Source organism: Pseudomonas sp. W2-17, from assembly GCF_041060445.1.
Classification (GTDB): Bacteria; Pseudomonadota; Gammaproteobacteria; order Pseudomonadales; family Pseudomonadaceae; genus Aquipseudomonas.
In genome coordinates, this window is record NZ_JAUFNS010000024.1 from 1 (window position 1) to 56,537 (window position 56,537).

Here is a 56,537-nt window from a genome sequence, read left to right on the forward strand (position 1 = left end):
GTTTCAGACGTTCAGCGGATCGAGCTGTCGCCACGGTAAGGGGAGGGGCCTCACGGCCCCATTCTCTGAAGCTGCGAGAAATGAGTCGAGTAATTGGTAATTGGTAATTGGTAATTGGTAATTATGAATTGCGAGCTGATGGAGGAGGACATGAAAATTGACTTACCGGACATCCCAGGGCAACAACGGTTGGTCTTCGAGATGGCTACCCAAGAGGCCATGAAGCAGCTTGAAGCTAATCTAAAAGCTCCGCACCTGCCCAGCCAGGACGAGATAGATGAGTCGTTGTATTCGCGGGCACACCTGCTGCGCAAGCACGAGGGGTGGGAACCCCCGCATCCTAAGGTCGTGCGGGCATATTTTCGCCATTTTCAGTCGCACTTCGAGGCCTACGACACGGACAAGAAATTGGCCAGCTTACTCAGGATTGCGTCTGATCGGAGGATTCGAAAATTCAAGGAGGGTAGCCAAGACATACCGTATGAGATCTGGCGGAATTTCCTGATTTTGACTGGCCGGGTGCCACAGGAAATCGTGAAGGTCATTGCCTTCATGGGATGAGAAAGATCGAGAAATGTGCCGGGGAATGGCTGCAACCACCCCCAGCGTGAACACAATTAACCTGGTGGAAAAATCATGCCCGACGCGAAATGTATCACAGCACGCCCTTTACTGCTGCGCGAACTCACCATCCCCAAATACCGTTACTGGCTCAAGCAATATGCCGGTGGGATTGCCCCTGCCTGCGTCGCCGAAGCGTAGATGTCGATGTTGGACAAAAGCCGAGCATTTGCTAATATTAATTAATAGTTAGTAATTCACAATTATGAATTCGTATTCCGAGGTTTGTATGGGTGATATCGTGATCGTTGGTGGAAACAAGGGCGGCGTTGGCAAGACCACAACCGCAGTCAATTTGTCAGTCGGATTGGCAATGGAAGGTAAAGACGTGTGTCTGGTCGATGCAGATCCACAACGAAGCGCGTCCAAGTGGTACGCCGAACGCGAGGCGTCAAACATCACGCCTAAAATTACCCTGCTGGAAAAGCGAGATAACATCACGGTCACTTTGAGGACTCTGAGTGAAAAATTCGATTACGTCATTGTGGACGTAGCTGGAAGAAACTCGCGTGAGCTCATTACGGGCGCAGTTGTCGCGGACGTCATCATTGCTCCTAACCAGTGCAGCCAACTGGACCTGGACACGCTTGGTGAACTGCAGGAGCAGGTGCTGCGGTGCCGGGATCTGAACCCAAGCCTCAAGACGTTCGCCTACCAATCCATGGCGTCGCCTAACCCGTCAGTCCGAAAAACAGAGCGGAAGGAGTTTCTGGAATTTCTGTCTGAGTTTCCTGAAATCCAACCCCTAAACTCAGTTGGGTTTTACCGAAAAGCCTATAAGGATTCGATTCCATTTGGGACGTCGGTGTTGGAAGGGAAAAACCGTGAAGCCGCTAACGAAATCAAAGAGCTTCTGAACGAGGTGTTCCATGGCCGTTAAGAAATCGAGCGAAACGGCTACTAAAAAAGCGAATGTTAGCCAGGAAGAATCGGAGCGTTTAGCGAGTGAGCTGGCCGATAAGCCTTACGGCTCTCAGCCTCAAGTGCGGGCTCCCGACAAAAGGAAAGCCGTTCCCATTTCGGTGAGTTTGCCTCCCAGCATGATTGAACAGATCGAGGACGTTGTGCGTGCAAACAAGCGTGGAGGAATGCCTAACAGAACGGTCAGTGCCCTTATCAGAAGCGCTTTAGAGGCCCAAGGATTTAAAGCGCAGTGAGTGGCATGCGGCCGTTTGTTAATTAATAATTGTTAATTAATAATTTTGGATTGGTAGACCTGTGATGTAGGTCCTGGGCTGTATGGGATTACGAGGGCAGGTTATCGGACGATATTGGTGAGCCAGGGGAGGGGAGATATTTGGATAATCCAAACGATCCATATCGCGAGTTCAACGCTGAGGCAGAAGCGTATCAAGAGGAAGTGAAAAGGATTGAGCAGGAGCGTCGAGTCGCATCGTTCTTGCAGATGTTGGGGGCCATGGCCGGTGAAGAGGTGTCTGCTGCGGATGACGATTGGATCGCGTCAATCGAGCCGATCGGGTCCTCACTCAGCGTTGAGCGACCAACCATTGGAGCTCATCAAAGATGGGCTGCGTTTGAAGACCGGCACCCCAAGCTTAAAGCGATCCCGCCCTCTGAACGAGCTGAGCTAGCAAAACAGGCTCACCCAGGTGAAAGTTGGAGCGAGCTTTTGTACCGGCTTGGTTATTCAAACCAAGGAAAATCCAAGTCCTAAATTGTTCAAGCGGAGCGCGCCATGGCCACCGAAGATAAACAGGATCATGAGACTGGGTTCATTGCGGCCTGGCGTACATCGCTCAACGACCGCGAGGCCCTGTTGCGCGATCCCGAAGTGTATACCACGGCGTTGACCGAGCAGGCGCAGCAGGCGTGCGACCAGGGCGTGATTACCGACGAGGATCTGCGTGAGCTGCTGGAGTGGAATGCCGGTAATGTGCCACAAGGATCAAGCGGCAGACCTTGAGCAATATTGCGGCGTTTAGCTGCTGGGTAGTGCAGACGTCTTCATTTTCCTACATTTCTCTGGATTTCAAAATTCAGTCACAAAAGCTGGCCTCTACCGGGAGACTTTGCTCCAGGTGCAAAGCCCGTTGGCCGGAGGTTTGAAATGGTGATTTGTGAAGTGATGGACGGGAGCGAGATGTTGGGCTCTTTTCGAGCAACCCCGAGAGGCGATTGGGATATCCATATCGCGGCAGGGTTGCGGGAGGTGCTTGCAGCCAACCCGGCTTTACGACTCTATCGGGTTCACCCTACGGATGGATATCTGATCGTTTTTCCAGACCTCCAAGAAGAGGTTCGCTTGGGCTTGTGGTCACGGGATGAAGCGAGAGCCTAGGCGCGGTGATTGGTTAAGACCAACTCGGAATTTTCCGTGAACACCAGGTGGGGCCTGCTGATACCCTTGTCAGGAGGCCCCGGCCTGACTCTCTCCAGATCGAGCACGATTCCCGTGCAATCCTGACAGAGAGGCCGCATGACCACCCGCCGCGCTATTTCGCTTCGCCCTGGACAATTTAAGCACCTTATCCGCGTTGCATCCGTAACTGGCCGCATGCCAGAGCGTGATTTGATGCTGTTGTGGCTCACCCACACTACCGGGATTCGTGTCACCGAGCTGGCTTTGCTGGAGGTGGCCGACGTGCTCTATCCTAGCGGTGCCGTCAAACCCGAGGTGTACTTGCGGGCTGACATCACCAAGGGCTGCCGACCGCGCAATGTGTACCTGACCCATGCCCGCTGCCTCGCCGCGCTCGACGCGTGGCTTGCCGTGCGCCTACAACGCCGCTGGGGCTTCTCCGGCGCCGATGAGTATCGTGGGCTTCGCCCAGGATCAAAGCTGGTCATGACGCACAAAGGGCAAGCCTTTGAACTGGCGTTCAAGCACCGCCAGTTGGACGGCGGGCCAATGGCCTACCGGGCCTGCGATGCGCTGCAACAGACGATCAGCAGGCTCTACAGGCAGGCCGGTATCAAACAGGGGTCATCGCACAGAGGCAGGCGCTCACTGGCGGCAAAGGTGCTGGCCGCAACCGGCGACGTTGAGACAGTGCAGACCATTCTTGGCCATTCTTGTCTTGATCACAGCAAGCCTTATTTAACCGTCGACCAAGCGACAATTCGGCACGCATTCGAGGTTGCGCTGGCATAGCGATATCAGTAGTGTTTGTTGGATTCAACAATGACCATCACATGGAAGCGAATGTGTCTCCAGACGCCGTCCCTGAAGTCAATCTGAGTGAATTTGCAACGCTGATTGGCTTAGAACAAATCGCCTCTGGCCGCTACAGCGTGTTGCTGGCTGCTAACCTTTTGGGAGGTGCCCTTTCAGGCGTTCAAAAACCCGCCAAAATAGTCCATGAAATTGAGCTATTGGAAAAAATGAACTGGGTCAGTTCAAGCAACCGATCAAGAACCGTCACCCACCGCTTAAGGGCCTCTGGCATAAGCACTACCTGCAGGACGGGTTAGCTTCTTTCGCAAAAAGATGTGGAAAAAACGCGCTACCGCCTAAGCCCAGCCCAAGTTCGGCCGAGGCCGTAGGAGAGGGAGCTTTCCCCTACGAATCGGATAGGATGATACTGGCTATGTCAAAAGGGATGACAACACTGACCTTCCATGGTGGACCCAGCGATGGTGAGGTGCTGACCAACGTACCGTCTATGCGTGTTTTTCCATTGGTGCACCTTCCAACTGGCTCTGGATTTACGGAGGAGGCAGATGGTCAGATAGGTGTTTTTGCTAAAGCCGGTGAATTGCCGTCGAACTGGTTCATTTTCAAAACTGCGCGCTATGCCAAGCGGGAAACCGATTCTGACCGTACCGGTGTGCACTATGACTTCGTCGAAGAGGCATTAATCTCGCGATGCCGAGCTATCACTTTGAAAGGCGGATGGTGCAAGAATGAGGCTGTTCCTGGTCAAAAGGTCTGTAAAACTCATGCTCGCGCTGCCAACCTAGAACTGAAACCAGATACGTAATGATTGAGGTGCGCCTAAGCCAATCCGATGGAGTTTCTAGGAAGAGAACCTCATGACTGCGTTACGCAAAGCCGGAGATTTCCCAAACAAAGCGGTTGTCGAGTACGCGACTGTTCAAGTGGAGATCCCGCACAGGCTGATTCCGGTAAATTTGCGCAATGAGTTCTATGAAGACGACGACCTTGTGAAAGATCTTTTCGTCTCTCCAACCGGACGCCTCAGCTACAAAACGCTGTACCTAGACAGTGAAGCATTAGCGCAGCAGTTCGCGGCCAGCCTGGTTGAGTTATTCAAGAACAGGCCCTACCGCAACCACTACAAAATGGCAGTCACTGTTGAACGGACCACGATGACCGTGACGGCTACCAAGGGGAAAATCAAACACTCAGCACTGGTGGCTAGCTATCTTGCTGGGTGATAGTTAATGAACGACAAGCCTGCCCAGCACTGGCTTTGGCAGTACCAGGCCATGAGTCTCGCGGCCGCAAATCGATCTGGACATACCATGGAAAAAAACTGGGAGCAGGCGCTGATCGCTGTTATTGAGCGTGAACTCGCTCAGCTGGAGTGGCTCATCAAATGTGAACGTGCCGGTGAGGAAGATGTTGAGCGCGGGGATGTTCATGCTCAGATCGACCGTTTGGGCGGCCTGACCGACCTAGCCGATCCGGAAGGATTGCCCGTGAGCGAAACGACAGCTGCCAGGCTGCGTCAGCTGAATGAGGTTGTCATGGGCACGGTTCGTTCTAGGCTTTCGAACATCTAGGAAAACGCCATGGATATCAAGCGATGACACAAGATTTTATGAGACGTGAAATCGACAAGCTTGCTTCGAAATTGTCGCAACTCAATCAGCATAAGTCTCAAGCGAACAAAATCTACGCATCGCAGCACGATGTCATTCAGAAGTTTCACGACCAGCTCCCAGAGTGGGCGCTTGAGTCTCAATATGGGATGGAGCATCCTTTTCACTTTAGGTCGCCATCGAGCGGCGAAGATCTTACACATAATGCGCCGGCATTATCGTTGGAGGATCGCTTAGAGCTGAACGTGCTTCAAAAATTGAAAACGTACCAGTGGCTGCTTGTAGAAGCATACGAAGCTTTTGAGGACTTCATAGAAAGAGCCTACGCTTACTGCGGACTCGCTGGCATCAGCATATGGTCGCGTCCATCAGAATGGCCCCACGAGGGGTCTTGTGACATTAAGCACTACTACTTACTCCCGACAAGGAAAGGCCGGAAGCCGTACGCGCAGCTCGAAGCGTTCCGACAAGCAAAACATTTCGAACGCTACGAGTCCGAGAACCCAACTGGAGCGAACTACAGGGTGATATTGGTTCTGATCGAGAAGCTGAGGCACTACATTGTTCACAATGGAGGCTACTACGACGATGCCAGAACCCTTGCAGGAAGGGTGCAACGAGAGTTGCCGGGCATGGACATGAAACGCGTGATGGGATTCGTGAATTCATATTTCATACCTCATGGTCATGGCCAGATCGTTGACTTATTAGAGTACCCAGCTGACCCGAAAGAGAACAAACCCAAAGGCACCTATCACGATCCTATGCTCGCTTTTTTCAGAAATCTGATGGAATACGGTCTCCTGGTCTTTGAAACAGTTCAAATGGAAATCGGGGCTCCAAAGCAGTTGTAGCCAATCTTCAATGAAAAATAGCTGTATCCTCATGCACCGCTAGTCGGTACTAAGCCATTGAAAGGATGCCTATAGCGATGAGCCGGGAATGCATATCTAACGGATTGACAGCGTGAGCACTATGACTACCGATCTGACAGAAGACGAGATGCGTCAGGCTTTGTTTGGCTCAACGCTTTGTGCTGAGCCTATGCGCGTTGTGCCAAAGCAGGAAGAGCTGCCGACCGTTGTAATCAGGCCTCCAGCGTCTGTTGCAAAGCGCAGGGCTCCTGGAGGGTTCACCCCAAGGTTGCGGGTGACGTTGAGAGTTGGGAATGAGTTCGAAGGTGAGACTGAACTGATTGTCCACGAGGCCGATACGATGAGTACCCTTCAAGCCGAGCAGGATGCTATGAAGGCCGCTCGCAAGAAATTCAGATACGTGGAATTGGTTTCAGTAAAGCCAATGAGCTAGTCCTTCGCTGCGGCCGCCAGCTCGACGGCCACTGAATCAGTACTTGACGCGGAACGTAGGTTAATCTTCCGGTCGCATCTGCCGGCGATCTTTGATCCGCGTCGTGCTGATTAGGCTGGCCAAGCCAGACCTGCACCTTGGCGATATCAGCCTCGTGTTCTAGGGGATGGGTGGCTGCCGTTGCACTAAGCCCGTGTACGCCTAGTCCGGCAACCTTTATCCATGCAGCCTTGGCGTAGTACCCTACCACCGCATACATGCCATCGGCGCTGATCCCGTTGCGCGGCGGCGCAGCGGGTGGAAGAGGGAGCTTTGCTGTCGTGTTGATCATGGCCGGAGGGTTCCAGGTAGAAACAGATGCGATCAGCGGCCATCGGATGCAACGGCAGAAAGAACAGCTTGCCGCCCTTGCCATGAATGCGCAGGTGCTTGATGCCTCGGCGCTCCCGCAGGTTGGCGACCATGAGCTAAGCGTAGGCCGTGTACAGCAACACCGCTAGAATCGCCTGATCGCGCTCGCCCTTTGGCGTATCCGGAGCCGGGGCATCGAGCATGGCTTTGGCCTGGCGTAGATTCCGAACAGTGCGAAACTCCTCGGCGCCGGTAAGCCTAAATAATCTATAGTGGACGATGCCTAAAACTTTATTGTGCCCATACTTCAGAAATCCCCGCAGTGATAGCAGCTACAATAAATCTCGCGGATATCAGACAACCTATTCTATGAAATGAATCACCTTTGTTCTTGTCGCCGTCATCTACTACAGACTTCGCGGCAAAAAAAGCGGTACGTTTTCGAGCGTGTCTAGCCGCCTCGTAAACTGAATACACCTCCATGTCGAAGCCAGTAAGCTTTCTCTGTCCCACTGCCAGAGTGGCGGTTTTTCCAGCTTCTGCAATAACAGCGCTACCACTGCTCGTGGTTGCGTCAGTAATAATATTACAACTAATTCGCTCCAATCCGTTTGGAACCTCAGATTTCGCTGGATCGAGATTCGATAGGAGCGTTTTCACTAAATTGGCTGAGGCAACTTCGCGCAATTTGTTGTGCACATCGACGTCCAATTGCACATCATAGTGTTCCGACTTGAATCCCTTTTGGCTCCATTTTCCGGCGTCGTGTTGATGGCAGCTCTGTGTCACTAACAAGTCATAGATTTTTGACTCATCTGGGGCACCCCCGCAAATGCCACTCATGCAAACCAAACGTGGTTCAAAACGCTCTAATGCAAGCGACGTAGATACAGCTGCAGACACTAAGCCCATACGGCTAGTCTGAACAATGACTGCTCTATATTCCCCAATTGAGACCTCCCGACAACTCAGGCCAGCAATAGTCTTAATTTCCCCCCAAGAGTCAGTAATTCCTTCAAAAGCCGAAACTTCCTTGTCTAAAGCACACATAATTACGACATCAAACCTTTTTGAAGGTTGTGATGCAAGAAGCTTGAGTCTTAAAGCGTCACGCCAATGACCATGGTCATTGAATGAAATAACGTTGATGTCAACCAAATTCAAACTGTGTACAAAATCACCGTCATCTAGTGAGTGCTTAGTCAATACCAAAGCTGGGGTCTTGAACGATTTACTACGATAGTTACGTGTAGTTTCGACAAGAGATTGATGGTGGTCCTCTATAGTGTTATCTCTAGAAGACCGCGGTACGAGTAAGTCTAGAATGATCAAGTCATACTTGGTGTCAGCGATCGCCAGCGAATAATCTAGCCAGTTCTTTGTTCGCGATATGACTGCATCTGATATCACTTCGACAATTTGTGAGCAAACTGTTTCAAACTTATTATCTTCGTCTTCAAGTATTAATATATTCATAGTTTCTCCAGTATCTCAATAATCTCTACCTTCCATTGGTTGTCATTCTCTAAGTATCTAACGCAACCAGCTACATCAATCCCAAATTTATCATAAATTTCTTGTTTAGCTAGGTTCACCGGAATTGGAAGGCTTTCAATCTCGATATCAGGATACTGGGTGAGGATGATGCATTGTGTTTCTTGCGATGAGTTCGATATTTCAAAAAGCACATCTAGTCCACCTGAGGAAAGTGGAAATGGCGAGCCCGCGCCTGCTTGGGGTTCATGGCTATGAATAGACATATCAATTATAGCTAAATCAAATTTCTGCTCAGCCAAAAGCGCAGTTGCCGAGGCTAACGCTTGGCATTCATACGTTTCTATGCGATCGGCGTAGATCTGCCTTAAATGGAAGCGGATACCTTCCATCTTAAATTGATCATCCTCCACAATCAGGCATTTTAGATTATCAGTGTTCCAAGTCATAAATGAGCCTCGTCTGCACTTCATTGCCTACCACCGAATATTGGTCGAGCGCGAAGTCCGGTCTGGTACTGGCCAAAAGAAGTAGTTTCGAGATACCACTCTCCTTATCATATGAATTCGCATCTTGGAACCCCGCAGCTTTTCGTTTTTCGATAATCGCTGAGACTTCTCTTGGATCGTCAGTGTCTTTAATATATGAGCTGATCTCAATAACTAGCCTTTTGGTATCGCCAGGCACTATCTCGAATTTTCGTTTTAGCGGACGACTACGGTCAGCGTATTTGGCGGCATTGGTCACGACAATCGCCAATGAATCATAAATCAGATGGTAGAAATTCCCCACCAGCTCTATATCTTCTTGACTAGCATCATGATCTTGGGGGTCGAAGTCTGGAATAGTGTCTTTGATTTCGGCTACGGTTGCGTCAAAGAGGAGAGATACCGATGCTTTTGGGGCAACTATGGACGGACGCTTGAACCATCCGAGCATTGTGGCAAGCTTGCGATCAATAGCCAATTCCAATTCTCGTCGAAACATTTCAGCAAGCCGGCCGTTTACTATAGCTGCTGCTGGGATGAGATCTTCATCTAGAAATTTTTGATTTTTCAAAGGCACTTGCTGCGCTTTCAGATAACGTATAACTGGAATGAGATCTAGTTCCGCTAGACGCCAGCAGTAATCAATGATCGTTGGCAAGACATCAGCGGTTGACTTTGTTTCAACGTAGCTATTACTGATTTTGGCCACAGCTGAAGCCAATACCTCTTGCTTAGATGGCGTATTTATTTCCGGAGTAAGCAGCCCTAACGGTTTTGATTTCGAGTAAACGTGCAAGCGCTCTGCAATAATTTTCTCGACAGATTCGTTATAGATATCTTTCCAAGAGCTCCATTTAGCAAAAAAGTTAGGGTTTGCAAATAAAACCTTATATTTATCAGTCTTCTCCATCAAATTTACGACGCTGGAGTAAACATGCCCATGGAATGTACCATGTCTGATGCGTCTGCCTATATAAGATGCTATCCCGAACACTGCGTTGGTGCAGAAAGCGTTATAGCTCTGAGTCATAACCAATGCTATGATCGTCTCGTCACAGCTTACTGATATTCCCTTCTTGCCGGATCCCGTTGATGTTAACGCACTTCCTAGATCGATCATCATTTCGTCCTCGACCCATGATGAGAATCGAGAAGGATCAACGTAGATTCGATGGTCATCTATTTCATTTCTGACTCTGTTGATCTGATGATCAATCCGTACAGCTTTGGCTCGTTGCAGGTAGTATTCATCGTTTGCAAAGCCTGCCATCCACTCGTGTAAAGAAGCGCGAATCTCCGGTATATCTGCACGGTGTGGTGCAAGCTTGGTTAGTTTTGCTAAAAAATCCTCGGTCGCGATGTCATAGATGTATTCTGAAACATACGGATGGGAGACCTCATAGTATTTTACAAGCTCAACCAAGGAGCCACTTTGGTTTTTTATGGTTATTTCTTCAAGAAGTTTTCTCAGCAGAAAACTATCCAGCTCGTTTTTGCTACGCTTGGCCAGTAGTAGCAGTAGAATCAGTTTTACCAACTCATCTCTAGCTAGTTTCGCTGCTGTTCGGATTGCTTTGATTGGGACTGTCCGCGCGAGTTCGCGTGTAAGCCCCATAAGCGTAAGAAGGTCTTCCTTCTCAAAGCTTATTTGACCATCTGATTCAGTTAACCAGTAGTTGAAAAGGGCGGATCTAGTTACATTGCCGCTAGTTTCAAGTTTTGAGATACCACGATACAGATGTTTTGTGAATTGAGAGTTACCTATTAATTCGTGTAGTGATATTTCTCCGGCCCACGAGTTAATTATTTGTTTTAGCTCTCCAGCCAAAACAGTAGGCTCTTCACGTGACGCATCGTAATAGTTATCTATCAATACTCTGTATTGGCGTACCGCGTCATATTCGAGCCATGCGCTTGACTGTTTAAAAAATGTGTACTCGTCCTCAGCAGAACCACTGTCGTAAGATGCCACTAGTGTTTCAAATACATATCTGTCACCTAATGTATTTGATAATGCAAGTATCTCAGGATATTCATTGATGTCAAAAAAATGACGATTGAATTTTGCTAAAATTACAACGTCTATTAGAGAGCATTTCATCATTTCGCGCAGCAAAATGCCGAATTCCGTTGGTGATGATGCAAACGGTTGCACTCCAACCTTAGCCAATATCCTAGTATGGCGATTTATAGTGCCACGATCTGGTATATTTAATACTGATCGCTTGATCGTCAATATGCTTTGATCAGGAGCATACGCATGTATCAACGAAGTAACCGCCACGCCTTTAGTGCCTGCTTTAAGCAGGAGGTCCTCAATTCGATCGTCTATGTAATTCGTTCCTAGACTTTCACGTACCAAGATAATACGCCTTAAAAGTGCGTGACTCCATCCATCGTCTTTTAATGTTTTTAGGATCGTCTCTATACAAGAATTTAGGTCTTTCAATGAGTAGAGTATATCTATATTTTTGAGGGATTCAGCCAATCGATTTAGGCGCAGAGTATTTAGCTTTATATTACTTTCTATTTGATGAAGTAATTCGCTGTTTTCTTGCTCTTGGCTTTTTTGCAGAGTATCGCTGAAAGGAGGGTTTCTTGGAAATAATGATGTTCTTTTTACCGCTTTCGTCAACGCAGAGCTGGTTAGAACTGTCTCCAATGAACGAGCTTGGCTTGAGGTAAAATTTTTGCTCAGCTTGGCGAGCTGGTCAATAGTATTACCGTCATTTTGGCTCAAGATTGCTCTAAGCCTGTTTCTGGTTTTTTTATCGAACTGTTTTAAAGCTTCATCCCTGCGCATATTTTTCCTAGTAGATCTGAGCTCGTATTTGTGGATTTATCATTATTTTGACTAGATGGACTGATAGCCGATGATATTGCACCCGCTCGTTTAGTGTCTATGTCCAAATTAACAGAAGGACTGGGCACCGTGTGGTGTTCCTTGGTGTAGGTTGAGGACCGTAGAGAGGGGACGTAAATTGTGGAGAAAGCACGAAGGATTAAGGACTGGAACACCAAATGGATGGTCGTTGCCGGGCATGCCCAAAGCACAGGAGGACTGTGATAGTCCTTTTGCACACGTTGACTCGAGCGGAGGCAGCAATCGGGAAAGCAAACATCCATGGGCTGCATGCACCATATTCTCGACAGAGCGCGAGGGTGGGCTGTCGCTCAGGTCTCAGTCCCCTCTATCAATACTTCACCTTGTAGGTCGGTGAATCCTCCGGCCGGTTCTCCCGGCGATCATAGATCTTGGTGGTGCTGATATTGGCATGGCCCAACCATGCCTGGACCTTAGCGATATCGGCTTCATGCTCCAGGGCGTTGGTGGCCGCGGTAGCCCTGAGTCCGTGCACTCCAAGGCCGTCGACCTGAATGCCAGCCTTCTTCGCGTAGGCCGCCACCACGGTGTAAATGCCGTTAGCCGTAATGCCAGCACCGGTCAGCTTGCCGCGCAATGGAATAAACAGCGGCACCTTCCTGTCCGCCCAATGATGCCCTGAGCTTTCCAGGTACTGGTGAATACGCCCGGCCGCGACGGGGTGCAGCGGCAGATACCGTACCTTGCCCCCTTTGCCGTGCACCTTGAGGTGCTGGATCCCGCGGCGGTCCTGGATGTCGCTCACCTGCAGCAGCGCGGCTTCTTCGCGGCGCAGCCCGTGATAAAGAAGCACAGCCAGTAGCGCTCGGTCGCGCAATCCTTTAAGGGTCGTTTCATCCGGGACTTCGAGCAGCGCTTTGGCCTGGTGATCGCCCAGTGCCGGTGTCTTGCCTTCGTTGCTTTCGATCTTCGGTCGTTTCACCCCGTGCACGGGATTGCCCCCGGCGATCGCATTGCTGTCCAGGAGGTGATCAAACAGGCTGGCCAGCGCTGCCAATTTGCGCCGGATCGTCGCTCCGGCCAAACCGCGATGCTCGAGCTGGGCACGCCAGGCCAGAACGTGTGATCGGGTCACCACGCGAAACTCATCCGCCGAAGCCAACCCGACAAACCCGCAGAAGTCTTCCAGGTCATTTTGGTAGGCACGTCGTGTCCGAGGATTGTCCAGGTTGGCAAACCACTCGACCGCGGCCGGAACCTGGGCCAACGTCTGAAATTCGACTGACGTGAGCCGACGCTGATCATTCTGATGGCGGCTGGTCAGTTCTTGCATATAGTTCTCATCATTGGCTCGCTGGCGATCATTGGCGACGTCTTTAGTCACAAAAGCAACGATAAATACGGACGCTGAGCATGAAACCGATCAACGGCGGTAATTGGTGATAACCTATTTTATCATTAGCTAGAGCCTATCCTGTGGATCAGAAGCAGTTTCCGAGAATAGTGGTGACATGTAGCTACGGCACTGGATATAAGACGCACCTCATCACACTGCCTGCTTTTTTCCCACTTCCTCAAAGGTTGACAGATTGACTGGTTGACGAGTTGACAGGATGCCCGTACATTGGCAGTCAGTTGATTGTTTAAATGAGTCGTCAGGAGGTTCCATGTCTGTCTCTTTTAAGGCGTCCGTCCCTACTTCGAGAGTGGATCTTGAGGATGCGGTGGACAGACGTTTCCGCCAGTTCATCGCAAAGCTGCCGCAGGCGGTGCTCGAAAAGGCGCTGAAGCTTTCAGATGATAGGGAAGCTCTCGCTGAGATGACGAGATCCACAGCTGAGGCGGTGCGAAGCGTCGAAATCGAGAATCAGGAGGCTGTCGCTGCCATGCGATCCAAAGCCTTTGCGAGGGTGCAGGAAAGGTGCGAACTGCTTGAGAGCAAAGATCTCGTTAGGATTTTGGGTATCACTAAACAGGCGTTGAGCAAGCGTATCCAAGCTGGCCAGATCGCCGTTTATACGAACCAAAGCAACGGCAGAAAATACTATCCGGCTTTCCAGATCAAAGATAACAAGGTACGACCTGTAATAGCCGACCTGATTGCTGAATTCGGCGTCGATCCTGCAGACCAGGTTGCAATGAACCTGTTTGTTCAGCACTTGCTCACAAGAATCGATTATTCAAACCCAGGTGAGCCCGAAAACATCGTAGAGATGCATACGCTCATAGATAATCCTGCCGCCCGCAAAATCATCAAGCGGGAATGGGACAACAGGTACCTGCACGGTAGGTAAAGACCGGCCCCTCTTGCGAGGGGGACGGTTGTTGCTTACTCTAGGCTGACGCCCAGGTCTTGCAGGTGCTTCGCGGCTGTCTTACCGTTCGACAAGCGGCCCTTGAGGAGCAACTTGTGGCTGACCGGCTTAACCTGCTCGCCCCGTCCGTCAAACAGGGCGGCATTACACCCCTCAAGCGTGCCGGCAGGCGAATACACGGATGAGGTGTACAAAAGTCCATCGACCTGTACACCACATTCCATGCAAGCCTTGCTCAGTGCCCGAGTTGGGTCATAACCTTCAGAGCCCTGTCCCTTTGCCTGGACGACATCGCGCAGCTTTAGACCCGTCAAATTAGCCAACATCGGCAGGTCTATCAGCTTCAAGTCCCGTGCCGCAACAAGCTCATGCAACGAGCTTTGCTCCAGCTTGGCATACGCCACTGGGGTTTCATCTCCCGGCGGTTGGAACACCTCGGCGACTGCAACAGTGTCGCTAAGCCCAAGGTACAGAACTCCCACAGGAAGATCGGGGCTGCCGAAGCGGCTATCCGATTTTTTGTTGTAGAAGCGGGGCTCAGCGTCATGCTCAGAATCTTGGGCACGGGCAAACGCGGTTCCTTCAGGCATGATCCGGATAACTTCGGGGTTGGTGTCCAGAACTGCCTTTACATCGTTAACATCGATCATCACCTTTGTTGTACTCCTGATAGAAAATGAGAGGGTGCTTTTGGATTTGCATGGGTTTTTCCCCTTGCTGGTTGTGTTTACCCGCGCAGAAATCCGCACGGGCATGTTTGGCCCAGTCGGGCCGAGAGCGAATATAGGGCAAAGTGCTAGCTTTCAATAAGGTCTATTGCGCAAATCGGATCCTTTTTTGCGTCTAAGCAATTTTCATCGACCAGTCCAGGGCGGCATGCACGGTGAACTCAGTGTGAGAACTGTTGCTTGATACAGGTTACATGTGGTTGCGATTCCTGTAGTTTTGACTTCTTTCAGCCTGGTCTGCCTCTATGATTGTCGATCCAGTCCTATGTGGTCTTGCAGCGAAGATCACTCAGAACTACAGCAACGCCCAGATTGCCCAATTGATCAGGATGATCAGCCCTGTTTCACCCTGCGCCCTGATGGCCGCGGACGAATTTGAGCGGGTCATGAACGTGCTTGCGGGCCAGAATCGACGTCGGGCGTTCTCAGCTCGCTCGATAAGTGCTGCCAGGCTTGTCCTGGTCATGGGTGCCAGCGTGTCCGAAGCAGCCTTGGAGACTGGATTGACCCGGCAGGTGGTTCACAGGCTTATGGCACGTATCCGGGCGCGCCTGGAGGATTTGCCGGCTGATTGGGTCAAGGTTGAAGCCTGGCTTCCTCCTGCAGCAGCTGGTGACGTTCTGGCTTTGGCTCAATCACTCAGATCTGCTCGATCGCAATAGGAGAGGAGTGCCCTGGCTGTTTGACCGTAAGCGCTCCATAAACCCCACCGACTTCAAGATGGGTAACGCGCCTAGCTAGGCGACACCGGCGAGCAGCTCCACGGCAACAGCGCTTCGTAATCTTCAACCGAGGTCGTCAGTGGCAGCCCTTCTAATGCGTGGCGCAGCCACGCATAGGTCTCTTGGCCGTTGGCTTTGGCAGTCTCGACCAAGCTGTAAAGATTGAGCACTGGCCGTCGCGCCAATGCATTAGCCCTTGGACTGCGATTGATCCCCCACCACAGGCTTGAATCAACAACAACCTCAGAAGGCAGCTGTGCGCTATAGCGATTGTGCCCTGATTGAATCGACAACCCGCCGACAGGAACCATAGACCCAAGACGGTATCGCTTCCTTAGCTGGTATGAGCAGATCGCGCAGTGTTCGATTTGCCTGCCTTCCGTAACTATAACGGTATCGATTAGCTCTGATCACGCTTGCATAAAACAGCATTTCTTCTGGGGTCATGTCCTGCAAGGGTGTGAGCGTCTGTATGTGATAGCCGGAATAAAAAGGCTCGGTTTGGTAAAACGTTTCTAGGACTGATCCGCTCAGCGCTACTGTGAGGCAGCCGCCTGGTGAAGGAAGCAAATTGGGTATGGGGAGGACCTGTGCCGAGACCCCATTGTTCCTCGCCGTACGAGAAATGTAGTTCACCCCACCGGGGTGACTGACGAGTCTGTTTAGCTCGAGACTGTGTCCATAATTGACTGCAAACAAATCACTGACTTTGACAAGCGTTTCAGAGGAGCTTGGCACCTGAGTCTCAACGGACGACAAAGCCTCAATCTGGAGCAATACGTTCTCAAGTGATTCAGAGATTGATCCAGCGTGCGCATGAACGAAGTCGGGAAACTCCGAAAGCGATGGAATCTCAAGGAAGCGAAGTGTTCGGTTTGCTTCGCGACCGAAGGCCCCGTAGCGAAACCGATTAGCTCTGATACAGATGCACGTGAACACCTTTTCTGAAAACGTCATTGGCCCGATTGGTTTGAGAACGGCGACATTTTGCGCGGTGTAGAAGGGCCTTTCTTGCACAAATGAGCAAAGTAGTTTGGTGCCACCGAGCGCCACAGTGATTAGGCCTGCCGGATAGGGCACGACGCCATTTACTCTTGCTACTGTTGCACTGACGCCATGATTCTTCTCGGATCTGCTGACAAAACTCACACCGCCGCTACCGACTGGCAACAACTGCATTTTGTTAAGATCAAACTTGTTGCCGTAGCTCACATCGAAGACTTCATTCAGCTTCATCATTTGAAGCCTCGCTTGGATTGCCTTCATTGAGGATGTGAAAAACAACATATTTTTTCAGTTCTTGTTCGAAGTCCTCTTGTGTGAGCTGAGAGTAATCAGTCGTCATGTAGGCTTCTGCACACCATTCATCATTAGCGGTGACATGCTGTGTCACACTGGTGCCAGCATGAACCTCTCTGTTTTTGAACGATTCGATCCAGTGGTCTCTTATTTCAGGCCAGGTACCATAAAGATCAACACGTCCACGGTGTTTTGTCTTAACAAAACCATCATCCTTCCAGTAACCAAACCAGGTCTTTTTGCCGCACCTTGCATGGGGCATATGAGCCGTAAAAACCATGATGCAGGAGACCACACCTACAGGATAAAACAGTTCAGTTGGCATCGACATCACGGCTTCCAGGGTGTGTTCAGCCAAAAGCTGCTCCCGGATAGGGTGCGGCGAAATTGCGCAGGACATGGGCACGATCGCGACACCGGTGCCTCCGGGGGAGAGGCTGGATAGCATTTGCTGGATGAACCTAAGCTCGTGGAGGTCCACGTCGCCCTGGGAAAATGGGGGGTTGAGGAGTCCAACATCTGGCTGTTTGTCTCGCACCGCTCTGGCGATTGCTTCGTCAAAGCAACTGCCTTGAAATAGGTTAGCCTTACCATCGCCCCGCAATATCATGTTGGATGCGGCAAGTGCGAACATATTCGGCTGCTGCTCAACGCCTATGAGTCCTTCTTTCTTGATCCGGAAACGCTGTTGCTCGGTATAAGCGCCACGCATCATAAGACTCATCGCGCTGATCAAGAAGCCGCCAGTTCCTGCACAAATATCAACAACGGTGGAGCCTTTGTGAACGTTCGCCAATAGGGCAAACAGCTCAGTAATGTGGCGAGGGGTCAACACGATACCAAGTGCTTTCTTGTCGCCCCCCGTGTACTTTAGGAATTCCCCATAGAACTGACCCAGGATGTCCAACCCATCGTTTGCTGCTATGAAAGGAGCTGCTTTCTCATGAATTAGTTTGATCAACTCATGCAGCACACCTTTAGGGTATCCTTTCGTTTCTTTACCCAGCTCTGGGTGAACTGCAATCGATGCATATGGCTGTGCCATATTCTCCTTTTTTGCTTGCGGGATTTCTGCTAAGTTGATCTCATCCCTGATAACCTTGATCCACTCGCCTGGAAGAGCTCCAACCTTTTGAAGGCTGTAAGATGCCGAGAAGGCTGGATTACGCAGCGCAATTAAGGTGCCCGACACTAACAATGGCTTTTCGCTTTCTGTCAGCTTGGCATGGTCACGCATGAATGCATGAAGCTCACGTGCAAAGCCCATTAGGTCGTCGAGTCTTGCCTGGCGAACGGCGGGATCAAAAATCGCGTGATCGATATAATCATGCCAAGGCAGAATGTCATCGATCGCCTCTTCACTAGCCTTGCTCAATAGCACCTTGGGCTTTGTAGCTCCTTTTGTGTGTAGATATGTTGAAATCTTGAGTTCCTTGCTCGTTTCCCCACTGACGGCAACAGCGATGACATTAAACTCTTTGGCTAATAGGGATGCGTAATGTAGAACACCATCAGCTGCGTAACGCTTGAGACGCTTTATTACTTCATCTTCCGCGGTTTCGAACTCCGTGGGCTCAGTACCGAAAATCAACCGACTTTCATGATCTGCGTTGGACGCTTTGCATTCAAATATTACCAAAAAATCAGGTATTTCGGAGTTGCTGATGATGAACTCGGGGGACCCGATTCCTCCTCCTTTTGATTTGGACCCGCCTTTAAGAAGCTTTTTGATTGATTCGATAGTGGACTTTTGCTCCTCCACCCTTATATTATTTGAGAGCTGGTAATAATCCAGTTCACGCAGCGCATCGCGAACTAGATTTTCTGTGTTGCGCTCATTTTTAGCCAACTCTAACATCCCTTAATCAACAGTTTATATCGTTATAAACGATTACAAATGAAACGATGAGTAATAATAACTGATTTTCGGCAATACGTGAGAATGCCGACTGTCAACGGCACAAGACCGCCCTAAGCCAAATGTGGTTACATGTGGCTACCGTTTCATACAGCGAGGGATGCGAAATGATTGTCTCGAACGAGGTGGTAGCGGCCACAGCCTTACACATTCAGAAGACCTACACGCCGGGCCAGGTCGCTGAGCTGATAAGACTCATCAGCCCTGCCTCTCCATGCGCGTTGATGACGCCTAAAGCATTCGAGCGGGTCGTGGCATTCATGTCCTGCAAAACCGGGCACAGGGCTTACTCTTCTAAATCACTTCAAGCGGCTCGACTGGTCCTGGTCCTGGTCATGGGCGCCAGTGTCGCCGAGGCGGCTGCTGAGCTTGAGTTGTCCAGGCAGATGGTGCACAGGTTGATGGTGCGTATCAGGGCTCGGCTTGATGCCATGCAAGCGAGTGAGGTCACGATAGCAGAGGGTGACTTTCCACCTGCAGCCGCTTTTTAAGTGGTTGAGTAAACACATGCTGCTGGATCTGCTCAAACGCCGGGGGAGGGGCGCGCGGCTCTCTCGTGAGTTTAATTGTGGCTCGATTGCTGACCACCCCTGATGTGCGTTCCCTTCGCTGCGCTCAGGGCCGGGCTTTCGTGCTGCGCATCGAGCCAGGCCATGAAGCCGACCCGTCTCGCCCCTTCGGGCTTCAATCCTCGCCGGCAAGCCGGCTCTAACGCCTCCGGCCTCTCGGCCTGCGCGCTCCGCTTGCCGTCGCTGCCTGTACCTCCCGTATCACCTGCAGGCTTTACTGCGCACCTTTCGCCGTGCGCTTGACGGTAGATCAAGCGCGGCACCTGACAAGGGTTCGGCTGCGCCCGCGACACTCCCCCGTTCAGACTCGCTTCGCTCCCTTAGCTGCGGCCTCGCATCGCGCCCTTGTCACGCACCTATGCGCCCGATCGACCTAAGCGCATCGGCGAAAGGCACTCAGCAAAGCCAGCACAGAGGTGAGACGAAATGAACAGACAAGCAAAGCAACAGCTGATGAAGCGCTTCACAAGCGGTCAGGTCGAGATCTGCAAAAAGCTGCTGAAACTGAGTCGCCAAGTACACAAGTTCAATGCCCGCGTCGAGTTCTTGGTTCTGACGTTCAAGCATGACTTGGTAGACGCCGTGGTCGGGTATGAACTTTGGGACAACGGTTTCGAAGGTCTGGGCGAACGCCAGTTCGACAACTGCTTTGAAATGGGCGATTCGGCCGAGGTGATCGCTGAGCTGATCACCACAGCGCGCCATGACGGATTCGTGGAAAAAATTCAGACCTGGTGCGGTAACGATTCGTTTACCCGCTGGTGCAGCTATGCCGACCGCCAAGGCGACCTTTTCGCCGCTTAACCCCGCTTGCGTCCGGTAGGCCGGGCGCACTTCCAGGAGAGAAAAATATGCGTATGTCCAGCAACTTCCGTAACCCGTGCATGATCCGCAGTGACGTCGCCCTGAGCAACGATCAGATCGCGCATTACGTGCCTTCCATCTTCGCCGAAGAAGCGCACGACAGCCGGTCGGAGCGTTACCTGTACATCCCCACTGTTCAAGTGCTCGATGCACTGCGCGCAGAAGGTTTCGAACCATTTATGGCCTGTCAGACGCGGGTACGTGACCAGGGCAAGCGCGAGCACACCAAGCACATGCTGCGCCTGCGTCATGCGAGTCAAATTCTGGATCAGGAAGCCAACGAAATCATCTTGCTCAACAGCCACGACGGCAGCAGCAGCTATCAGATGATCGGCGGCAAATTCCGTTTCGTATGTGCAAACGGTCTGGTACTGGGCGACGTGGCTGCTGACCAGAAAGTGCGTCATAGCGGCCGTGGTGATGTGGTGAATGACGTGATCGAATGCGCCTTCGAAGTGTTAAAGCATTTCGAACAGATCGACCACATGACCGCTGACATGAAGCATCAACAGTTGCACCAGGACGAGCAAGAAGCGTTTGCCATGGCTGCCCTGGCGTATCGCTACGATCCGGCCGAAGGACCTGCGCCTGTTACCCCGTCGCAGCTGCTGATGCCACGTCGTCGCGAGGACCGTAGCAGCGACCTTTGGACCACCTTTAACCGAGTCCAGGAAAACACCATCAAAGGCGGATTAGCCGGGCGCAATAAACAAGGCCGACGCACCACGACGCGGGCAGTCAACGGCATTGATCAGGATGTGAAATTGAATCGCGCTCTGTGGGTGCTGGCACAGGCTCTGCAAAGCCGTCAGCTCGCCGCCTAATCCCAAGCCCGGACAACATCTGTCCGGGCACACCACACCCTAACGGAGGAGAACACCATGGGCCCCTATATCGTGACCTGGACCATGTACTGCGAAAATCCCGGCGACCACAAGGCCGCCGCCCAGGAAATAGCGGAGAAATATTTTCAGGAGCGCATTGCAGCTGGCGAGCCCGATACGGCTTGCACGTTTGTAGTAACTAACAGCAAAGGCGAATCGAAACAAATCGACCTTGCAGCGCACTAGCTGACGTAAGCCGCAGAACCAAAAAGCCCCACGATGTGGGGTTTTTTTTGCGTCAAAATAAACGCAAACGATTGTCAAGCCGGCTGTGCTTTAGCGCGAGGGGCGGCGCGTTTGCGAGCGATCGTCAAGTCAGTAATTTCCTTGGCACTCACATTCAAGCCCACGTCCGCGAGGGCCTGCTTGACCTCGGTGACCGAATACCCCTTCGTCGTGCACAGCTCAACTATTTCCGCTTTCAGTGTTTGAAGCACTTGCTGCTGGCTCAGCTTGTCTTGGCTCAGATCTGGAAGCTCTGCCAGTTTCTGGCGGGCGGCTTCTAACTCTTTTTGGGTGAACGTCTTTTGCTTCGCCATGGCGCGATTCCGAATGATGTGTGTCGATACCACAGCGCCCGATGCCAGGGCAGGGCGCCCGTTAGTCGTCGAGGATATCAGGAAGCGGTTAGCCGACGACAGCGCGTTTCGCACGCACAGAAAAAGTGTGGTGGGCATTGAGCCGCGCAAATCCCTCGCAGAGCGTTTTTCGATGATTTAAGCATCGGCCCCTATGCGCTTAGAGAGCCCCCTGAACGCACCGCGAAGCCCAACCACCCACCACCGCAGCCGCTTCTCTGCTTTGGCCCTAGGCGGCCTTGATCCTAAATGCTAGGCTAGAGGCTAAATCGAGGTCAAAAGATATGACCGGAAATGTTTTGTACGGACGGCCCGCACGCGGTCCATCCGACAAAACCCGGATCAGGGCTCCGCCCCGACACCCCTACCGCGTTCAGTCAGTTGAGTTAGGTCGAGTTAAAACCATGTCAAAAAGCACAGCGCGCCAGGCAACAGCTCGGTTTGAGATTCGCTGCAACGAGGAGGATGCAGCGTTGATCCGAGAGAAAGCGCTGGCTGCCGAGATTTCGGTTTCCGATCTGATGCGCAGTGCGGCTTTGGGTCGCAAGATCAAGACACCGACCGACAAGAAGTTGATGGCTGCACTGCTGCAATTGGGCGGGTTGCAGAAACACCTGTTCAACCAGATGCAAGACGGGATGACGACCGATTTGAGTAAGCAATTCTCTGACGTGTTGGTCGCCATTCGAAATGCCGTCAACGCCATCGATCTTTCTCAGACTCGCATCAAGTAGCCCGTCATCCATGAACGTCATCATCCCTCCGAAACGCGGCGATAAAGGCACCAGCTTTAACCGGCTGGTGAGCTATATCAGCGATCGGGCGGACAAGCCCAAAGACGATGACGAGGTGTCATCAACTGCTCGGCCCAGCGCATCACGCAGCAAGAAAGCGATGTTTGATCGACTGGTTGGCTATGTTGAGCGCGACGAGGGCAATGACCGAGCTGTGGTGATCACCGAGGTGTTTCCGGATGGGCGTCAGCGCGTGATTAGTGGTGGTGTTTCCTGCGAGACTAACTGTTTCTCTTGGGAAACAGCGGCTGCAGAAATGAACATGGTTGCCGCACAAAACGTTCGCTGCATCGATCCTGTCTACCACTTCATTCTGTCCTGGCGTGAGAACGAGGCGCCGACGGATGCGCAGATCTTCGAGTGTGCCGAGTACAGTATTCGTCAGGTCGGCATGGAGGGTCACCAGTACGTGACCGCCATTCACCAGGACACGGATAACACGCACTGTCACGTCGCAGTGAACCGAGTAAATCCGGTGACGTACAAGGCTGCCAATCTGTGGAATGACGCTGACACGCTGCAGAAAAGCTGCCGTGTCCTGGAGCGCAAATATGGATTCATCCAGGACAATGGCAGCTGGGAATGGGGCGTTAATGATCAGCTCACGCGTGCGCCTTACCGGTTTACGCGTGCCCCTCGCGATGCTGTGCCTCTGCAGGTCTATTCAAACACCGAAAGTCTGTATCACTACGCCGTTGAGCATGTCAGAGATGACATCTCCAGGATGCTGGACACCAACTCCATCACATGGGAAAAAGCGCACCGGACGCTGCACGATCGCGGGTTAGGATTACGCGAGCAAGGCGACGGCCTGGTGGTTTACGATTACCTCCGGCCTGAGACCAGTCCTGTCGTTAAAGCGTCCTCGGTGCACGTTGCCCTGACTAAGGGAAAGCTGGAGCGGCACATCGGTAAGTACCAGGGCCGGCCGTCGTTCGCGACCGAGGATTTTGACGACAGCGACAGTCATATCCTGATGCGCTCGACTTACCAGCCTGGCCTTGAGCTGCGTGATAAGGCAGCACGATTTGATCGCCGGCAGGCGAGGGCAGAAGCGCGCCTGGATCTGAAGATGCGCTATCAGCGTTATCGCGACGGCTTCATACGGCCAGAGCTGAATGTGCTGGCGAGGCAGCGAGAAATCGCTGATCACTTCCGCGCCATGAAGGCGACTGTTCGTGACAAGCATCGTGACCCGACTATGCGCAAGCTGATGTACCGCGTCGCAGAGTTTGAGCGGATGAAAGCGATGGCCGAGCTGCGCATCCAGTTGCGCAAAGAGCGTCAGGATCTGGCCGACAAGGGACTGGCTCGGCCGATGATCTATCGGACGTGGGTTGAGCAAGAAGCACTGGCGGGTGACGTGGCGGCGGTGAGTCAGTTGCGTGGTATGGCGTATCGGGAGAAGCGCCAGGCTAAGCGCAACGAGCGTGACATCGACCGGGTGATTCTGTGCGGTGTGGCGGACGATTCACCCATCCTGGATCAGGAGACTCATACTGCATTGGTGCGACGTGACGGGGCAGTCGCCTACATGCGCGATGGCGTGGTTGGTGTTATCGACGATGGACAAGCGGTACGGGTATCGCGGCGTTTCGAGGATTACTCGAACGACGCGAACTTCGACTTGGCCGTTGCAGTGGCGAGTTTCAAAAGTCGCGACCAGGTCATTTTCAAGGGGGATCAAGTTTTCGTGGAAGATGCGCTAGCGACCCTAAGCCATTTCAACAGCCAATACCCTGGAAGCCGATTGGAGCCAACTGATTTCTTCCAGCGTCAGTCCTTGGAAAGTTACCGCCAAGCTGAACGCGATAGCCCACAGGTGATTTCTACGCAGGATGATCCTGAATCACCTTCACCTAATCCTCCATCCTACCCACGTCCGTAACAGACTTTCGTGATTGGCCGTGCTCCACCGGAGCGTGGTCTCCACGAGGCCGAATTGTCGGTCTCGAACTCTAATCCACCCCGTTCACTCAGGATTCCCGAATGATTACTTCTGACGACCTTCTGGCTCAGCCGTACGATGACTATATGAACGATCAGCAGTTGGCTTTTTTCAACGACCGGCTCTTATCCAAAGCTCAGGATCTGCGTGATCGCCTGAATGCCCACCAGCATGATGTTGAGATTGAACGGCATCCGGATGAAGCAGATTTTGCTTCAGATGAGGAAGAGCGGGCAGTGACCGTCAAGATGATCGAGCGCGATAGGGTCACCTTGGGTCAGGTGAGCCATGCACTCGAGTTGATTCGTCAGGGTGACTATGGGTTTTGCAAGGAGACCGGCGAGCCGATAGGGCTACAGCGTTTGCTGCTGGTACCTGAATCGGTCTACTGCGTAGAGTCGATGCGTGTGATTGAAGCCAAGGGCAGGCATCAAATATAGTCACGTGGCTCGGCTCAGCTTCGAACGAATCGCGGTGCATGCTTGATGCCTTGCAGGATCGCATCAGCGCTGTGGAAGGAAGGTTAAAATCTCTCCGGATACAGGATATGGATTTCATCAATAAGGCCTGCGAAGACCTTACTTAGACATTCCGCCATAGCAGCAGATGCCCGCTGCTCACCGCGCTCGATCCGCGACAAATTGCCTGAGTCTAGCTTCAGATCGCTGATTGCTGATGCTCTGGCGCACACCTCTTCGAGCGTCCATCCACTGTCAATCCGTGCCTTTCTAAGCGGGCTCATGAAAATCCTACCAAAAAAAATTAATTCTGCGATTAGAGCAAACCAATTACAACTACGTTCTGCGTTTGGCGCTTTGCGATATGCGCAAGGCATTAGGAAAATCTGCGTCATGGATATAGGACAGATCATCAGACAAGCACGTAAAGCGAAGAAGCTCTCTTTAGAGCAGCTTGCGAACGAAGTTGGATCCGATACTGGCAATCTTTCTCGGCTTGAAAGAGGTCAGCAAAACACGACCCCCGCTAAGCTCAGACAAATACTCGCCTACCTGGAAATTAAGCTCACTGATGTTCAATTATCTAATCCTAAAGATTCAGAAACAGCTAACGTTGAAATGGCGCTGCAGCCCGCAAGACCACCAAGGTCGTACCCGCTGATCAGTTGGGTACAAGCAGGTGAGGCGTCAGAGTCTCCAGGGCGAATCGGAGAGTCGCACCGAATGATCGAGTCAACAGAAAACGCAGGCCTAGACGCATATTGGCTCACGGTCAGTGGTCACTCAATGACATGTGTAGGTAATCCTAGCTTTCCTGAAGGCTCGTTCATTCTGGTGAGACCCGATGCTGAAATCATAAATGGCAAGTACTATGTAGTAGAAATGCTGGACTCAGGCGATAAGACTTTTAAGCAATATGTTGAAGACGCCGGATACAGTTACCTTCGTCCTTTGAACGATAAATACAGGACCATCGAAATCGATGGGAATTGTAAGTTCTTGGGACGAGTGATTGATGCCAAGATGTCTGGTCTGTAACCTCTCTCTATCCTTCGTTACATCAACTGCTAGCCCCGCTTATTTCTAAAACGCCCTTGTTATCTGCGTAGCCGCAGAAAACAAGGGCGTTTTTGCTTTTACCTACCTCTGTTCATCTCTCCTCGGCGGTCGTCCGCCATTTGTCACACCTAGAAATCTGCGATTGACGCAGAAAAAAGTGATGTCATACTGCCCGTAAATCTGCCTAAAACGCAAATTAATTAGTGGCGCCTGATTTTGGGCGCGTCTGCCGAATAGTCATCGGCTGGAAGCAAGGCAGCGATGGATCGGCCTTAATGGTCCAGAGGGTTGGCAACTGACCCAGGGTGCGCAGCGTAAAGCCCCAAACAAGTTTTCTGGCGGACAGGGTCGCGGTCGGAGTTATTACTGTTGAGCTCTAGCTCTTCTGAGGGCAGAGCTTCGCTTGATCGGCTTCGATCGAGGCCTATCAAGGAAGCTTCAACCATTCACCCCCCGCCTATGACTGTTCATACCGGCGCCGATAAGAGGCACCCCATGCGAAACCCCCTGCTATTAGCGGCAGCCGTTGCGATCGTTTCTGGCTGTCAGACCGCTCCACCCATTGACCAGGTGCCCGCATCGCAGATGATCGATGATCAGATTGCGCTCAGTGCATCCACCATCAGTCAGGCGCAGATGCGTTTGCATCAAACGGCCTCGCCGGCAACAGCTCCAGCTGCGCAATCGGCTGCACCGGTGCCGGCTAGATCAATCGCAGTGGCTACTGCCGTTAAACCGGCTGCCGCGCCGATCGTAGTGATGCCAGCTCCGGCACCTGCGCCAAAGATCGTTGAACTGGTTCAGCCTTACAGCCGGCCTAGTCCAGCCGCGCAGATCGTTGCCGATGCATTGAAGCCGTCCTCACAAACGAAAAGCCCGGTGGTTTCTGCTGCCTCCTCGGCATCTACTTCCCCTGTAAAGCCCAGCTCCACCGCAGTGCCGACGAAAATCAGCCCTGCCGCTGCGGTGCCGGCTGTCGTGGTGGCCAAGGTCACTCCACCGCCTAAGCCCATTCCCGAGCAGTGGGTGCTGAACACCTCTGACGTCACGTTGCGCCGCGCCCTGGGTAAGTGGGCCGCCAAGGCAGGCTGGCAGCTGGTGTGGGACGCCTCGGTCGATGTGCCGATCAACGTCACTGCCACGTTTGAAGGTGACTTTCGCTCTGCTGTGAAACGCTTGTTCCAGTCGCTGTCCGCCGCTGACGTCAACCTGACCGGCATGCTCTACGCCGGCAACAAAGTCCTTCGCGTCACCGAGTCCGGTCGCCGCGCTCAATAAAACCCTGGAGTTAAACCCCTATGACTTCGTACTTGAAACGAAGCCTTGCCGTGGCCGTTGCACTGGCACTATCCGGGTGCGGCGCGATGACCGAACGCGACGGCATTCGCGGCGCCTCGGTGGAAGGCAACCAAAAGGTGCAGGACAGCCTGGCCCGGCTGCGCCAGGAAGATCTGCTGCGCAGCGCGGCGGTGCGTGAGTTCGACGGCGTATGGCTGGGCGGCAAGACGGTCAAGGTGTCACGCGACGCCGAGCTGCCGGCAGTGTTCAGCCAGCCGATCCGCTTCTCGTTCCCGGACAAGCCCACGCTCAACGTGTTTGCCGATCGGATCAGCAAGATCACCAACTTGTCGGTGCGGGTCAGCCCTGATGCCCTGGTGCCCATCCAGGTGTTCACCGCGCAGCGCATGGGCTCAGCCGGTGGCTCTGCCATGCAGTCCGCCACGCCGGTGGCCATGAGCGTTCCCTTGAGCGGCACGCTTGGGCAGTCGGTGCCGAGCCTGGCCTCGCTGTCCGGCATGGGCGGTGGTGGTTATACGGCGGTGCCCCAGGGCGATGCCGTTTCCCGATCGTTCTTCATCGACCAGGCCAGCCCTGCCGGTGCGACCTTGAGCGAACTGCTCGATCAGAAGACCGCTGAATACGGCGTGGGCTGGGATTTCAAGGACGGCATCATCCAGATTTCGCGCCTGGTGACCCGCACCTACCAGATCGCCACGATCACCGACGTCAACAATCTCAACAGTACGATCGCCAAGACCTCGACCACGGGCGGCAGCGACAGCGGTGGGGATTCCGTGGCGAAGGAGGCCGGCAAGGTCTCTTCCAATTCGGATGTCTCGGCGAAAATGACGGCCGACATTGATGTGGTGAAGAACCTCAAGGTTGCGATCCAGGGCGCGCTGACACCCAACAACATCGGCAAGTTCTCGGTCTCTGACTCAGGCGTGGTGACGGTTACCGACACCCGCGAGGTGCAGGAACAGGTCGAGGAGCTGATCAATGCCGAAAACAGGTCGGTCAGTCGCCAGGTGCGCATGCGCATGCAGATCATCGACCTGACGGCGACCACCAACAATGACCTGGGCGTGAACTGGGCGTGGCTGATCAACGACGCCACGTCGCGTTGGAACGTCAACCTGTTCTCCCCGGCGGGCCTTCCTGGTGCTTCCACCGGCTTCGGGCAGATCGGTGTCATCCGCAATGGCGACAACTCGACCACCTCTGCGTTTCTGCAGGCGCTGGCCACGGTCGGCAAGGTCAATGTCCGCAAGGATGAAACCTACCCGATGATGAACAACCGGCCGTTGTCGGTTGCCAGCACGGAAAACTTCATCTATCCGGCGCGTTCCAGCTCCGCGTCCTCCAACGGCACGGGCAACAACACCACTGTGGTGCCAGGCGTTGAGCCCGGCCAGCTGACCACGGGCACCTTCCTGAACATGCGTTCCTCGATTCAGCCCAATGGCTCAGTCATCGTGCAGTTCTCGATGGATGCCTCGATGCGCGGCGTGACCAACACCTACGTCAACAACGGCGTCACGCTGCAATACCCGCAGTCCACGGCCAACCAGTACCAGATCTACACCTCCATTGTAAAAGGGGAGACGGCGGTGCTGGCCGGCGTGCAGAACATCCAGCAGCAGGGAACCGACAAGTCGTTTGACGGGCAGCTGACGCCGCTGTTGGGCGGCGGTGTGGCCAGCTCATCCACGCAACGCGCCGTGCTGATCCTTCTTACGCCACAGGTCGTGGAAGGGGTGAACTGATGCTGACCCAATTGCAGGTCCCGGGGTTCGGCACCGCACTGATGGGGCTGGACTGGTTGACGCTGCCAGGCCTTGACGGCATTCGCGACGAAATCAAGCAGCTGGGCCGAGGCGCCGATGCTGCATGGGAGTTCGTCTGGAAGGGTAAGGGGCAGGGCGAGAGTTGCGTGGCCCTGGTATCACGTGCCATGAGCAAGAAACGGCCCGTTGCAGCGGCTGCACTGTTGCGTGCCGCTATCAGCGAAGATCAATACCTGACGCTGATCGAGATCGGCGAGGACCGGCTCTGGCTGTTTGCCGCGCAGGACGGCGTGCCGATGCCGCGTACGGATCGCGTAGGACCGGCCAGTGAGGTGATGAGGCAAGTCAGGGACGTGCTCAACCGCTTCTCCAATCCTGCAGAGCTGCCGATCTACACCGATCAGCAGGTGCTGCTGGAGCCATTGCCTCATTCGCTGGATGTGCGGCACCTCTCTCTGCAGACGCTCGGCCACTCGCTGCACAAGCGCGATTTCACCAAGGCAGCGTTTAGCCGGCACACTTCGCTGCCGGTTATTCCTTTGCTGCTGTGTCTCGCGCTGTTGGCAGGTGGGTGTGCCTATTACGTCTACCAGCTGCAGGCCGAAGAGACCGCACGCCGGGATGCCGCTCTGGTTCGGGAGCAGGCCATCGCGCAACGCAAGCTGGAGCTGGCCAACGCGGTTAACGCGGCGATTAACGCGACCGTGCCAGCACGACTCTCCGTGCCGGCGTACCTGGAGACCACGAGGGATCTGAAACGCCTGCTGGAAGGCTGGCGATTGACCGGTCTTGAGTGCGCCGCATCGACGTGCACGCTGATCTATCAGGCGCAGGCGTTCGCGACCTGGGCCGGCTACCTGGCCGCCAAGCCCAAAAGCTGGCCGGCGCCGATCTTTGACAGCGACACACAGAAGGTCACCCAGCCGCTGCCCGTGGAGCTGCCGTCCAGTCCGGCGCGCACGGTTGAGTCCTTGCCTCCCCGCGATGCCATCAACCAGAAGCTGGGCAACCTGGCTCAGGTCTCCAAGGTGCTTGGCGTCACGTTGACCCTGCCTTCGGTCTGGGCACGGGTCGCCGGCAATGCAGCCGCCGCCGTGCCGGAAGACAACTGGATACCCATGATCGGGACGTTCAGCGCATCAGGATCTGCAGTGCTGCTGCAGGACTTGGCGGCGCGGTTGCCCGCGACCAGCGGCGTATCCAGCGTGACGTTCAAACTCGATGACCCACTGACCTTTGAATTGAAGGGGACCGTATATGCCAACCCGTAAATTTGCCTGGTGTTTGCTGTTGCTGCCGTTGGTGGCCATGGCCGACGAAACACCACTGCTCGACAGCGGCACCGATACATTTGGCCGGCTGCTGACCAAACAGGCTCAGCTGCTCGACTCTGAAATGGATCTGCGCATCCGAGCCAATCAGAACAGCGGCAGTGCCGCAGCCTCGGTTTCAACCAACCCGTTGCCGGGCTCCAAACAGGAGGTCACGGAAGGGGAACCCACGGTGGAAGCCATCTGGGGCCTGGCCGGAAAGGAGGTGGCGGAAATCAGCTACAAGGGCCGGCGTGTGCCGGTGTCGATGCAGGAGCCCTACATCTCCAAAGTCGATGGCTGGAAGCTGGACAGCATCCAGCAGTACCAGATCCAGCTGGTGCGCACGGATGGCCGCAAGGTCGTGCAACGCAAAACCATCCTGCTGGACTGGATGGGCGGGCAGGGCGGTCAGGCCATGACGTCAGCCCTCGACCCCGCTGCTGTTCCAGGTGCCCCGCTTGCACCACTTACCCCTTCCATCACCGCGCCGCTGATGCGCTGATCCTGGAGTCGCCATGTCGTCCAAAGATACGAAAGACACCAAGCAAGGCGGCGGTCTGAAATTGTTCGGAAGCCGTCGCGAGAAAAACACGCCGGCCCTTGAGGACGCGGCGCAGCTGCAATCCCGACTGGTTGCGGCCATTCGCAAGCACCCGCGTCTGCGTCAACGTGATGAGCTTCCAGCACATCGCTCCACGATCAGCCAGACGCACGGCGTTGCCGGCAATGATCTGTCCCTGGTGGCCGTGCTTGACCTGGGCAACCGTGAAGCGCTGCTGCTGGTGTCGGAACAAGCCTTGGGCCAGCGCCTGCACCTGGATCTGCGCAGCCGGCTAATCACGGCGGGTTATGCCCTGGCCCAGGAGCGCCTTGCCGATGTGTCATTGATTGCTGCGGTGAACCAGGCCATCAACGGCGCTCTGGCGGACAACAAGGCCAGTGATGCCCACTCTATTGTGGAAGAGCTGATTCACGCGGCGATCGAGGATCAGGCCACGGACATTCACCTGTGCTGCCGTGACAAAACGGGCAGGGCGCTGTTTCGTGTTCACAGCCGCTTGTTCCCGTACCAACAGTACAGTGCCGAGACGTGCAGCCAGATGGCCGGTTACCTGTACACAGAGCTGTCCGACCCCAAAACGCGCAGCCATAACACTTTTTCGATGGAAAAGAAGTCGCTGAGCTGCATGGTCACGACAAGGGTTAACGGTACGCTGTACAAGCTTCGCTACAAGTACATCCGGATGGTTGATGGCTGGGACGTCATTATCCGTCTGTTGCCCGTGGAGACGCATAACCAAGTCAGCAAGACCTTTGCCGATCTGGGGTACGAGAAGTCCCAGATCAAGTTGTTGACTCAGTGTGTATCACGCACCATCGGGCTGATTGCGTTTCTCGGCCCTACCGGGTCGGGCAAATCCACCGCGCTCAAAGTCAGTATGGAAGCCGATCCCAACCGTATGGAGCGCAAGCGCTACTCCGTCGAGGACCCGGTGGAATACAAGATCTTCGGCGTGTCGCAGATTTCCCGGCAACACGACGATCACGAAGGCGCTGAGGACAGTATCAAGTCGCAAAACGGCACCTTGCTGGACATCCTGCGCGGCGATCCCGATGAGGTCATGGTGGGTGAAACCCGCGACGCTTCCACGGCAGCGATCGTGGCCGACTTCGTGATGACCGGACACAAGCTCTACACCACCTTGCACACCTCGTCCGGTTTTGGCGCGATCCTGCGTCTGCACCGGCTGGGCCTGGACCGGCATGTGTTGGCCGATCGGCAGTTCCTGTCAGCCCTGGCGTTTCAACGGCTACTGCCGGTGCTGTGTGAACACTGCAAAGTGCCTGCTGCAGAGGTGCTGCCCGAAGCCAAGCTGCAGCTGCTGCAGGAGAAGTTTGGTCTGGACCCGGCATCGGCACGCTGCTCGGTCCAGGGCGACTGCTCGCACTGCAAGGGCCGTGGTATTGCGGGTTCCACCGTGGTCGCCGAAATCATTGCGCCCGATAAGGTCATCCGCCAGATGATTGCCGATGGCAAGGATGATCAGGCCGAAACCTACTGGCGGCAGAGCCGTGGCGACACCCGCTTTGACGATCCGGACATGACCGGCAAGACGGCCTATGAGCACGCGCTCTACAAGGTTTCGCAGGGATGGATCGATGTTCGGGATCTGGAGCGTGAGTTCGAATCGCTGGAAAGCTACGAGCTGGCCGAGGCGTCGGTATGAATCTGGCGTTCAAGTGGTCGCGCTGGCTGTTCAACTTTTCGGGCGACTCACGGCGGGAGTTCTACGAGGACTTTGCCTCGGCCTTGCGCGATGACATGGGCGGCCCCGAGCGGTTGAAAAAGATGGCTGCACGGGCGCGCAAGCGGCATACCGGCTGGGCGCCTTTGTATGAGCACTGGTTGCGCAAGATGAAACGTCAGTCGTTTGCGAACGCGCTACAGCATACGGTGCCGGATTATGAGGTGATGGTGCTGGTCGCGGCAGAAGAAGACGGGCGACTGGAGGACGCCATGGACTACCTGGCCAAATCCCTGCGCCTGTCGGCCAAAATCTCCAGCGCCTTCTTTACCTCCCTGGTGTCGCCTGTGGCCGCGGTTGTTACGCTGCTGGGCTTCTTCCTGACGTACGCGCTGGTCATTGCACCACAGAACCTGGAGATATTGCCGCTGGATAAATGGCCGGCGTTGAGCCAACTGCTCTACACCCTCTCCCAAGGGTTAGTGGATGAAGGCATTGCTCTGGGCGTTGGGGTGATTGCGCTGGGCTGGCTGGTGGCCTGGAGTCGCAGCCACTGGAGCGGCAGGGTGCGCCGGGTCATTGATCGGATGCCTTTGCTGCCCTGGCGCGGTTATCGCGAACGCCAGGCCAACAACCTGCTGGTGTCGTTGGCCATCCTGCTGCAATCGAACAACCACGGCCCCAAGGAAGCCCTGGAGCGCATGCGCTACTTCTCAGGACCTTGGATGAACGAGCATCTGCGCGACATGCTGGCCCGCCTCAAAAGAGCCCCGGACGAGCCGGCACGTGCACTGACCAGCACCGGTCTGTTCCCCGTGCACATGATGGACCGCATCGAGGACTACGCCGAACGCCGTGACTTCACCAGTGCCCTGCTGACGTTGGCCTTTGATCAGGCCGACAAGCAGGTGCAGCGTGCTGAACGTCAGGCGGTGGTCAGCGGCCTGCTGGCGATGCTGTTTGTCGGCGGCGTGATTGGTTTCATCGTGCTGGCCAACTTCGAATTCAATCAGGCCGTGGAAGCCTACATCCAGAACGTTCGCTAGACCTGACCTGCTTCAACCTTCGTTAACCCCCCTTGCAACATCACACCGGCCCCGGCCGGCTCTTCGTCGTACCCCAAGGAAACTAAAATGCAAAACACTCAAGTCAACACTGTGAGCGTCCCAGCCCTGCACGCTCGCCCAGCGGCCCGCAAACTGCCTGGACATAAGCAACGCGGTTACACGCTGGTTGAGCTGGGCATCGTGACGCTGATCATTGGTCTGATCGCGACCCTGGCATTACTGGTCCTGCCCAATATTCTGGCCAGCGTGCGGGCCAACAAGATCACCGATGCATTCAACAGTGCCATCCCGGCCATCCAGACGGCCTACCAGAACCGCACGTCCTACACCGGTCTGACCACGGCCCAGGTCGCTCAGAATCGCTGGATGGGCAGTGGCCTGACCGAGGTCACCGCCGGTGTACCGACCGGCAATCTGCTGACCCAGTGGGGCCAGCTGACCTTTGCGTCGGCGTCCAGTGGCACTCAGGCGCAAGGCACGCTGACCGCTATCCCCAGCCGTGAATGCATCAAGATCGTTACCGCAATGACCAGTGACCAGTATCTGACGGTCAGCGTCGGTGGCACGGCCGTCAAGACCGGCACCACGGATCTGGACCTGACCGCAGCAGGCACCCAGTGCAACGCCAGTAACGCCAATACCATCGTCTTCACGTTCGGGCGTGCCTGATGGCTGCTGAAACACCTGCCATGCCGGTGATTACCGACGTCCACCTGTCAACGGACAAACAAGGCAGTGCAATCATCTTCCCCGGCCAGCAGCAGGCCGGGGAAGAGCATCAGGCCTTGATTGAGCAACTGATCGCGGGCATCGAGCAGCATCCTGATCGCAAGAAAATCGTGATGCCGGATGACAGCCGCTGGCGGGTTCAGCGGATGCGCGCAGGGCGCTTTGCACTGCGCCACTTGCGTGATCTGTGCCCTGATCTGGACTCGTTGGGATTGCCGCAGTGGGTCAAGGCGTTGCTGCTTGGCTCCAAAATGCGCGACACCGGCGGCCTGGTGGTGATCTTCGGACTCACCGGCGCCGGTAAAACCGTGACTTGGGGCGCCACGATCGCTGCACGCTTGCGCTTGCTGGGCGGTTACGCGCTGACCCTGGAGGATCCGCCCGAGGATCCGTTGGAAGGGCCACATGGCGCAGGTTACTGCGAACAGATCGACGTCGCCGAACTGGGCGGTTACGACAGCGGTATCCACGCTGCACTGCGCTGCTTTCCGGCCAAGGATGCGTCGATGCTGGGCTTTGGCGAAGTGCTGACCGCCCAGATGGCCGCGCAGTTATTTCGTCTGGCAGGCGACGGTCACCTGGTGCTGGCCACCGTGCACGCCAAATCCATTCAGGCCGGGCTTGAGCGCCTGGCGGCGATGGCCAGAGCGGCCGGCGAAGTCAATGCCAATGAGCTGCTGGCTTCCAGCCTGCAGCTGGCTATCCACCAGCGTTTTGACGACAGCGGCAAGCTCTGTGTGCAGGCCTTGCCGCGTGAACACAAGATCGCCGCTCACATCTCCCGAGGCGAATACGCAGCCCTTGGCCCTGAGGTCGAGCGCGTGCGCCTCATGCACTTACAGGATCAATAACCATGAAGCGATTACCCACGGTGCGCTTGCCACCCAGGCAGCGGCAGCGCGGCTTTCTGATGCCGCAACTGGCCCTGGCGGTTGGTGTTATTACCCTAATTGCAGCCTATGCCGGCAACCAGTATGTGCAGGCAAGCATGGATCAAAAGCGAGACGACAAGGCCAAGCTGATCGGCGAGCGGATCGCCAATGCCAGCGATGCCACCAAGACCTATGCCACCACGTTCTTCACCCAGATCCAGCGCGGGGAAAGCGTCACCCGCAATGGCTACACACTGCCCCCCCAGCGGCTATTGGCTCCCACCCTGACCGACCTGAGCGGCCTAGGGTTTCTGCCGGCAACGGCTATAAACCCAATGGTCTATAACGGCCAGACCCTCCAGCTCAACGTCGCGATGCGGATCAACACCCAGAGCGGCTGCACGATTCCATCCTGCAGCCTGCTGTTTCAGGTGACGACCTCGGCGCCGCTGCTGATCCCCAATGGCAACACGGTGGACATCCGCCGGGCCACGATCGCAGCCACGGCCGCGAGCCCTGGCAATGCCGGCGTTTCGATGCCCAGCTCGATGGGCGGTGACCCCAGCGTGTTTGTCGGCAACGGCGGCACGGTGACCGGAACCAACAGCGGCGGGGTGGCAGGTCTGGTGTCGATGAGCAACGGCTACGACAGTCAGGGGTTCTTCGAATTTCTGCGTCGCGACGGCAGTTTGCCCATGACCGGCACGCTGAACATGCAGGACACATCAGGGGCCAAGCATGACATCACCAATGCCAACGACATCGATGCGGTGGATGTCACTGCTTCCGGGGCCATCACCGCTGCAGGCGCTGTAACCGGCGGTACGGTCACGGCTACAGGCGCTGTGACCGGTAAGACGGTGACCTCAACCGGTCGTTTGAGGAGTGGGGAGTTTCTGCAGCTCGATGCCATTGCGATCGAGAAGAACGTGTGTTCGCCGAACGGGTTGGTAGGGCGCAACACCGTTGGCTTGACGCTGTCGTGCCAATCCGGTCGCTGGCAGAAACTGTTCCAGTCCACGTACATCGGCACCACCGTCGGATTCATCTCCAATCAGGACGGAGGGACTGCGGGGACCTGTGAGGCGCAAGCAGGAGGGCAGGGAACGGTTAACTACTGGTTGTCGTGCGGATCAAGGGCGTGCAAGTCACTTGGGTACACCAGTGGCTATGTCGCAGAGCGCTCCGGCGCCAATCCGGGGGATCACGCTGACCTTGAATGTTTCTGACTTCACTTGACTGGGCTTACGTCCATTCAGCGACTTTCTTCATCAGGGCCTGGTCAATCCGGCCCGTTCTCACAAAGGCTCACCATGAACAGAATCGTCATATTGTGCGTCGGCGTTGCCGCCGCATTGGCTTTGTCCGGCTGCGCAACTCAACACCAGCTGGATGTCACCAATACTCACCTAAGCAGTATTGAGGCCCAACTCTCGATACAGAATCAACTCAGCTCACAGCAACTACGACAGGCTTTGGCAAACCCGTCCTCGCAAGAGGCGTGCTTGCTGGCCGGCCAGCCTTACAGCGAAGGCGCGGTTGCAGCGGGACGCGTCTGTACTCGTGCGTCATCGAGTGTGTTGGGCCAGCCCCGCTCGCTTCGCCCGCTTCAATGGCAGCCTGAGTCCAATACCCGCGTCTACCCCTGACAGCCCTCGCTTTTTTCTTCCTCCCCCGCGTCGAGGTTCCCCATGCACAGCGAGATTTTATCGGCGCTGCCTTCAGCGATCCTGTTTGTCAGTGCCGAGCAACACCGCATCAGTTATGCCAACAGAGCGGCGACCCAGCTGTTCTCCAATTTTGACCTGGAGCAGACGGACTTTGCCCAGCTGCTGATCGATGAGCCACAGCGGGAGGCGTTTGCTGCCTTCATGCTGAGTGACGACGAGACGGGCGAGTTTGTATTCGATGCCACGCGAGTGGCTTGGGCGCTGGAGCCGGTCCGTGCGCGGGTCAAGCGCTCTAACCTACTGGCAGGCATAACCTTTGAGATTCAGCCGATCGAGGACCAATTGCCCGGTGCAGCCCTTCCTTTGGCCTTGTTTGATCCCCTGACGAAACTGCCGAACCGCCAGTTGCTGCGCGATCGGATGGAGCAGGCCATTCACCTGTCATCACGCATGCAGCACAGCTATCTGGGCGTGCTGTTCGTGGACCTGGACCGCTTCAAGAAAATCAATGACACCCATGGCCATGCCGCAGGCGATGCGGTGCTGGTCGAAGTGGCCCGACGCCTGAGCAGCAGCGTGCGCGACAGCGATACGGTGGCCCGGCTGGGCGGTGACGAGTTCGTCATGTTGCTGTGCAACCTGCCCAGTCCCGACGACATCACCGTGGTGGCCGAGCGGATCCTGGCAGCCTGTTCGCTGCCGATCCAGGTGGGCATCAGTTTCTACCATGTCAGCGTCAGCATCGGTGTGGCTGCCTGGCCGGGTGACGGGGCCACGGTCGATGCGCTGCTGCACAACGCAGATCTGGCCATGTACAGCAGCAAGGGCGAGGGTCGCAACACCCTGCGCTTCTACAACGAGAAGATGAACGAGCGGGCCCAGGCACGTGCTCGTGTGGAAGCAGAGCTGAAAGTCGCGCTGCGTGACGGGCATTTCGTCCTGCACTACCAGCCGCAGTTTTGTTCGCGGACCAACCGCATCGTCGGTGCCGAAGCGCTGATTCGCTGGTTTCACCCCCAGCAGGGCCTCATACCGCCGTCGCAGTTCATCCAGGTGGCAGAAGAAACCAACCTGATCACGCCGATCGGCGACTGGGTGCTGCGTGAAGCGGTCGAGCAGGGCCAGCGCTGGAAAGCCATGGGGCTTAACCTGCGCGTCGCGGTCAACCTGTCCGGACGCCAGTTCGTGGAGACGCTGCCTGAGCGTGTCAGCCAGGTGCTGGCCGAGTCGGACTTTCCAGCCGACTTGCTGGAGCTGGAGTTGACCGAAAGCTTTCTGGTGTCGGACACCGACAAGGCAGCGCGCATCCTGCACTCGCTGCGAGCGCTGGGTGTACGCGTCGCGCTGGATGACTTCGGCACCGGCTGGTCGTCGCTGACCTACCTGAAGAGCTTCCCGGTGGACACGCTGAAGATCGACCGATCGTTCATCGGCTCCGCTACCGACGGTGTGGACGAGCGCATTGTGCGGACCATCATGAGCATCGCCCGAGAGTTCAACCTGACCACCCTGGCTGAAGGGGTGGAGACGGATGAGCAGCTGGCCAGCCTGCACAGGCTGGGCTGCGACTCGTGGCAGGGCTTTTTGCTGTCGCAGGCCGTGAGTGCCGATGAGTTTGCGGAATTCTGCCGCCGCATGGACCCCTCGCAGGACCGCTTTGCCTTGGCTCAAGGGTCGCAGTGATGGACCTGCTCACGCTGGTTCTGATGTGCGCACCCTTTGTTTCCAGTAACACCATGATGGCGATCATGACGCAGGAGTCTGCAGGCAACCCCTGGGCACTGGGCGTCAACGGCAACCACCGGTTCAAGAAGCCTGACAGCTACCAGGCAGCGGTCACCGAGGCGCGGCGCTTACTCGCGGCCGGGGCCAACATCGACATGGGCCTGATGCAGATCAACAGCCGAACCATGACGAACCTGGGCCTGACGGTCGAGCAGGTCTTCGACCCCTGCTCGAACGTCTATGCCGGCGGCGTTGTGCTGACGCGCAACTACGTCAAGGCGTCCGGGCAGTTCGGCGATCCGCAGAGCGCGCTGCAGGCGGCGATATCGGCCTACAACACCGGCAACTTCCACTCAGGTTTCAAGAACGGGTACGTGCGCCTGGTACTGAACCAGGCGCAGCGCTCCCCCTGATTACCGAACCTGAACAACGTCACTTTGAGGGAACACGTCATGATATTTACATCAGCAACGTTGTTGGGAGCATTGGTCCTGGCGGGTTGCGCGTTGATAGGCACCGCTTTGGATAAAATCGCAGACGAAATGAGGCGTGCCAACGGCCTGAAAGAAGCCGAGTTGCGCAGCAGGAATGTCGCGGTTACCGAGACTGGTTCAACCGCTAATTAATCGAACCCGGAGGTGCTGCATGCTCCGATTGTGGCTCTGTCTACTTCTGGCCCTGCCGGCTTCCTGCTTCGCATACTGCTTTGATGCAGCCGGGCAGCGCCAAGAGGTAGATCCATTGCTGCTTGAGGCGATCGCCATTCAGGAAAGCGGCCTCAGGCAAAACGCCGTAAATCGAAATTACGACGACAACGGCAAGCTGATCAGCACGGACTATGGCGTCATGCAGATCAACTCAGCCAATGCCAACCGGCTGGTCAAGATGGGGTTGATTCACCGGCCCGAAGATTTGCTCACGGATGCCTGTTTCAACGTGCAGGCCGGCGCCTGGGTGTTAGCCCGTCATCTGCGCGTTTGTGGCAACACCTGGCGCTGCCTTGGCTCCTACAACGCAGGGTTTCATCCCTCGGCCAAACAAGAAGCAAAGCGGCTTTTGTATGCCCAGCTGGTTCGAAACATCTATGACCGCCTCAAGGCGCGTCGCATACCCCCTGCCCACCTCGCTATCCGTTAATGACTGCATCCCGCGCAGGGGTGTAGGGAGACTTTTCATGAAGCATCTTCTATTCACTGCTCCTGCGGTGGCCTTGCTGCTGGCCGGCTGTCAGGCATTTCAACAAAAGCCCGCGGCTGCTGCCGCACCTGATCCCGCCCTTGTGCGCTTGGTGGCCCAGCAACAGGTGCTGTGGCAGGAAGGTGCCATCAACACCGTGTCCGCGCTGCCGGCGGACGCCATCCTGGCCAATACCGATCTGGTATCGGTGAACTGGTCCGGTGACGCGGTTGAGCTGCTGTCTCACGTGGCCAAGCAGCGCGGGGCACGCTTTAACTGGACAGGCGTGCGCTTGCCCCTGCCGGTCAACGTGCACGTGCGCGGTGTGACCTACCAGAACCTGCTGCAGATGATCGAAATGCAGACGGCCTGGCGGGCGACGCTTTATCAGCTGCCCAGCCAGCTGACCCTGGCGTTCATGCAGGCGCAGCCCCCGGAGCAAACCAGGGGGCATCCATGAAAAGAACGCTGCTCGCCCTGATTTGCATACAGGGCCTGGCCGGATGCGCGCAGACCCAGACAACAGCCCCGTCTGATGCGCCGCCGGCCATGGATCGCTATCTCAATGCGACCAAGCCTGATGCCTCGCAGGTCTCCGATACGCGTCGCCAGTTGCTGGAAGAAGCCGGTCGCACGATCGGCTTTCGGGGCGGCAAGGCCCAGCGCTCATGGGAGCTTCGGCAAACCCTGGACGGACGCTTTGGCCGACTGGAAGTGATCTACGACTTCAAGACGTTGATCAGCAGACAAGGCTGGTTGCCGCCAGTGATCGATGAGGCGCTGGATGTTGCGCACATCACCCCTGGTCAGATCCGCACTTCAAGCCATGTCTACGAAATCATTGCGCCGGAGCGCTTCGTCAGCAACCCGCCTTCCTGGCGAACCTGGTTGCTCGCCGGCCTGTCGTCCACCGCGACCGATGGCCCTGAATCATCCGTCATGCCGGAAAACAGCGTGCAGAAAGCGCTGTGGCAGACGGCAATCAAGAGGGGCTGGGAAGAAGGGCGCGTCAGTGCCGATCACACGCTAGAAGCCAACTTCAACCGACTGACCCGCGATTACCGGGGCATGTTGCTGTACTCCCAGCTGCTGCGTCAGGGCTTCATTACTCAGCCGGTGGTCACCGACCAGCAACAGACGGTCACGGGCGATCGGCAGAAGCTGATGACGGGCGATCGGGTGCGCACGATCAAGGAAAACGCAGGCTTTATCCCGGACAAGACCAAGTGGCAGCCGGTGATTCGGAGGGACAAACCATGACCAACACTGCTGAATTTCAGCCTTTTGACTTCGAGCACGGTGTCAACGAGCTGTCGATGCGCGAGTTCTTCGTGTGGTGTGCCCGGCAAAACGTCAGCGACATTCACATCCAGGGCGGCAATAGCCTGGTGGTTGATCAGCACGGCCGTAAACGCCGGGCCAGCACCTTCGTGCTGGCTGACGACACGCTGGGCAAGTTGATGGACGACATCTTCAGTCCCGAGGTTCGGTCCATGGTCAAGGGCGGCCAGCCAGTGGACAGGCCGCTGCAGCTGGACGGTGACATGCACAACCGTTATGGGCTGGAGCGAGGCGAGCGTTTGCGCTTTCGCTGCAACTTCGTCCAGGCCACGGCGGGACGGCTGGACACCACCATCGCGCTGACCATGCGAATCATCCCCACGGATATTCCTGACATCACCAAGATGGGCATCGAGGCGGATCTGTTCGAAGCGCTTTTACCCCCCAACGGTATCGGCATTTTGGGAGGCATCACGGGATCCGGTAAAAGCACACTGGCTGCCGCTGCTTATCGCAACTGCCAAAAGACCGAACCGGACCGCAAGATCACCACCATCGAAGACCCGATCGAGTTTGTGCTGGGTCGTCCTGAAGACATCCTGCAACCCACCCAGCTGCAGATCAGGCGTGATGTGGAAACCTATGCAGAAGCGATTCGCGCTGATCTGCGCCGCGCACCGTCGATCATCGGCATCGGTGAAATGCGCGACCTGGAAACCTTTCAGGCAGGCGTACTGGCCGGCCAGCTGGGTCATTTCAACCTGACCACCATGCACATTCACTCACCGGGTGAAGCCATACCGCGCTGCCTGACCATGGTGCCGGCGGAAATGCGCGAAGCCACGGCTCGAGACCTACTGGGCGTGCTGCAGTACATCGTGGTGCAGAAGCTGTTGCGCACCACCGATGGCAAACGCACAGCGGTGCGCGAGTACATCGTGTTTGATGACCCGCTGCGCGCCAAGCTGGCGGACCTGAAGTACACCGAGTGGGGGCAACACATCGACAACATCATCCGCGTGGAAAAGCGCCGGATTGCCGACCAGGCATGGCGGCTTTACCAGCAAGACATCATCGAGCAGTCAGAGCTGCGCATGGCCATGACCTCCCACCAGCAACGTGCTTTTGAACAAGGAAAAGCCGCATGAATCGACTGACTCGCCGTTTTCAAGGTTTTCACATTACGGCAACAACTGCCGTGCTATTGCTCATGGCCAATGCCGCTCAGGCCAGCCAGGTGCAGGTCGGTTTTTCCCCGGAAGGCACGGCCGAAACGCTGGTAGTGGACGTGATTCAGAAGGCGCAACACCAGATCCTGCTGATGGGCTACAGCTTCACGTCACCTAGCGTGGTCAAGGCGCTGGTTGCCGCCAAACGACGCGGCGTGGATGTGCAGGTCGTGCTCGATGCACGCGGCAACGAGGGCAAGGGCAGCAAGGCGGCGATGAACCTGATTGCCACTGCCGGCATCCCGCTGCGCACGGACTCGGCCTACAAGATCCAGCACGACAAGGTGATCATCACCGACGGGCTGAACGTAGAAACAGGCTCGTTCAACTACTCCTCGGCCGCTGCGCATTCCAACAGCGAAAACGCCCTGGTGCTGTGGGACGCGCCGGACGTGGCCAAGGTCTACACCCAGCACTGGCAATCGCGCTGGGACAAAGGTCAGGCCTACCAGCCTGGCTACTGATCCACTCACTTAAAGGACGATCATCATGAGTCGAGTCAACTTGGAAGTTTTGGGGCCGCGCCCGGAAGAGCGCGCTTCGGTGACGCTGATTGCGGAAAGGCTGAGCGATGCCATTTTGTCAGGCGCCCTGGTTACTGGCGCACCGATCTGCCAGCGAGCAGTGGCCAATCACTTTGGTGTCAGCCGTATGCCGGTCCGTGAGGCGCTGCGTCAGGTGCAGGCAAGGGGCCTAGTCGAGTATCGCTCGCACCGATCGATGATTGTGGCGGCGCGCAAGCCAGACGATGCGGCGGCGTGGGCTGCACTGCTGGAGATTCAGCTGCGACAGGCCAAGGAAGTGTTTGACTTCATGTACCGTGATCCAGTCGCCGCTGCCGGCTGCTGGAGAGAGCTGGCCATGCAACAGGCAGATGACATCGACGCACTGCTGGCAGCCACTCACTAAGTTCTCGTTCGTCCCCGTCTCAACCTCTAACCCATCCAACTAAGCCTGCAACCCATGGTTGTAGCGTCAGGCTGTGCCTGATCCATCAATTTCCAGCGTGAGCCTATGAACGAACAAAAACGTCCCCCTCCCGGGTTTTGGCGCAACGCCTCGCGCCTGCTCAATGTGTACGGCATTCCCGCACCGCTGTTTCTGCTGTACCTGGCCTGGTTTCGCTTTCCCTCGATGATGACCATCTACGTGGTCAGTGGGGTCATCGCAGGTTTCCGGCTGCTGTCGCATTTTGGCTGGACGTACAAGGTGCTGATTGCCCGCCTGCTGTACCTGGTGCGCGGCAATAAGCTGTCCGGTCGGCCTTGGTGGTACCGGCGATTTACCGAGGGAGGCTAAGCCATGGCCTTGTCATTTGAAGCTGCAGAGGAATTGATCTACGAGTTTTGCAAAACGTACCCGCAGGCCCGTACGATCACCTACAACCTCGCTGAACATCAGGAAGAAATTTATGGACCAGAAAATACAGTCGCACTCCGGGGAAGAATTAGTGGTTCGTATCGAGCGGCATCCCGCGGGGCAGATTTTGCCCTTGCCAACAGTGATTCGAACGAAAAGTTTGAAAGAACTCTTAGGCACGAAATCCTTGGACACTTTGGGATCAACACCTTCAAGCCCGACGAAAAGCGAGCAGTCCTAAACGCAATCATCGAAGCTCGATCCGAGGTCGGGCTTGAAACGCTTTGGGGTTATGTTGACCGGCTCTATCCTGGCCAGAGCGATATGCGTAACGCTGAAGAGGTTTACGCGTTAGCGTGCGAGGCCATTGAACCATCCGATAGATCGGCGGCTATCGACGGTCAAAAATCCTACGACGATGTGTGCGTATCGCGAATCCGAGCGATGCGGATCAGCGATCTGATCAACCTCACCACCATGGTGGCCGAGGGGCTGCACGACAGTACCCGGTCGCAGCAAACCTTTCCCGAATCCGATTCTGCCCAGTTCAAGCAGGACACCCCCATGAAAATCTCCGAATACCCGGTGTGGCTCGCCGTGCAGCCTGACGACCGCGAAAAGATGCGTGCTGCGGCCGGACAATTGAGCGACGGCCGCTCCGCTGTCGCCTGGGACAAAGTAGAAAAGCTCTGGTACGCCCGGCCGGGTTGCGACCTTGATCGCATCAATGAGTGGCTGCCCGATCGCAGCATGCGGGCGGGAGGCGGTGACCCGGAAGCGGAGTTTCTTGATGTTTTGACGCAGGCCGGTCTGGTTATTAAAGGAATGCCTGTGATGAACGGCACACGGCAGCGCGTGGCCACTACCGACGATAAAGGCGGCAAGAACAGTGGCGTCTACAGCGGCTACTTGGATCGCAGACCCGGTGGCTGGTTTATCAACTATCACCGCACTGCGGATGTGACCAACTGGTCCGCATCCGGAGGGGAGGCCGACCCTGTGGCACGTCTGCACATCCGTGCAGCTGCTAAGCAGTCCCAGGAAGACGCTGCCCGACAACGAGCTGCCAACTACGCACGACAGACGCGAATTGCCACAAGGCTTTATGACCGACTGCCTGCTGCAGACCCTGTGCACCCTTATTTGGTGCGTAAGGGGATACCCCCGACGCCCGAAATTCGTCAGACACGAAACGGCGCCCTGGTGGTGCCGTTTTTTTCGGCCGAGGGAAACTTCAAATCCCTGCAATACATTCCGGCTTCTGGTGATAAGCGGTTATTTAAGGGCGCGCCCAAGAAAGGAAATTTCCTGGTGGTCGGGGGGCCGTTGGAACCCGGTCAACCCATCCTGTACGCCGAAGGCTATGCCACGGCGCGCAGTTTGAACCTCGCCACTGACCGGCCGGTGGTGATGACCATCGACGCAGGCAACATGGTCACCGTGGCCCAGATCCTTCACGAGCAGTTTCCCGACAGTCCTCATCTGTTTCTGGCGGACTTCGACCACGCCAAGGCTGAAAACAAGGGCCTGATCATGGCCACAGAGGCCGCTCAGCTGGTCGGTGGCCAAGTGCTGTATCCCGCCTTCAACGAAAGCGAAATCGCTCAGGGCTTCACCGACTTTAACGACCTCCACCAATCACGTGGTCTGGACGCTGTGCGCGACCAGACCGCGCCTTTATTCATGCGCCATGACGAGGTAACTACCGTGCCAGATTCAACCGATGCAGCAGCACCCGGCGTGTTCCTGACCCCTAAGATCCGCCAGACCCTGGAAAAGGAGTGGTCCGCGTTGCAGGGCGATTTCTTCAAGCAGCAAATTCAACTGGTTGATCAGTTGAAGACCGGCTTGCGGGCAGCGCTGAAGACTGAAAAGACTGAGCTGAAATCCCAGGATATCCAGTCGCTTACTTTCGGAGAGCGAATCGCCGCGTCCGTAGGGCTGATGGAACCAGGTAGCAACGGTCTGCAGATTCACCATATCAATCACGCGCTCAAGGAGCTGAACAAGGCCGAGCAGGAGGGCTGGACGATGCGCTCATTTGATGGCCAGCGCATGAAGCTTCAGGAGGCCGGGGAATACGCGATCAAGATGGGCCGACCCATTCCGGCTGCAACCGGTGACCTGGCCAAGGATCGCGACACCTGGGTCAGCGAACAGGCCACACTGCGCGTGAGCGGTGCCGGCTTGGCCCCGCTGGCCGCCTTCGATATCAATGCCCAGGCGGCGCAGTTGGCTGAACAGATGCAGACGCGAATTGCAGAGATTGTCCAGCAGGCCAAGCAGGACCCGTTTCTCACGGTCTCTCTGGCCAACCGCGCTCTGAATCTGAATGTGCAGGATCACGCAGCGGTCCAGGCGCAGCGCTTTCATCCACAAGAGATGCAGGCAAGTGTGGCCATCGATGCCCGTGCCGAAGCGTATGCCGACGTCATCGCGCCTTCGCCTGATGCTGCAGTGGCACCGGCGCAAGTGGGCCCTGAAGACACTGCGAAGTGGGCCAACCTGGATGTGCAGGACCTTGCCGTGATTCAGGCAGATCCGCTGCGTGAAATGGCCACTGATACGATGATCAGTAACACGCAGGCGGTGCCTGTGTATGCCGAGCAGATCCAGGCCGCAGGCATTGTTTTAACTCCTGCGGCTCCTGCCGTGGAACAGTCTGCACCGGATTTGAGCGTTGAAGCAGCACCGGCTCCGGCGACACCCGAAGTGCCGACAATGGCAGCTGAATCAGTTGAGACGGCTCCACGTGTCAGCATTGATCCACCGGGCCTGGCCGCTGATGCAGTTGAACCAACAAGTGAAGCCGCCCCGGCATCCGTTGCAGATACCGCCCCGGCTGCCGTCGAGCCAGTATCGAGCATCAATGCAGACGTTCAGCCTGCCTCAGTGAATACCGAGGGGCCTGGCACCTCCGAACCGGCTGCTGCTTTTAATGCCGTGCCGGTCAACGTGGCAGAGAGTCCGACCACCACTGTCGAAGCGCCTTTCGCTGATTTGACTGTTGCCAGTGCGACATCGAACGATCCTGCAACCCCTGCAACCCCTGAGCTTGTGCAAGCTGGACCTGATACAGCGCAGCTGTCGCCAGTTCAGCCGACGGTGGCAGCATCGCCGGCTGTACCGGCGGACGAGCCGATCGAGCCCGCTTTGACTGTCCCGGTTGCGGTGGCCAGCGCTGCTGCTTCTGCGGCTGAACCTGAGCCGCCTGTGAAAGCCGCTGACGATCTGGTTGCTTTGACGCCGCGTCGTCCCGCCGCTGATGAGGCGCCTGCCGCTGAAGCGGTCATGGACTTCATTGACGTCGGCCCGCGTATCGGCAAAGACGAGCCGCCGCTGCAGCCCAGCCAGATTGACAAGGACAACTTGTTGAGCCGCATCACCCCTGAGCCGCAGGGCGACAATTCAGTGCTGTACAAGCTGGACAACGAGCCAGCATTTGTTGACCGAGGCTCGCGCCTGGAGATGGTGCCCGGCGCCGGGCAGAGTGACGAGAAGATCCTCGCAGCGCTGTTGACGGCAGCGCGTTTCTATCGTGGTGAGATTGAATTAACCGGCAGTGACGCGTTCAAGGCCAAAGCGGTCGAGCTGATTGCCCAGAACCGGGTCAACGTCTCGATGAAAAATCCGGCCCAGCAGCTGATGCTCGATCAAGCGCGTCAGGCGCTGGATCTGCCGGTCGTCAAACCCGATGCTATTCACGGCAATACACCCGAACCGTTTGATCGCGCTCCACCGGCAACGCCTGTAATGCATGTCGCGACAGCAGCGGGGTCAATGGCCCCGACAAGCCCGGCAGTACCAGAGCAGCAGGCTGCACCCATGGCGAGCAATAGCGCTGCTGACAATGCGTATGTGCCTTTGGCAGTTTCCGACCCGATCAGTTTTAACCATAGCGCTGCGCAGGCCGGACCTGTCGATGATGCACCGCCTCTTGGGGCAGCACGGCAAACGCCAGAGGCTACACCTGCCAGAGTGAGCGGGGATCAGGCGCCGGGCACAGGCGTGGATCCTTCTATCCATCAGCTCTCCACATCAGCGGCACAGGGTGTCACCGGCAAGGTGTTGAGCTGTGGCAAGGCGCCGTTTCGGTTTGATCCGCAAAACAGTGAGAGCGTGCACCTCAAGCTGCGGACCAAAACCGGTGTGCAGACGTTCTGGGGCATGGAGCTGGCTGGGCTGCTGCGGGAAACGCGCATCGAACCGGGCCGCATGGCTACCCTGCAATACCTGGGCGAGAAGCCGGTCACGGTAAGGGCGCCGGTGAAAGACCCCGAGACAGGGGCGATCCTGCGTTATGAGGACAAGCAAGCCAAACGCAACCAATGGTCGCTGGGGCTGCTCAATGGCACGGCCGTTCGAACGGGGGACGATCAGGGCGTGAGGTTGGTGGCGTATGACGCTGCGCGCTTCGACATGATCCAGCACTCGATCATGACGCAGCTCAATGTGCCGATCGATGCGCCGCCGCGACCTGCTGACGGGTTGTTCTGGATGACCCCCAACGGTCAGGGCAGCTCCAGGGCCGGTGATCCGCTGTCGGCACCGCGACCTGCCGTAGACACGGTGGACGTCGGCAAGCCGGTAATCAGCAGCTGGTCCCCCGATGGCCAGCTGGACATGGCGCTGTTTCGTGGTGACGGTCCATACCTGCAAGGTGTGGTGCGTCAGGGTGATCAGTACCAGCACGTGCTGGTAAGCCTGCCTGGTCATGCCGAGGCGCCGCCAATGGTGATCAACCAGATCACCGAGCAAGGCCTGGTGCCGATCGGGGTGGGCAACGGCATCAACCGTTCCGGCGGTGAGCCAGTGGCGCGTGAGCACATCGCGTTCAAGCTCGACGGCGATCCGGCCGTGCGCGTTGGCAAGCTGGATTTCCCGGCTGAAGTGCCGCCGGCACTGCACGTGCGACTGGGTTTTGATGAACGCTGGAAGGACACCAGCAACCTCCCAAAGTCGTCACCGGCAGCGGCACCCACGGCGCAGCCCAACATGGCGCGACCAGCCTAAAACCTAGAGCAAGGACAACTTCATGATCAAGAAAAGCATGTGCCCGGCACTGCTGATGGTTTTGTGCTGCCTGCCGGTTATCAGCGATGCCGCCGTCTGCCGCTCGGGCGATGCTGCCCAGGCCGGCAGCACGGCGGGTTACGAACAGGCCCGAAAAGCGGACGAGGCATGGGCCGAGCGCGAGCGCACTGTCTCTGACCAGTTGCAGAGCTGCCTTTCGCGCATCCGCACCACCCGCGTCAGCCTGCCGTCCTTTCCCAGCCTGCAGGACATCCTCGATCAGGTGACGGAGCGGGTCTGTCAGGCGGCGGTGGACAAGATCAACAGCCAGATCCCGAGCAGCATCGATCCCTGGCAGCAGTACCAGAACCTGTGAGGCTGTAATGATGCAAACACCCAATGAAACAGCAGCGGTTCCCGAGCAAAGCATGCTGCAGGCGGTTGTCGCGGCGGAGGAACAAGCGTTTCTCCACGCCCAAAATGCCCAGCGGCAACGCGAGCTGGGCGCCGCCTTTGCGCACCGCTGCCTGACCGCGCTGATCTGGAGCGGCAGCGCACTGGTCCTGGCAATCGTGGTGATCGGAATACTGGGCTGGCAGGTGGCTCACCCGCCGGTGTTGTACTTCACCACCGAAAACGGCCGCATCGTGCCGGTCAAGCCCAAGAGTGAGCCGGCATTTAGCGACAACGATGTCGCGGCCTTCGGGGCCGACACCATCCGCGATAGCTTCACCCTGGATTTCATCCACTGGCAGGACCAGATCAACAGGGTCAAGGAAGACTACGACGATGTGGGCTACTCGGGTTACTTCACGGCGCTGAACAGCTCCAACATCCTGGCCTCGGTCAAGAATCAGCGGATGAACCTGTCGGTGGATGTGGGGCCGGGCCGTATCCGGGCCAAAGGGCAGCAGGGTGATATTTACGCCTGGGAATACCAGTACCCGGTGACCTTGAAGCTTGATGGCCAGGTGACGGGCAGTCCGGCGCAGCGCTTTATCTTCACCCAGCGCATTCAGCGCACGGACGTGGATGTGAAACCCAAGGGCCTTGAGGTCGTGCAGCTCATCAGCACCGGCGCCAATTGAAGGAGCATTGATCATGACCGTGAATGATGAAATCCAGGCCGCACTGGCGTGCCCAAGCAGCAGCCTCTGGTTGCGCAATGCCCTGACGTCAGCCCTTGGCCGCGACAGCGTGGATGCTGCCAACGATGCCGAGCGATTGAGTGAGCTGTTGTCACGTCGCTGCGACTGGTTATGGCGATCCATGCCCGTCATCGAGGAGGAGGCGCATGACTCCAGCCTTTGAACAGGCGCTGCACACCTGCCCGTGGCGTCACCCATTCCAATGAAATGCCATGCCGCGCAGATTGCTCACTGCGCCGGCTCATCCTGCAAGGACATCCTATGAAAATCTCAATGGCACTGGCCGTCTGGCTTGTGACGGGCAGTTGTGCCTGGGCGGCAGAGGCGGAAACAGCGCAAACGCCGCCAACGCCGCAAGCACCTGCTGCCGTGCCGGCCACCGGTTGGCAATCCACGGCACCCAAAAGCAAGACGCCTTCGGGCAACGATCCCCTGCCGCCGCCTCGGTCAGCGCTGTACAACCAGGCGGTTGAAGCAACCACCCCTTTGACCCCAGCAGAAACACGCGACCTGCTTAGCAACAAGAATGAGGTTGAGCAGGCCATGAGCGCCCCGCAGATGGCCATCGTGCCGAAGATCAGCGCGTTAACGGTGGACCTGGCGCCGGGGGCCAGCCTGCCGCTGATCCGCACCGCCGTGAACTACCCCAGCTCGATCACCTTCATCGACAGCACGGGCGCGCCCTGGAAACTGGGCGCTGCGCCGATTACCGGTAACCCCAATGCTTTCACGTCTTACTGGATGCCCAACAGCCCGGTGCTGGTCGTTGAAGCGATCAAGCCGTACCAGAGCGGCAACGTCACCGTGTACCTGGATGGGTTGGCTGTGCCGATCGTGCTCACGGTCAGCAGTGGCGAACCCGATACGGCAGCCAAGACCTGGGCGGTAGACAGCCGCCTGGATCTGCGCATCCCGCGTCGTGGACCCAATGCGGTTGCCGGCGCAGCGCCGGAAAGTCGTATTGGGCTGCACGACAGCACCCTTCAGGCGTTTCTCGATGGCATCCCGCCCAAAGATGCACGCCGATTGAAGACCAGCGGCGACGTGCCGGACACCACGGTCTGGCAAATGGGTGATGACCTGTACATCCGCTCGCGAGCGGATATCCGCGACGAGTTCGAGGCCACCCTGTCATCGGCCGACGGCACGCACCTGTGGAAATTGCCGGTGACACCTTACGTGTCCTTTTCGGTGCTCGGACGCACCTCGGCCCTCAACGTGGCACTGGAGTAAATATGGCAAGTGAACAGGATGCAGGACGGGCGCAAAAGCTGACGTGGACGTCCATCGTAGTAGTGATTGGGGGCGTGCTCGTGGGGGGGTATGCCTTGATCACCTGGCTGTACAAAGCGCCGGAGCAAACTTCTCAGGTCAACCTGGATCGGGTCAGCGGCGCTGCTCCTGGCAAGATCAACGAAACACCGGCCTATCGCGAGCAACTGAACGAGTCAAATCGACAAGGCGCTGCGCAGGCTCAAGCCAGCAATGCCTCGTTTGTGGCCAGTCTCAAGCTGGAATCGGAGCCCTATGTGCCGCCGAAGGCGCAAAAGCCGCCAACTGACACCGATGCTGGCAAGGCGGCGCAGCAGGGGGAACAGGGCAGCAACAACGGTGGCAACGGCAATAACAATGGCAATTCCGACCAGAACAGTCGCCGTCAGCAAGCCCTGGACAAGTTCCTCGCCAAACTCAACCCCGATGTGAAGGAACAGCACATCACTGGGCTGCAGACGGCACGGGTGCTGGGCAGTGAAGGTTCCGGGACCGGTCAGGGTGGAGCAGGTGGGGCCGACGGCAGCTATCAGCAGTGGAGTCAGAGCCTAGGCGGAGGGATGCGCACCGTGTCGTCCACCAACGGCGGCATCAATGGCGCGGGCACCAATGCCTCGCAAGTGCCGATCGAAGTAATCCCGCCGTACTGGCGTGCACCGGGCTACATCGACCTCGGGATTGATTCGGACAACAGCACCACGCCGGTGCTTGGCAGGATCGACACCGGCAAATACGCCGGCATCGTGCTCAAGGCGTCTGACGGCGCCAAGTTGACCGGCGAAGGCGTGGTCATCCACTTCAGTGAAATGGCCTACAAGGGCATCAACTACAAGGTCGATGCCTATGCCCTGCAGGAAGACAGCCTGCTGGCCAACGTGGCCACCGACGTGAACCACCGCTACATGTCGCGCATTGTGCTGCCGGCCTTGCTGGGCGGCATCGGTGGCATCGGCGAGATGTATTCGCAAGCCAATACCCAGTTGGTCAGCAATGGTTTTAACAGCCAGGTGGTGCGTCCCGGTTTGCCGGACGGCGCAGCCGTGCTGGGTGCCATGGCAGGCGGCGCTGCAGGACAGGCGGCGAAGGTGCTGACCGAAGACGCCCAGCGCGTGCCGGCCACGCAGGTCACCGTCACCAAGGGCCAGGTTGTGGCCATCCAGTTCATGCGTGGCGTGTACTCAGGCGATGCCATCGCGCCGGGTCAGGGCGGTGATGAAGTTAAGGCTGCCGTGCCAATCCGCTCAACCAGCCAAGCAGCCCTGCAACCCACCTTGCAACCTGCAAGCGACGATCAATGGCGTGCTGCTGCGCGTCAGCAAATTCAGGCTCAACAACTGCGACAGGAGTTTAATCGATGAGTGAATTCAGCCCTCAGGCGGCACCCGTGCCGCCACCGGCATACACGTCCCCGCCCAACGTTGATCAGCATTGGCTCAAGCGCCCAATCATTTGGGGACAGTCCATCCCCTGGCTGACCCTGTATGCGCTGATCCTGATTGCGGCCGGCATCTTTTTCTTCAGGCCTGAGCCTGGTGCCAGTACCAGTGGGCGCGCTTTTGGTAGCCAGGATCTGCAGTCGGCACCGCTCAGCTTTGATACGGCTTCCAGCGTACCGGCCAGCTCAAGCGGTTCAATGGCTCAGGCGGCGGCTTCGGCGTCCAGCCTGGCGCAGATGCAGAACGAGGTGGCTGCCATGATTGCAACCATTCGTACGCACAGCGACGTAAACCGTCAGGCCATCGAGCAGATGGCACTGAAGGTCAACGCAATGGCGGATACCGAGGCACTGCTCAAGCAACAGGTGAGCGAGCTACAGGCGCAAGCCGCGTTGCAGTCCGCTCATAACCTGGTCGCACCTTCCACGCCAGTACGTCGAACGGTCGCCGTCGCCGCCAAGCCGCATGCGGTCGCGCCTTCCAGCCCATTGGCCGGCATGCACTTGAGCGCTGTGCAGAACGGCATGGCCTGGGTGCAATGGCAGGACAAGACCTGGGCGGTCGAGGTCGGGGATACCGTGGGCCCGGTCACCGTGACCGGCATCGATGCCCCGTCCCGCCTGGTGCACACCAGTGCCGGCAAGCTGCAGTGAGGTAGGTCATGTCCGGCTCAAAAGATGCCATTCAGATACTGGTCGCCTTTGCCCACGGGCTGCTAGGTGCCTTCGTCCATCTGATGTTCACCCTCGGCGCTGTGTTCGCGGTAGTGGGATCGATCACTTACCTGGCGCATCAGGCCAATGCGCGCAAAGCGCCGGGGCAGAGTCAGGGGATGGGCAAAACGCTCGCCCTGCTGCTCATCTGCGGCGGTCTGGCTGGACTGGATCAGGTCATCGGCGCGGGTGCCCGGCAACTGGGCTGGCAGAGCGCTTCATTCGAGGCGATCAGTTACGTCGATGTGGGCACCTTCGGTGTCGCCGCCGATGCCGCCAACGCCGTGCTGACCCTGGTCAGGATGCTCGGGGTGATGTTTGCCCTGCAGGGCATGCTCAGCTGGAAACGATCCCTAAAGGACGGCCACACCGGCCTGTCCGCCGGCGAGGATGTTTCCAAAGGCACGCTTAAATTCATCATCGGTGTCCTGTGCGTCTGTAACCCCTACCTGCTCGATGCAGCACAGAAGTCTCTGGGCTTGCTCTGATCAAGCCACACCCCCCGCGCTGACGCGCTCTTCTGCTGTACCGCTTCTGCTTCACCGCTTCATTCGCTCCATCACTCGTTTACTCAAACACTCAATCGAACCAAGGAAACTGAACATGTCCCGACACATGCTGCTGTCTGTATGCGTGCGCGCAACCCTGCTCAAAGACAATCTGGCCCAACACTTCGCCAAGGGCCTGGTGGCCATCGCTGCTGCCTCTCCGGTTTTCGCTCATGCCGATGGCAGCGACCTTGCCGGCATGGTGACCAGTACCGCTACAGGCGGTGTAACGATCACCAAGGGCGCACTGAGCCTGGCCCAGATGGCCGGGGTGATCTTCGTCATCGGCGCCCTGATTGCCGCCAAAAGTAAAAAAGACAACCCGCAGATCAAGGTCTCGCACATCGCCGGCTCGCTGATCTTTGGCGTCTGCCTGATCGCGGTACCGGAAATCATCAAACGCTCGCAAAGCCAGGTCGGCTTGACGCCCATCAACGTGGGCTGATCAGAAGCAGCCGTGCGGTGGCTCTGCCACCGTGCGGCCTTGAGGGTATGGATATGCAAACTGACGCGATCGTGATGCATGACGAAGACGAAGATCAGGACAACCCCGACGCGGATGAGGGAAACCCTGAGGAAATAACGGCTGTCCTGCCGATCGTTGAGCTGGACATCAGCGGCGATATTGACGCACCGGTGCCCATGCCGGCGGCGGGAGAGCGCTGCGAAGGGTGTGCCTTGCACACCACCAAACTGTGGCAGGGCGCGAGGGCCGGGCGGGAAGAACCCCATGCGGTCTGCACGCTGTGTTACCTGACCGGCCACCTGGACAGTGCGACGGCTGCCCATGGCCGACTGGCATTTTTGCCCGGTCTGTCCGCCGCCGATGCACTGCACCTGCAGCGCCATGCGTTGCTGGCCATCCTGGGCGGCGATAAAGCGCAGGTAAAGCAGGGAGAGCGCGTCTGGAAGTGGATGGACCGGCACAGCCGCGAGGTCGAGGTGGCCTGGGGCTCCGCACGCGCCGGTGAGTTTGCCCAGGCCATGAAGCGATTGCCCCCTTTCAAGCGCAGCCAGCTGCAAGCCCAGTTAACAGGCTGCGTGCTGATGCTGCCGGCTGACATGTTCGATGACCTGACCTTGTTGCTGCCTTCGCACAAGACCGTGCAATCGGTCCTGTCTACACGCAGCTGGGCCACCTATACCCGGAGTGATCTGTATGTCTAAAGTGGTTCGCTGGGTGGAAAGCCTCATCACCACCGTTTCACGTTTCGCCGTGTCCCGGGATTTACCCGACTACTGCGACCTGGAGACGGTGATCCGTCTGACCGATGACGATCGCGTGCGCCATCCGGAACTCAAGGCCCCGTTCATTGCGGTCACGGATGCTGGCGACTACTGCACGGTGTATACCGTGGCCGGCAGTTTCTGCGACACCGACGAAAGCGCGGCGGTGGATGCGCCGTATTCCTGGGCTGGGCGGCTGTCGCGCATGACTCAAAACCTGACGGCCTCCTATCGTCGCCACGGGCACAAGATCAGCCTGGTGTTCGATTCGGATCCCGAAGGCGGCGGTGACGAAGTGGCCGCACGCCTGGCCCCGCAATACCGCTCGATCGCCCGGACCGGCATCGACATGTCGCAGATTCTGGGCGAAACGCAGGAAAAGCTTGCGCCGTGGGTCTCGCGTGAGCGCTGTTACCTGGTCTGTTACACCGGTCGCCAGTCGCTGTCCTCGCACGAGCTGGTCGACGAGAACAAACGCCTGAACGCGCTGATCGAGCAGAGCCCGCCAGCGCGCTTTGGGCAAAACCCGGTGCTGGCCGAGTTGACCGGTCTGAAGATCCGTCACGACAGCTTTCTGGATGTGGTGGAGCGCACGTTGAAGGACAACGGCCAGGGCGTAATGATGGAGCGCCTGGACGTTCATGCGGCAGGCCGGGCACTGCGCGAGCAGGTGGACCGGCTGGGCACATCACCGGCCTGGCAGCCGCTGCTGCCCGATGATCCGATCACCCCGCATGGCATCCGCAATGAAGAAGACCACACGCCGTTTCTGGCGCCGTGGCTCAAGTTTCAGCTGATGAACCAGGACATCGAAACCAGGGGCAACAAGGTCTGCGTCAACGGTCTGTGGCACGGCACATTGTCGGTGGAGCTGGCCCCTCAGTCCCCGGAGAGCTTTGCCAAGCTCAAAGCCCTGGTGCCGCGTGAAGTGCCCTGGCGTGTACGCATGGATGTCATGCCCGGCGGCATGGCGGCGCTGCGCACCAAGAAAGGTTTGCTGGACGTCATGGCGTTTGTGCCGGCGCTCAAGCCTATCTGGGCATCGATCGAGACCCTGACCTACATCGAGCAGCAAGAGCCGGTGTGCGTGATGACCATCATGGCCTCCACGTGGGGCCGTACTCAGGAAGCGGTCACGCGTAATCTGACCTTGCTCAAGCAGGCCTTCGAAGCGTGGGGCATCTGTGGGGTGACGCTGACGTTCGGCGATCCGGTCAGGGCCTGGGCTGCAACGCTGTTGGCTTCCAGCAAGGGCAGCGGCATACACCCGCTGTATCCCCCGCTTTCCGAGGCCCTGCACCTGCTGCCACTGACCCGGCCGGCCTCGGCGTGGGAAGAAGATGGCAACGCGTTGTTTCCCACCCTGGACGGCAAGCTGTACCCGGTGGGTTTGGCAACCACCAAGCAGAACAAGCTGACCAACGTCATTTGCGGCTCGCCCGGTCTGGGCAAGTCGGTGCTGCTGAACAAGCTGGGC

Annotated in this window: 60 protein-coding genes and 2 pseudogenes (1 of these 62 running past the window's edge); 52 read left to right on the top strand and 10 right to left on the bottom strand. The window is 56.7% G+C overall.

Going from position 1 to position 56,537, the window contains the following annotated elements:
* Positions 1-150 precede the first annotated feature (150 nt).
* The 13 genes from QWI20_RS23030 to QWI20_RS23090 all read left to right on the top strand — a co-directional run bounded on the left by QWI20_RS23030 (position 151) and on the right by QWI20_RS23090 (position 6,675).
* Positions 151-561 (top strand): hypothetical protein, encoded by a 411-nt coding sequence (locus QWI20_RS23030; protein WP_369307365.1) that lies wholly within the window; start codon positions 151-153, stop codon positions 559-561.
* Between the two features lie 75 nt (positions 562-636).
* Positions 637-762: a hypothetical protein gene (locus tag QWI20_RS23035; RefSeq protein ID WP_369307366.1), complete on the top strand. Its 126-nt coding sequence runs from the start codon at positions 637-639 to the stop codon at positions 760-762.
* Between the two features lie 88 nt (positions 763-850).
* Entirely contained in the window at positions 851-1,501 is a 651-nt protein-coding gene (locus QWI20_RS23040; protein ID WP_369307367.1) for an AAA family ATPase, read from the top strand.
* Positions 1,491-1,778 (top strand): ribbon-helix-helix domain-containing protein, encoded by a 288-nt coding sequence (locus QWI20_RS23045; protein WP_369307368.1) that lies wholly within the window; start codon positions 1,491-1,493, stop codon positions 1,776-1,778. Before QWI20_RS23040 ends, QWI20_RS23045 begins: the two co-directional genes overlap by 11 nt.
* A gap of 140 nt (positions 1,779-1,918) precedes the next feature.
* Positions 1,919-2,296 (top strand): hypothetical protein, encoded by a 378-nt coding sequence (locus tag QWI20_RS23050; RefSeq protein ID WP_369307369.1) that lies wholly within the window; start codon positions 1,919-1,921, stop codon positions 2,294-2,296.
* 21 nt (positions 2,297-2,317) lie between these two features.
* Positions 2,318-2,545, top strand: coding sequence for a hypothetical protein (locus tag QWI20_RS23055; protein ID WP_369307370.1), 228 nt, complete (start codon positions 2,318-2,320; stop codon positions 2,543-2,545).
* 513 nt (positions 2,546-3,058) lie between these two features.
* Complete coding sequence (locus QWI20_RS23060) at positions 3,059-3,733, top strand: tyrosine-type recombinase/integrase (RefSeq protein WP_369307371.1); 675 nt, start codon at positions 3,059-3,061, stop codon at positions 3,731-3,733.
* A gap of 41 nt (positions 3,734-3,774) precedes the next feature.
* A complete protein-coding gene (locus QWI20_RS23065) occupies positions 3,775-4,053 on the top strand; it encodes a hypothetical protein (RefSeq protein WP_369307372.1) in 279 nt (92 codons plus the stop codon).
* 116 nt (positions 4,054-4,169) lie between these two features.
* Positions 4,170-4,562: a hypothetical protein gene (locus QWI20_RS23070; protein ID WP_369307373.1), complete on the top strand. Its 393-nt coding sequence runs from the start codon at positions 4,170-4,172 to the stop codon at positions 4,560-4,562.
* Positions 4,563-4,614: 52 nt separating this feature from the next.
* Positions 4,615-4,980: a hypothetical protein gene (locus QWI20_RS23075; RefSeq protein ID WP_369307374.1), complete on the top strand. Its 366-nt coding sequence runs from the start codon at positions 4,615-4,617 to the stop codon at positions 4,978-4,980.
* A 6-nt stretch (positions 4,981-4,986) separates the two neighbouring features.
* Complete coding sequence (locus QWI20_RS23080; RefSeq protein ID WP_369307375.1) at positions 4,987-5,328, top strand: hypothetical protein; 342 nt, start codon at positions 4,987-4,989, stop codon at positions 5,326-5,328.
* 23 nt (positions 5,329-5,351) lie between these two features.
* Positions 5,352-6,221 carry a hypothetical protein gene (locus QWI20_RS23085; RefSeq protein WP_369307376.1) on the top strand — a complete coding sequence of 290 codons (870 nt, stop codon included), beginning with the start codon at positions 5,352-5,354 and terminating at the stop codon, positions 6,219-6,221.
* 121 nt (positions 6,222-6,342) lie between these two features.
* Complete coding sequence (locus QWI20_RS23090; RefSeq protein ID WP_369307377.1) at positions 6,343-6,675, top strand: hypothetical protein; 333 nt, start codon at positions 6,343-6,345, stop codon at positions 6,673-6,675.
* 60 nt (positions 6,676-6,735) lie between these two features.
* Here the strand turns inward: QWI20_RS23090 and QWI20_RS23095 are convergent.
* The 5 genes and pseudogenes from QWI20_RS23095 to QWI20_RS23115 form a co-directional block, all read right to left on the bottom strand.
* A pseudogene (locus QWI20_RS23095) lies at positions 6,736-7,241 on the bottom strand (integrase); the annotation flags it as partial.
* Positions 7,242-7,317: 76 nt separating this feature from the next.
* Entirely contained in the window at positions 7,318-8,502 is a 1,185-nt protein-coding gene (locus QWI20_RS23100) for a hypothetical protein (protein WP_369307378.1), read from the bottom strand.
* On the bottom strand, positions 8,499-8,969 hold the full coding sequence (locus QWI20_RS23105; protein ID WP_369307379.1) for a hypothetical protein: 471 nt from the start codon (positions 8,967-8,969) through the stop codon (positions 8,499-8,501). The genes QWI20_RS23100 and QWI20_RS23105 overlap by 4 nt, the downstream gene beginning before the upstream one ends.
* Positions 8,953-11,811, bottom strand: coding sequence for a hypothetical protein (locus QWI20_RS23110; RefSeq protein ID WP_369307380.1), 2,859 nt, complete (start codon positions 11,809-11,811; stop codon positions 8,953-8,955). Before QWI20_RS23110 ends, QWI20_RS23105 begins: the two co-directional genes overlap by 17 nt.
* Positions 11,812-12,202: 391 nt before the next feature.
* Positions 12,203-13,165, bottom strand: coding sequence for a tyrosine-type recombinase/integrase (locus QWI20_RS23115; protein WP_369307381.1), 963 nt, complete (start codon positions 13,163-13,165; stop codon positions 12,203-12,205).
* Positions 13,166-13,499: 334 nt separating this feature from the next.
* Here QWI20_RS23115 and QWI20_RS23120 point away from each other — a divergent pair, with 334 nt between their 5' ends.
* Positions 13,500-14,126, top strand: coding sequence for a hypothetical protein (locus tag QWI20_RS23120; protein ID WP_369307382.1), 627 nt, complete (start codon positions 13,500-13,502; stop codon positions 14,124-14,126).
* 35 nt (positions 14,127-14,161) lie between these two features.
* On the opposite strand, the gene QWI20_RS23125 is transcribed toward QWI20_RS23120, so the two are convergent.
* Positions 14,162-14,797, bottom strand: coding sequence for an RES family NAD+ phosphorylase (locus tag QWI20_RS23125; protein ID WP_369307383.1), 636 nt, complete (start codon positions 14,795-14,797; stop codon positions 14,162-14,164).
* Between the two features lie 323 nt (positions 14,798-15,120).
* Here QWI20_RS23125 and QWI20_RS23130 point away from each other — a divergent pair, with 323 nt between their 5' ends.
* Positions 15,121-15,537, top strand: a complete 417-nt coding sequence (locus QWI20_RS23130) for a TrfB-related DNA-binding protein (RefSeq protein ID WP_369307384.1) — start codon at positions 15,121-15,123, stop codon at positions 15,535-15,537.
* 71 nt (positions 15,538-15,608) lie between these two features.
* Here QWI20_RS23130 and QWI20_RS23135 read toward each other — a convergent pair.
* From QWI20_RS23135 to QWI20_RS23145, 3 genes and pseudogenes are all read right to left on the bottom strand, one after another.
* A pseudogene (locus QWI20_RS23135) lies at positions 15,609-15,758 on the bottom strand (transposase domain-containing protein); the annotation flags it as partial.
* 100 nt (positions 15,759-15,858) lie between these two features.
* Entirely contained in the window at positions 15,859-16,836 is a 978-nt protein-coding gene (locus tag QWI20_RS23140) for a restriction endonuclease subunit S (protein ID WP_369307385.1), read from the bottom strand.
* Complete coding sequence (locus QWI20_RS23145; RefSeq protein WP_369307386.1) at positions 16,820-18,745, bottom strand: class I SAM-dependent DNA methyltransferase; 1,926 nt, start codon at positions 18,743-18,745, stop codon at positions 16,820-16,822. Before QWI20_RS23145 ends, QWI20_RS23140 begins: the two co-directional genes overlap by 17 nt.
* A gap of 176 nt (positions 18,746-18,921) precedes the next feature.
* Here QWI20_RS23145 and QWI20_RS23150 point away from each other — a divergent pair, with 176 nt between their 5' ends.
* From QWI20_RS23150 to QWI20_RS23165, 4 genes are all read left to right on the top strand, one after another.
* Positions 18,922-19,305: a hypothetical protein gene (locus QWI20_RS23150; protein WP_369307387.1), complete on the top strand. Its 384-nt coding sequence runs from the start codon at positions 18,922-18,924 to the stop codon at positions 19,303-19,305.
* A gap of 504 nt (positions 19,306-19,809) precedes the next feature.
* Positions 19,810-20,187, top strand: a complete 378-nt coding sequence (locus tag QWI20_RS23155) for a hypothetical protein (RefSeq protein ID WP_369307388.1) — start codon at positions 19,810-19,812, stop codon at positions 20,185-20,187.
* Positions 20,188-20,234: 47 nt separating this feature from the next.
* Entirely contained in the window at positions 20,235-21,071 is an 837-nt protein-coding gene (locus tag QWI20_RS23160) for a DUF932 domain-containing protein (RefSeq protein ID WP_369307389.1), read from the top strand.
* A 57-nt stretch (positions 21,072-21,128) separates the two neighbouring features.
* Positions 21,129-21,317 (top strand): hypothetical protein, encoded by a 189-nt coding sequence (locus QWI20_RS23165; protein WP_369307390.1) that lies wholly within the window; start codon positions 21,129-21,131, stop codon positions 21,315-21,317.
* Positions 21,318-21,391: 74 nt separating this feature from the next.
* Here QWI20_RS23165 and QWI20_RS23170 read toward each other — a convergent pair whose 3' ends face one another.
* Positions 21,392-21,670: a mobilization protein gene (locus QWI20_RS23170; protein ID WP_369307391.1), complete on the bottom strand. Its 279-nt coding sequence runs from the start codon at positions 21,668-21,670 to the stop codon at positions 21,392-21,394.
* A gap of 443 nt (positions 21,671-22,113) precedes the next feature.
* Between QWI20_RS23170 and mobA the strand changes: the two genes are divergently transcribed.
* The 33 genes from mobA to QWI20_RS23335 form a co-directional block, all read left to right on the top strand.
* Positions 22,114-22,443: a plasmid mobilization protein MobA gene (mobA, locus tag QWI20_RS23175; RefSeq protein WP_369307439.1), complete on the top strand. Its 330-nt coding sequence runs from the start codon at positions 22,114-22,116 to the stop codon at positions 22,441-22,443.
* 10 nt (positions 22,444-22,453) lie between these two features.
* Positions 22,454-24,391: a TraI/MobA(P) family conjugative relaxase gene (traI, locus tag QWI20_RS23180; protein WP_369307392.1), complete on the top strand. Its 1,938-nt coding sequence runs from the start codon at positions 22,454-22,456 to the stop codon at positions 24,389-24,391.
* A gap of 101 nt (positions 24,392-24,492) precedes the next feature.
* The gene (locus QWI20_RS23185; protein ID WP_369307393.1) at positions 24,493-24,891 is read left to right on the top strand and encodes a TraR/DksA family transcriptional regulator; all 399 of its coding nucleotides are present in this window, start codon (positions 24,493-24,495) and stop codon (positions 24,889-24,891) included.
* A gap of 300 nt (positions 24,892-25,191) precedes the next feature.
* Complete coding sequence (locus QWI20_RS23190) at positions 25,192-25,947, top strand: LexA family protein (RefSeq protein ID WP_369307394.1); 756 nt, start codon at positions 25,192-25,194, stop codon at positions 25,945-25,947.
* Positions 25,948-26,685: 738 nt separating this feature from the next.
* Positions 26,686-27,246 carry a toxin co-regulated pilus biosynthesis Q family protein gene (locus QWI20_RS23195; protein WP_369307395.1) on the top strand — a complete coding sequence of 187 codons (561 nt, stop codon included), beginning with the start codon at positions 26,686-26,688 and terminating at the stop codon, positions 27,244-27,246.
* Between the two features lie 20 nt (positions 27,247-27,266).
* Positions 27,267-29,015: a hypothetical protein gene (locus QWI20_RS23200; RefSeq protein ID WP_369307396.1), complete on the top strand. Its 1,749-nt coding sequence runs from the start codon at positions 27,267-27,269 to the stop codon at positions 29,013-29,015.
* On the top strand, positions 29,015-30,307 hold the full coding sequence (pilO2, locus tag QWI20_RS23205) for a type 4b pilus protein PilO2 (protein ID WP_369307397.1): 1,293 nt from the start codon (positions 29,015-29,017) through the stop codon (positions 30,305-30,307). Before QWI20_RS23200 ends, pilO2 begins: the two co-directional genes overlap by 1 nt.
* Positions 30,294-30,851: a hypothetical protein gene (locus tag QWI20_RS23210; RefSeq protein ID WP_369307398.1), complete on the top strand. Its 558-nt coding sequence runs from the start codon at positions 30,294-30,296 to the stop codon at positions 30,849-30,851. The genes pilO2 and QWI20_RS23210 overlap by 14 nt, the downstream gene beginning before the upstream one ends.
* Positions 30,852-30,864: 13 nt before the next feature.
* Positions 30,865-32,577, top strand: coding sequence for a GspE/PulE family protein (locus tag QWI20_RS23215; RefSeq protein ID WP_369307399.1), 1,713 nt, complete (start codon positions 30,865-30,867; stop codon positions 32,575-32,577).
* Entirely contained in the window at positions 32,574-33,641 is a 1,068-nt protein-coding gene (locus QWI20_RS23220) for a type II secretion system F family protein (RefSeq protein WP_369307400.1), read from the top strand. The genes QWI20_RS23215 and QWI20_RS23220 overlap by 4 nt, the downstream gene beginning before the upstream one ends.
* A gap of 87 nt (positions 33,642-33,728) precedes the next feature.
* The gene (locus tag QWI20_RS23225) at positions 33,729-34,331 is read left to right on the top strand and encodes a type 4 pilus major pilin (protein WP_369307401.1); all 603 of its coding nucleotides are present in this window, start codon (positions 33,729-33,731) and stop codon (positions 34,329-34,331) included.
* Positions 34,331-35,242: an ATPase, T2SS/T4P/T4SS family gene (locus QWI20_RS23230; protein ID WP_369307402.1), complete on the top strand. Its 912-nt coding sequence runs from the start codon at positions 34,331-34,333 to the stop codon at positions 35,240-35,242. The genes QWI20_RS23225 and QWI20_RS23230 overlap by 1 nt, the downstream gene beginning before the upstream one ends.
* A 2-nt stretch (positions 35,243-35,244) precedes the next feature.
* Entirely contained in the window at positions 35,245-36,492 is a 1,248-nt protein-coding gene (gene pilV / locus QWI20_RS23235) for a shufflon system plasmid conjugative transfer pilus tip adhesin PilV (RefSeq protein WP_369307403.1), read from the top strand.
* A gap of 462 nt (positions 36,493-36,954) precedes the next feature.
* Entirely contained in the window at positions 36,955-38,616 is a 1,662-nt protein-coding gene (locus QWI20_RS23240; RefSeq protein ID WP_369307404.1) for an EAL domain-containing protein, read from the top strand.
* Positions 38,616-39,071, top strand: a complete 456-nt coding sequence (locus tag QWI20_RS23245; protein ID WP_369307405.1) for a lytic transglycosylase domain-containing protein — start codon at positions 38,616-38,618, stop codon at positions 39,069-39,071. The genes QWI20_RS23240 and QWI20_RS23245 overlap by 1 nt, the downstream gene beginning before the upstream one ends.
* Positions 39,072-39,303: 232 nt before the next feature.
* Positions 39,304-39,795, top strand: a complete 492-nt coding sequence (locus tag QWI20_RS23250; RefSeq protein WP_369307406.1) for a lytic transglycosylase domain-containing protein — start codon at positions 39,304-39,306, stop codon at positions 39,793-39,795.
* 37 nt (positions 39,796-39,832) lie between these two features.
* Positions 39,833-40,294: a DotD/TraH family lipoprotein gene (locus QWI20_RS23255; protein WP_369307407.1), complete on the top strand. Its 462-nt coding sequence runs from the start codon at positions 39,833-39,835 to the stop codon at positions 40,292-40,294.
* Positions 40,291-41,094, top strand: a complete 804-nt coding sequence (locus QWI20_RS23260; protein ID WP_369307408.1) for a type IV secretion system DotC family protein — start codon at positions 40,291-40,293, stop codon at positions 41,092-41,094. The genes QWI20_RS23255 and QWI20_RS23260 overlap by 4 nt, the downstream gene beginning before the upstream one ends.
* Positions 41,091-42,263, top strand: coding sequence for a plasmid transfer ATPase TraJ (gene traJ, locus QWI20_RS23265; RefSeq protein WP_369307409.1), 1,173 nt, complete (start codon positions 41,091-41,093; stop codon positions 42,261-42,263). The genes QWI20_RS23260 and traJ overlap by 4 nt, the downstream gene beginning before the upstream one ends.
* 62 nt (positions 42,264-42,325) lie before the next feature.
* On the top strand, positions 42,326-42,808 hold the full coding sequence (locus QWI20_RS23270; RefSeq protein WP_369307440.1) for a phospholipase D family protein: 483 nt from the start codon (positions 42,326-42,328) through the stop codon (positions 42,806-42,808).
* 25 nt (positions 42,809-42,833) lie between these two features.
* Positions 42,834-43,253, top strand: a complete 420-nt coding sequence (locus QWI20_RS23275; RefSeq protein WP_369307410.1) for a winged helix-turn-helix domain-containing protein — start codon at positions 42,834-42,836, stop codon at positions 43,251-43,253.
* Between the two features lie 105 nt (positions 43,254-43,358).
* Positions 43,359-43,643 carry an IcmT/TraK family protein gene (gene icmT, locus QWI20_RS23280; protein WP_369307411.1) on the top strand — a complete coding sequence of 95 codons (285 nt, stop codon included), beginning with the start codon at positions 43,359-43,361 and terminating at the stop codon, positions 43,641-43,643.
* 3 nt (positions 43,644-43,646) lie between these two features.
* The gene (locus tag QWI20_RS23285; RefSeq protein ID WP_369307412.1) at positions 43,647-48,716 is read left to right on the top strand and encodes an LPD7 domain-containing protein; all 5,070 of its coding nucleotides are present in this window, start codon (positions 43,647-43,649) and stop codon (positions 48,714-48,716) included.
* Between the two features lie 22 nt (positions 48,717-48,738).
* The gene (locus QWI20_RS23290) at positions 48,739-49,092 is read left to right on the top strand and encodes a conjugal transfer protein (RefSeq protein ID WP_369307413.1); all 354 of its coding nucleotides are present in this window, start codon (positions 48,739-48,741) and stop codon (positions 49,090-49,092) included.
* A gap of 10 nt (positions 49,093-49,102) precedes the next feature.
* Complete coding sequence (locus QWI20_RS23295; protein WP_369307414.1) at positions 49,103-49,804, top strand: DotI/IcmL/TraM family protein; 702 nt, start codon at positions 49,103-49,105, stop codon at positions 49,802-49,804.
* Between the two features lie 13 nt (positions 49,805-49,817).
* Positions 49,818-50,027 carry a hypothetical protein gene (locus QWI20_RS23300; RefSeq protein ID WP_369307415.1) on the top strand — a complete coding sequence of 70 codons (210 nt, stop codon included), beginning with the start codon at positions 49,818-49,820 and terminating at the stop codon, positions 50,025-50,027.
* A gap of 98 nt (positions 50,028-50,125) precedes the next feature.
* On the top strand, positions 50,126-51,097 hold the full coding sequence (locus tag QWI20_RS23305) for a DotH/IcmK family type IV secretion protein (RefSeq protein ID WP_369307416.1): 972 nt from the start codon (positions 50,126-50,128) through the stop codon (positions 51,095-51,097).
* Positions 51,098-51,099: 2 nt separating this feature from the next.
* The gene (gene traO / locus QWI20_RS23310; RefSeq protein WP_369307417.1) at positions 51,100-52,494 is read left to right on the top strand and encodes a conjugal transfer protein TraO; all 1,395 of its coding nucleotides are present in this window, start codon (positions 51,100-51,102) and stop codon (positions 52,492-52,494) included.
* Complete coding sequence (traP, locus tag QWI20_RS23315) at positions 52,491-53,225, top strand: conjugal transfer protein TraP (RefSeq protein ID WP_369307418.1); 735 nt, start codon at positions 52,491-52,493, stop codon at positions 53,223-53,225. The genes traO and traP overlap by 4 nt, the downstream gene beginning before the upstream one ends.
* An 8-nt stretch (positions 53,226-53,233) precedes the next feature.
* Positions 53,234-53,773, top strand: coding sequence for a conjugal transfer protein TraQ (traQ, locus tag QWI20_RS23320; protein ID WP_369307419.1), 540 nt, complete (start codon positions 53,234-53,236; stop codon positions 53,771-53,773).
* Positions 53,774-53,888: 115 nt separating this feature from the next.
* Positions 53,889-54,278: a DUF6750 family protein gene (locus tag QWI20_RS23325; RefSeq protein ID WP_369307420.1), complete on the top strand. Its 390-nt coding sequence runs from the start codon at positions 53,889-53,891 to the stop codon at positions 54,276-54,278.
* A gap of 53 nt (positions 54,279-54,331) precedes the next feature.
* Positions 54,332-55,000, top strand: coding sequence for a conjugal transfer protein TraT (locus tag QWI20_RS23330; protein WP_369307421.1), 669 nt, complete (start codon positions 54,332-54,334; stop codon positions 54,998-55,000).
* A protein-coding gene (locus QWI20_RS23335) for an ATP-binding protein (protein ID WP_369307422.1) crosses the window boundary here: on the top strand, positions 54,993-56,537 show its 5' portion. 1,509 nt of this gene lie beyond the right edge of the window; only the first 1,545 of its 3,054 coding nucleotides appear in the window; its start codon is at positions 54,993-54,995; its stop codon lies beyond the right edge, outside the window. The genes QWI20_RS23330 and QWI20_RS23335 overlap by 8 nt, the downstream gene beginning before the upstream one ends.

Bases quoted from the DNA above. Each gene is read 5' to 3' on its own strand.
- QWI20_RS23030 (WP_369307365.1), top strand. From the start codon at position 151: ATGAAAATTGACTTACCGGACATCCCAGGGCAACAACGGTTGGTCTTC.
- QWI20_RS23035 (WP_369307366.1), top strand. From the start codon at position 637: ATGCCCGACGCGAAATGTATCACAGCACGCCCTTTACTGCTGCGCGAA.
- QWI20_RS23040 (WP_369307367.1), top strand. From the start codon at position 851: ATGGGTGATATCGTGATCGTTGGTGGAAACAAGGGCGGCGTTGGCAAG.
- QWI20_RS23045 (WP_369307368.1), top strand. From the start codon at position 1,491: ATGGCCGTTAAGAAATCGAGCGAAACGGCTACTAAAAAAGCGAATGTT.
- QWI20_RS23055 (WP_369307370.1), top strand. From the start codon at position 2,318: ATGGCCACCGAAGATAAACAGGATCATGAGACTGGGTTCATTGCGGCC.
- QWI20_RS23060 (WP_369307371.1), top strand. From the start codon at position 3,059: ATGACCACCCGCCGCGCTATTTCGCTTCGCCCTGGACAATTTAAGCAC.
- QWI20_RS23065 (WP_369307372.1), top strand. From the start codon at position 3,775: ATGGAAGCGAATGTGTCTCCAGACGCCGTCCCTGAAGTCAATCTGAGT.
- QWI20_RS23070 (WP_369307373.1), top strand. From the start codon at position 4,170: ATGTCAAAAGGGATGACAACACTGACCTTCCATGGTGGACCCAGCGAT.
- QWI20_RS23075 (WP_369307374.1), top strand. From the start codon at position 4,615: ATGACTGCGTTACGCAAAGCCGGAGATTTCCCAAACAAAGCGGTTGTC.
- QWI20_RS23080 (WP_369307375.1), top strand. From the start codon at position 4,987: ATGAACGACAAGCCTGCCCAGCACTGGCTTTGGCAGTACCAGGCCATG.
- QWI20_RS23085 (WP_369307376.1), top strand. From the start codon at position 5,352: ATGACACAAGATTTTATGAGACGTGAAATCGACAAGCTTGCTTCGAAA.
- QWI20_RS23090 (WP_369307377.1), top strand. From the start codon at position 6,343: ATGACTACCGATCTGACAGAAGACGAGATGCGTCAGGCTTTGTTTGGC.
- QWI20_RS23100 (WP_369307378.1), bottom strand. From the start codon at position 8,502: ATGAATATATTAATACTTGAAGACGAAGATAATAAGTTTGAAACAGTT.
- QWI20_RS23105 (WP_369307379.1), bottom strand. From the start codon at position 8,969: ATGACTTGGAACACTGATAATCTAAAATGCCTGATTGTGGAGGATGAT.
- QWI20_RS23110 (WP_369307380.1), bottom strand. From the start codon at position 11,811: ATGCGCAGGGATGAAGCTTTAAAACAGTTCGATAAAAAAACCAGAAAC.
- QWI20_RS23115 (WP_369307381.1), bottom strand. From the start codon at position 13,165: ATGCAAGAACTGACCAGCCGCCATCAGAATGATCAGCGTCGGCTCACG.
- QWI20_RS23120 (WP_369307382.1), top strand. From the start codon at position 13,500: ATGTCTGTCTCTTTTAAGGCGTCCGTCCCTACTTCGAGAGTGGATCTT.
- QWI20_RS23125 (WP_369307383.1), bottom strand. From the start codon at position 14,797: ATGATCGATGTTAACGATGTAAAGGCAGTTCTGGACACCAACCCCGAA.
- QWI20_RS23130 (WP_369307384.1), top strand. From the start codon at position 15,121: ATGATTGTCGATCCAGTCCTATGTGGTCTTGCAGCGAAGATCACTCAG.
- QWI20_RS23140 (WP_369307385.1), bottom strand. From the start codon at position 16,836: ATGATGAAGCTGAATGAAGTCTTCGATGTGAGCTACGGCAACAAGTTT.
- QWI20_RS23150 (WP_369307387.1), top strand. From the start codon at position 18,922: ATGATTGTCTCGAACGAGGTGGTAGCGGCCACAGCCTTACACATTCAG.
- QWI20_RS23155 (WP_369307388.1), top strand. From the start codon at position 19,810: ATGAACAGACAAGCAAAGCAACAGCTGATGAAGCGCTTCACAAGCGGT.
- QWI20_RS23160 (WP_369307389.1), top strand. From the start codon at position 20,235: ATGCGTATGTCCAGCAACTTCCGTAACCCGTGCATGATCCGCAGTGAC.
- QWI20_RS23165 (WP_369307390.1), top strand. From the start codon at position 21,129: ATGGGCCCCTATATCGTGACCTGGACCATGTACTGCGAAAATCCCGGC.
- QWI20_RS23170 (WP_369307391.1), bottom strand. From the start codon at position 21,670: ATGGCGAAGCAAAAGACGTTCACCCAAAAAGAGTTAGAAGCCGCCCGC.
- mobA (WP_369307439.1), top strand. From the start codon at position 22,114: ATGTCAAAAAGCACAGCGCGCCAGGCAACAGCTCGGTTTGAGATTCGC.
- traI (WP_369307392.1), top strand. From the start codon at position 22,454: ATGAACGTCATCATCCCTCCGAAACGCGGCGATAAAGGCACCAGCTTT.
- QWI20_RS23185 (WP_369307393.1), top strand. From the start codon at position 24,493: ATGATTACTTCTGACGACCTTCTGGCTCAGCCGTACGATGACTATATG.
- QWI20_RS23190 (WP_369307394.1), top strand. From the start codon at position 25,192: ATGAAAATCCTACCAAAAAAAATTAATTCTGCGATTAGAGCAAACCAA.
- QWI20_RS23200 (WP_369307396.1), top strand. From the start codon at position 27,267: ATGACTTCGTACTTGAAACGAAGCCTTGCCGTGGCCGTTGCACTGGCA.
- pilO2 (WP_369307397.1), top strand. From the start codon at position 29,015: ATGCTGACCCAATTGCAGGTCCCGGGGTTCGGCACCGCACTGATGGGG.
- QWI20_RS23210 (WP_369307398.1), top strand. From the start codon at position 30,294: ATGCCAACCCGTAAATTTGCCTGGTGTTTGCTGTTGCTGCCGTTGGTG.
- QWI20_RS23215 (WP_369307399.1), top strand. From the start codon at position 30,865: ATGTCGTCCAAAGATACGAAAGACACCAAGCAAGGCGGCGGTCTGAAA.
- QWI20_RS23220 (WP_369307400.1), top strand. From the start codon at position 32,574: ATGAATCTGGCGTTCAAGTGGTCGCGCTGGCTGTTCAACTTTTCGGGC.
- QWI20_RS23225 (WP_369307401.1), top strand. From the start codon at position 33,729: ATGCAAAACACTCAAGTCAACACTGTGAGCGTCCCAGCCCTGCACGCT.
- QWI20_RS23230 (WP_369307402.1), top strand. From the start codon at position 34,331: ATGGCTGCTGAAACACCTGCCATGCCGGTGATTACCGACGTCCACCTG.
- pilV (WP_369307403.1), top strand. From the start codon at position 35,245: ATGAAGCGATTACCCACGGTGCGCTTGCCACCCAGGCAGCGGCAGCGC.
- QWI20_RS23240 (WP_369307404.1), top strand. From the start codon at position 36,955: ATGCACAGCGAGATTTTATCGGCGCTGCCTTCAGCGATCCTGTTTGTC.
- QWI20_RS23245 (WP_369307405.1), top strand. From the start codon at position 38,616: ATGGACCTGCTCACGCTGGTTCTGATGTGCGCACCCTTTGTTTCCAGT.
- QWI20_RS23250 (WP_369307406.1), top strand. From the start codon at position 39,304: ATGCTCCGATTGTGGCTCTGTCTACTTCTGGCCCTGCCGGCTTCCTGC.
- QWI20_RS23255 (WP_369307407.1), top strand. From the start codon at position 39,833: ATGAAGCATCTTCTATTCACTGCTCCTGCGGTGGCCTTGCTGCTGGCC.
- QWI20_RS23260 (WP_369307408.1), top strand. From the start codon at position 40,291: ATGAAAAGAACGCTGCTCGCCCTGATTTGCATACAGGGCCTGGCCGGA.
- traJ (WP_369307409.1), top strand. From the start codon at position 41,091: ATGACCAACACTGCTGAATTTCAGCCTTTTGACTTCGAGCACGGTGTC.
- QWI20_RS23270 (WP_369307440.1), top strand. From the start codon at position 42,326: ATGGCCAATGCCGCTCAGGCCAGCCAGGTGCAGGTCGGTTTTTCCCCG.
- QWI20_RS23275 (WP_369307410.1), top strand. From the start codon at position 42,834: ATGAGTCGAGTCAACTTGGAAGTTTTGGGGCCGCGCCCGGAAGAGCGC.
- icmT (WP_369307411.1), top strand. From the start codon at position 43,359: ATGAACGAACAAAAACGTCCCCCTCCCGGGTTTTGGCGCAACGCCTCG.
- QWI20_RS23285 (WP_369307412.1), top strand. From the start codon at position 43,647: ATGGCCTTGTCATTTGAAGCTGCAGAGGAATTGATCTACGAGTTTTGC.
- QWI20_RS23290 (WP_369307413.1), top strand. From the start codon at position 48,739: ATGATCAAGAAAAGCATGTGCCCGGCACTGCTGATGGTTTTGTGCTGC.
- QWI20_RS23295 (WP_369307414.1), top strand. From the start codon at position 49,103: ATGCAAACACCCAATGAAACAGCAGCGGTTCCCGAGCAAAGCATGCTG.
- QWI20_RS23300 (WP_369307415.1), top strand. From the start codon at position 49,818: ATGACCGTGAATGATGAAATCCAGGCCGCACTGGCGTGCCCAAGCAGC.
- QWI20_RS23305 (WP_369307416.1), top strand. From the start codon at position 50,126: ATGAAAATCTCAATGGCACTGGCCGTCTGGCTTGTGACGGGCAGTTGT.
- traO (WP_369307417.1), top strand. From the start codon at position 51,100: ATGGCAAGTGAACAGGATGCAGGACGGGCGCAAAAGCTGACGTGGACG.
- traP (WP_369307418.1), top strand. From the start codon at position 52,491: ATGAGTGAATTCAGCCCTCAGGCGGCACCCGTGCCGCCACCGGCATAC.
- traQ (WP_369307419.1), top strand. From the start codon at position 53,234: ATGTCCGGCTCAAAAGATGCCATTCAGATACTGGTCGCCTTTGCCCAC.
- QWI20_RS23325 (WP_369307420.1), top strand. From the start codon at position 53,889: ATGTCCCGACACATGCTGCTGTCTGTATGCGTGCGCGCAACCCTGCTC.
- QWI20_RS23330 (WP_369307421.1), top strand. From the start codon at position 54,332: ATGCAAACTGACGCGATCGTGATGCATGACGAAGACGAAGATCAGGAC.